General features: G+C 35.3%; 60 protein-coding genes and 4 pseudogenes. 13 read left to right on the top strand and 51 right to left on the bottom strand.

The genetic code is table 11. The annotated features are described in order from the left end of the window. The 17 genes and pseudogenes from ACODS7_RS14350 to ACODS7_RS14270 form a co-directional block, all read right to left on the bottom strand. The coding region (locus tag ACODS7_RS14350; protein ID WP_488826932.1) for a phage tail spike protein at positions 1-6,121 on the bottom strand (6,121 nt) is incomplete at its 3' end. Continuing rightward, positions 6,118-7,590, bottom strand: coding sequence for a distal tail protein Dit (locus tag ACODS7_RS14345; RefSeq protein ID WP_243169250.1), 1,473 nt, complete (start codon positions 7,588-7,590; stop codon positions 6,118-6,120). The genes ACODS7_RS14350 and ACODS7_RS14345, both read right to left, overlap by 4 nt. A 41-nt stretch (positions 7,591-7,631) precedes the next feature. Beyond that, the gene (locus tag ACODS7_RS14340) at positions 7,632-9,809 is read right to left on the bottom strand and encodes a phage tail protein (protein WP_243169249.1); all 2,178 of its coding nucleotides are present in this window, start codon (positions 9,807-9,809) and stop codon (positions 7,632-7,634) included. A gap of 270 nt (positions 9,810-10,079) precedes the next feature. Then, positions 10,080-11,543: pseudogene (locus ACODS7_RS14335) on the bottom strand (hypothetical protein); the annotation flags it as partial. Between the two features lie 227 nt (positions 11,544-11,770). Continuing rightward, positions 11,771-12,133, bottom strand: a complete 363-nt coding sequence (locus ACODS7_RS14330; protein WP_000415944.1) for a hypothetical protein — start codon at positions 12,131-12,133, stop codon at positions 11,771-11,773. Positions 12,134-12,137: 4 nt separating this feature from the next. Then, positions 12,138-12,731 carry a major tail protein gene (locus tag ACODS7_RS14325; RefSeq protein WP_001293693.1) on the bottom strand — a complete coding sequence of 198 codons (594 nt, stop codon included), beginning with the start codon at positions 12,729-12,731 and terminating at the stop codon, positions 12,138-12,140. After that, positions 12,732-13,061, bottom strand: a complete 330-nt coding sequence (locus ACODS7_RS14320) for a hypothetical protein (RefSeq protein WP_000172074.1) — start codon at positions 13,059-13,061, stop codon at positions 12,732-12,734. It lies immediately after the preceding gene. Then, positions 13,058-13,414, bottom strand: coding sequence for an HK97 gp10 family phage protein (locus ACODS7_RS14315; protein WP_098115884.1), 357 nt, complete (start codon positions 13,412-13,414; stop codon positions 13,058-13,060). Before ACODS7_RS14315 ends, ACODS7_RS14320 begins: the two co-directional genes overlap by 4 nt. Continuing rightward, complete coding sequence (locus tag ACODS7_RS14310; RefSeq protein WP_000997898.1) at positions 13,407-13,706, bottom strand: phage head closure protein; 300 nt, start codon at positions 13,704-13,706, stop codon at positions 13,407-13,409. Before ACODS7_RS14310 ends, ACODS7_RS14315 begins: the two co-directional genes overlap by 8 nt. Next, a complete protein-coding gene (locus tag ACODS7_RS14305; RefSeq protein WP_142952537.1) occupies positions 13,703-13,975 on the bottom strand; it encodes a head-tail connector protein in 273 nt (90 codons plus the stop codon). The genes ACODS7_RS14310 and ACODS7_RS14305 overlap by 4 nt, the downstream gene beginning before the upstream one ends. Positions 13,976-13,977: 2 nt before the next feature. Beyond that, positions 13,978-14,268: a hypothetical protein gene (locus tag ACODS7_RS14300; RefSeq protein ID WP_098115886.1), complete on the bottom strand. Its 291-nt coding sequence runs from the start codon at positions 14,266-14,268 to the stop codon at positions 13,978-13,980. 36 nt (positions 14,269-14,304) lie between these two features. Then, the gene (locus tag ACODS7_RS14295) at positions 14,305-15,468 is read right to left on the bottom strand and encodes a phage major capsid protein (protein WP_243169247.1); all 1,164 of its coding nucleotides are present in this window, start codon (positions 15,466-15,468) and stop codon (positions 14,305-14,307) included. 13 nt (positions 15,469-15,481) lie between these two features. Next, a complete protein-coding gene (locus ACODS7_RS14290; protein ID WP_243169246.1) occupies positions 15,482-16,066 on the bottom strand; it encodes an HK97 family phage prohead protease in 585 nt (194 codons plus the stop codon). Further along, positions 16,032-17,243, bottom strand: coding sequence for a phage portal protein (locus ACODS7_RS14285; RefSeq protein WP_098115888.1), 1,212 nt, complete (start codon positions 17,241-17,243; stop codon positions 16,032-16,034). The genes ACODS7_RS14290 and ACODS7_RS14285 overlap by 35 nt, the downstream gene beginning before the upstream one ends. A 15-nt stretch (positions 17,244-17,258) precedes the next feature. Further along, positions 17,259-18,947, bottom strand: coding sequence for a terminase large subunit (locus ACODS7_RS14280; protein WP_001231446.1), 1,689 nt, complete (start codon positions 18,945-18,947; stop codon positions 17,259-17,261). Next, complete coding sequence (locus ACODS7_RS14275; protein WP_098115889.1) at positions 18,944-19,318, bottom strand: hypothetical protein; 375 nt, start codon at positions 19,316-19,318, stop codon at positions 18,944-18,946. Before ACODS7_RS14275 ends, ACODS7_RS14280 begins: the two co-directional genes overlap by 4 nt. A gap of 165 nt (positions 19,319-19,483) precedes the next feature. Continuing rightward, positions 19,484-19,780, bottom strand: coding sequence for an HNH endonuclease (locus tag ACODS7_RS14270; RefSeq protein ID WP_243169229.1), 297 nt, complete (start codon positions 19,778-19,780; stop codon positions 19,484-19,486). Between the two features lie 332 nt (positions 19,781-20,112). On the opposite strand from ACODS7_RS14270, the gene ACODS7_RS14265 reads away from it, so the two are divergent. Both ACODS7_RS14265 and ACODS7_RS14260 read left to right on the top strand, forming a co-directional pair. Next, positions 20,113-20,274, top strand: coding sequence for a hypothetical protein (locus ACODS7_RS14265; RefSeq protein ID WP_000352021.1), 162 nt, complete (start codon positions 20,113-20,115; stop codon positions 20,272-20,274). A 270-nt stretch (positions 20,275-20,544) separates the two neighbouring features. Continuing rightward, positions 20,545-20,967, top strand: coding sequence for a type II toxin-antitoxin system HicB family antitoxin (locus ACODS7_RS14260; RefSeq protein ID WP_243169230.1), 423 nt, complete (start codon positions 20,545-20,547; stop codon positions 20,965-20,967). Positions 20,968-21,102: 135 nt separating this feature from the next. Here ACODS7_RS14260 and ACODS7_RS14255 read toward each other — a convergent pair whose 3' ends face one another. The 5 genes from ACODS7_RS14255 to ACODS7_RS14235 form a co-directional block, all read right to left on the bottom strand. Further along, entirely contained in the window at positions 21,103-21,882 is a 780-nt protein-coding gene (locus ACODS7_RS14255) for a GIY-YIG nuclease family protein (protein WP_243169231.1), read from the bottom strand. 213 nt (positions 21,883-22,095) lie between these two features. Next, positions 22,096-22,374 carry a helix-turn-helix transcriptional regulator gene (locus tag ACODS7_RS14250; protein WP_243169232.1) on the bottom strand — a complete coding sequence of 93 codons (279 nt, stop codon included), beginning with the start codon at positions 22,372-22,374 and terminating at the stop codon, positions 22,096-22,098. Positions 22,375-22,613: 239 nt separating this feature from the next. Beyond that, positions 22,614-22,748, bottom strand: a complete 135-nt coding sequence (locus ACODS7_RS14245) for a hypothetical protein (protein ID WP_001086026.1) — start codon at positions 22,746-22,748, stop codon at positions 22,614-22,616. A 227-nt stretch (positions 22,749-22,975) separates the two neighbouring features. Further along, on the bottom strand, positions 22,976-23,959 hold the full coding sequence (locus ACODS7_RS14240; protein ID WP_243169233.1) for an HNH endonuclease: 984 nt from the start codon (positions 23,957-23,959) through the stop codon (positions 22,976-22,978). A 32-nt stretch (positions 23,960-23,991) separates the two neighbouring features. Continuing rightward, positions 23,992-24,324, bottom strand: a complete 333-nt coding sequence (locus ACODS7_RS14235; protein ID WP_243169234.1) for a nucleotide pyrophosphohydrolase — start codon at positions 24,322-24,324, stop codon at positions 23,992-23,994. A gap of 141 nt (positions 24,325-24,465) precedes the next feature. Here ACODS7_RS14235 and ACODS7_RS14230 point away from each other — a divergent pair, with 141 nt between their 5' ends. Beyond that, positions 24,466-25,101, top strand: a complete 636-nt coding sequence (locus tag ACODS7_RS14230; RefSeq protein ID WP_243169235.1) for an HNH endonuclease — start codon at positions 24,466-24,468, stop codon at positions 25,099-25,101. An 85-nt stretch (positions 25,102-25,186) separates the two neighbouring features. Here the strand turns inward: ACODS7_RS14230 and ACODS7_RS14225 are convergent, their stop codons facing one another. The 3 genes from ACODS7_RS14225 to ACODS7_RS14215 all read right to left on the bottom strand — a co-directional run bounded on the left by ACODS7_RS14225 (position 25,187) and on the right by ACODS7_RS14215 (position 27,917). Further along, a complete protein-coding gene (locus tag ACODS7_RS14225) occupies positions 25,187-25,996 on the bottom strand; it encodes a hypothetical protein (RefSeq protein ID WP_243169236.1) in 810 nt (269 codons plus the stop codon). A gap of 329 nt (positions 25,997-26,325) precedes the next feature. Continuing rightward, positions 26,326-27,264, bottom strand: a complete 939-nt coding sequence (locus ACODS7_RS14220) for an HNH endonuclease (RefSeq protein WP_243169237.1) — start codon at positions 27,262-27,264, stop codon at positions 26,326-26,328. Between the two features lie 149 nt (positions 27,265-27,413). Continuing rightward, the gene (locus ACODS7_RS14215; RefSeq protein WP_243169238.1) at positions 27,414-27,917 is read right to left on the bottom strand and encodes a sigma-70 family RNA polymerase sigma factor; all 504 of its coding nucleotides are present in this window, start codon (positions 27,915-27,917) and stop codon (positions 27,414-27,416) included. 571 nt (positions 27,918-28,488) lie between these two features. Here ACODS7_RS14215 and ACODS7_RS14210 point away from each other — a divergent pair. Then, positions 28,489-30,474, top strand: a complete 1,986-nt coding sequence (locus ACODS7_RS14210) for an SIR2 family NAD-dependent protein deacylase (RefSeq protein ID WP_243169239.1) — start codon at positions 28,489-28,491, stop codon at positions 30,472-30,474. Positions 30,475-30,589: 115 nt separating this feature from the next. Here the strand turns inward: ACODS7_RS14210 and ACODS7_RS14205 are convergent. The 4 genes and pseudogenes from ACODS7_RS14205 to ACODS7_RS14190 form a co-directional block, all read right to left on the bottom strand. Next, positions 30,590-30,817, bottom strand: a pseudogene (locus ACODS7_RS14205) (hypothetical protein). A gap of 88 nt (positions 30,818-30,905) precedes the next feature. Continuing rightward, positions 30,906-31,982 (bottom strand): hypothetical protein, encoded by a 1,077-nt coding sequence (locus tag ACODS7_RS14200; protein ID WP_488826922.1) that lies wholly within the window; start codon positions 31,980-31,982, stop codon positions 30,906-30,908. A 140-nt stretch (positions 31,983-32,122) separates the two neighbouring features. Continuing rightward, positions 32,123-32,452: an ArpU family phage packaging/lysis transcriptional regulator gene (locus ACODS7_RS14195; RefSeq protein WP_243169279.1), complete on the bottom strand. Its 330-nt coding sequence runs from the start codon at positions 32,450-32,452 to the stop codon at positions 32,123-32,125. A 4-nt stretch (positions 32,453-32,456) separates the two neighbouring features. Beyond that, positions 32,457-32,744 carry a hypothetical protein gene (locus tag ACODS7_RS14190; RefSeq protein WP_000520472.1) on the bottom strand — a complete coding sequence of 96 codons (288 nt, stop codon included), beginning with the start codon at positions 32,742-32,744 and terminating at the stop codon, positions 32,457-32,459. A 136-nt stretch (positions 32,745-32,880) separates the two neighbouring features. Here ACODS7_RS14190 and ACODS7_RS14185 point away from each other — a divergent pair, with 136 nt between their 5' ends. After that, positions 32,881-33,093, top strand: coding sequence for a hypothetical protein (locus ACODS7_RS14185; protein ID WP_243169280.1), 213 nt, complete (start codon positions 32,881-32,883; stop codon positions 33,091-33,093). A 103-nt stretch (positions 33,094-33,196) separates the two neighbouring features. Here ACODS7_RS14185 and thyX read toward each other — a convergent pair whose 3' ends face one another. The 17 genes from thyX to ACODS7_RS14100 form a co-directional block, all read right to left on the bottom strand. After that, a complete protein-coding gene (gene thyX / locus ACODS7_RS14180; protein ID WP_243169281.1) occupies positions 33,197-33,943 on the bottom strand; it encodes an FAD-dependent thymidylate synthase in 747 nt (248 codons plus the stop codon). A gap of 51 nt (positions 33,944-33,994) precedes the next feature. After that, positions 33,995-34,774 carry a DNA cytosine methyltransferase gene (locus ACODS7_RS14175; protein WP_243169282.1) on the bottom strand — a complete coding sequence of 260 codons (780 nt, stop codon included), beginning with the start codon at positions 34,772-34,774 and terminating at the stop codon, positions 33,995-33,997. A 14-nt stretch (positions 34,775-34,788) separates the two neighbouring features. Beyond that, entirely contained in the window at positions 34,789-35,361 is a 573-nt protein-coding gene (locus tag ACODS7_RS14170) for a dUTP diphosphatase (RefSeq protein ID WP_243169283.1), read from the bottom strand. A gap of 94 nt (positions 35,362-35,455) precedes the next feature. Continuing rightward, complete coding sequence (gene fbpA, locus ACODS7_RS14165) at positions 35,456-35,578, bottom strand: Fur-regulated basic protein FbpA (protein WP_000553935.1); 123 nt, start codon at positions 35,576-35,578, stop codon at positions 35,456-35,458. A gap of 2 nt (positions 35,579-35,580) precedes the next feature. After that, positions 35,581-36,210: a hypothetical protein gene (locus tag ACODS7_RS14160; RefSeq protein ID WP_243169284.1), complete on the bottom strand. Its 630-nt coding sequence runs from the start codon at positions 36,208-36,210 to the stop codon at positions 35,581-35,583. After that, positions 36,207-36,377, bottom strand: coding sequence for a hypothetical protein (locus ACODS7_RS14155; protein ID WP_088065475.1), 171 nt, complete (start codon positions 36,375-36,377; stop codon positions 36,207-36,209). The genes ACODS7_RS14160 and ACODS7_RS14155 overlap by 4 nt, the downstream gene beginning before the upstream one ends. Before the next feature lie 17 nt (positions 36,378-36,394). Continuing rightward, positions 36,395-37,225 (bottom strand): ATP-binding protein, encoded by an 831-nt coding sequence (locus tag ACODS7_RS14150; RefSeq protein WP_243169285.1) that lies wholly within the window; start codon positions 37,223-37,225, stop codon positions 36,395-36,397. Then, a complete protein-coding gene (locus tag ACODS7_RS14145; protein ID WP_243169286.1) occupies positions 37,161-37,919 on the bottom strand; it encodes a conserved phage C-terminal domain-containing protein in 759 nt (252 codons plus the stop codon). Before ACODS7_RS14145 ends, ACODS7_RS14150 begins: the two co-directional genes overlap by 65 nt. Beyond that, positions 37,916-38,188 (bottom strand): hypothetical protein, encoded by a 273-nt coding sequence (locus tag ACODS7_RS14140; RefSeq protein ID WP_061689871.1) that lies wholly within the window; start codon positions 38,186-38,188, stop codon positions 37,916-37,918. Before ACODS7_RS14140 ends, ACODS7_RS14145 begins: the two co-directional genes overlap by 4 nt. A 13-nt stretch (positions 38,189-38,201) precedes the next feature. Then, on the bottom strand, positions 38,202-38,873 hold the full coding sequence (locus ACODS7_RS14135; protein WP_016091293.1) for a DUF1071 domain-containing protein: 672 nt from the start codon (positions 38,871-38,873) through the stop codon (positions 38,202-38,204). Further along, positions 38,870-39,352 (bottom strand): siphovirus Gp157 family protein, encoded by a 483-nt coding sequence (locus tag ACODS7_RS14130; protein WP_243169287.1) that lies wholly within the window; start codon positions 39,350-39,352, stop codon positions 38,870-38,872. Before ACODS7_RS14130 ends, ACODS7_RS14135 begins: the two co-directional genes overlap by 4 nt. After that, the gene (locus tag ACODS7_RS14125; protein WP_243169288.1) at positions 39,349-39,963 is read right to left on the bottom strand and encodes a hypothetical protein; all 615 of its coding nucleotides are present in this window, start codon (positions 39,961-39,963) and stop codon (positions 39,349-39,351) included. The genes ACODS7_RS14130 and ACODS7_RS14125 overlap by 4 nt, the downstream gene beginning before the upstream one ends. A gap of 33 nt (positions 39,964-39,996) precedes the next feature. Then, complete coding sequence (locus ACODS7_RS14120) at positions 39,997-40,161, bottom strand: hypothetical protein (protein ID WP_257150234.1); 165 nt, start codon at positions 40,159-40,161, stop codon at positions 39,997-39,999. Between the two features lie 71 nt (positions 40,162-40,232). Then, positions 40,233-40,550 carry a hypothetical protein gene (locus ACODS7_RS14115; protein ID WP_071739271.1) on the bottom strand — a complete coding sequence of 106 codons (318 nt, stop codon included), beginning with the start codon at positions 40,548-40,550 and terminating at the stop codon, positions 40,233-40,235. A gap of 150 nt (positions 40,551-40,700) precedes the next feature. Further along, positions 40,701-40,967 (bottom strand): hypothetical protein, encoded by a 267-nt coding sequence (locus tag ACODS7_RS14110; RefSeq protein ID WP_000483547.1) that lies wholly within the window; start codon positions 40,965-40,967, stop codon positions 40,701-40,703. A 104-nt stretch (positions 40,968-41,071) separates the two neighbouring features. Next, complete coding sequence (locus tag ACODS7_RS14105; RefSeq protein ID WP_243169195.1) at positions 41,072-41,800, bottom strand: Rha family transcriptional regulator; 729 nt, start codon at positions 41,798-41,800, stop codon at positions 41,072-41,074. Next, on the bottom strand, positions 41,797-41,997 hold the full coding sequence (locus ACODS7_RS14100; protein ID WP_243169194.1) for a helix-turn-helix domain-containing protein: 201 nt from the start codon (positions 41,995-41,997) through the stop codon (positions 41,797-41,799). Before ACODS7_RS14100 ends, ACODS7_RS14105 begins: the two co-directional genes overlap by 4 nt. A 275-nt stretch (positions 41,998-42,272) precedes the next feature. On the opposite strand from ACODS7_RS14100, the gene ACODS7_RS14095 reads away from it, so the two are divergent. From ACODS7_RS14095 to ACODS7_RS14080, 4 genes are read left to right on the top strand one after another with little or no spacing between them, the layout of a single operon-like run. Continuing rightward, positions 42,273-42,686, top strand: a complete 414-nt coding sequence (locus tag ACODS7_RS14095) for a helix-turn-helix domain-containing protein (RefSeq protein WP_098057548.1) — start codon at positions 42,273-42,275, stop codon at positions 42,684-42,686. Between the two features lie 22 nt (positions 42,687-42,708). Beyond that, positions 42,709-43,137 (top strand): ImmA/IrrE family metallo-endopeptidase, encoded by a 429-nt coding sequence (locus tag ACODS7_RS14090; protein ID WP_000673775.1) that lies wholly within the window; start codon positions 42,709-42,711, stop codon positions 43,135-43,137. Positions 43,138-43,153: 16 nt separating this feature from the next. Next, the gene (locus ACODS7_RS14085; RefSeq protein ID WP_002142777.1) at positions 43,154-43,321 is read left to right on the top strand and encodes a hypothetical protein; all 168 of its coding nucleotides are present in this window, start codon (positions 43,154-43,156) and stop codon (positions 43,319-43,321) included. 41 nt (positions 43,322-43,362) lie between these two features. After that, entirely contained in the window at positions 43,363-44,508 is a 1,146-nt protein-coding gene (locus tag ACODS7_RS14080) for a site-specific integrase (protein WP_000135919.1), read from the top strand. A 114-nt stretch (positions 44,509-44,622) separates the two neighbouring features. Here ACODS7_RS14080 and glnA read toward each other — a convergent pair whose 3' ends face one another. The 4 genes and pseudogenes from glnA to hflX form a co-directional block, all read right to left on the bottom strand. Beyond that, entirely contained in the window at positions 44,623-45,957 is a 1,335-nt protein-coding gene (gene glnA / locus ACODS7_RS14075; RefSeq protein WP_000092763.1) for a type I glutamate--ammonia ligase, read from the bottom strand. A gap of 48 nt (positions 45,958-46,005) precedes the next feature. Further along, positions 46,006-46,395, bottom strand: a complete 390-nt coding sequence (gene glnR, locus ACODS7_RS14070; RefSeq protein WP_000656783.1) for a transcriptional repressor GlnR — start codon at positions 46,393-46,395, stop codon at positions 46,006-46,008. Between the two features lie 173 nt (positions 46,396-46,568). Beyond that, on the bottom strand, positions 46,569-47,840 hold the full coding sequence (locus ACODS7_RS14065) for a methionine gamma-lyase family protein (protein ID WP_029443075.1): 1,272 nt from the start codon (positions 47,838-47,840) through the stop codon (positions 46,569-46,571). Continuing rightward, a pseudogene (hflX, locus tag ACODS7_RS14060) lies at positions 47,833-49,107 on the bottom strand (GTPase HflX). Before hflX ends, ACODS7_RS14065 begins: the two are co-directional and overlap by 8 nt. Positions 49,108-49,199: 92 nt before the next feature. On the opposite strand from hflX, the gene ACODS7_RS14055 reads away from it, so the two are divergent. After that, positions 49,200-49,823 (top strand): trimeric intracellular cation channel family protein, encoded by a 624-nt coding sequence (locus ACODS7_RS14055; protein ID WP_000312267.1) that lies wholly within the window; start codon positions 49,200-49,202, stop codon positions 49,821-49,823. A 99-nt stretch (positions 49,824-49,922) separates the two neighbouring features. Further along, positions 49,923-50,060, top strand: coding sequence for a hypothetical protein (locus ACODS7_RS14050; protein WP_016080608.1), 138 nt, complete (start codon positions 49,923-49,925; stop codon positions 50,058-50,060). A gap of 31 nt (positions 50,061-50,091) precedes the next feature. Here ACODS7_RS14050 and spoVK read toward each other — a convergent pair whose 3' ends face one another. Then, a complete protein-coding gene (gene spoVK, locus ACODS7_RS14045) occupies positions 50,092-51,048 on the bottom strand; it encodes a stage V sporulation protein K (RefSeq protein WP_016080607.1) in 957 nt (318 codons plus the stop codon). 265 nt (positions 51,049-51,313) lie between these two features. Between spoVK and ACODS7_RS14040 the strand changes: the two genes are divergently transcribed. Both ACODS7_RS14040 and ACODS7_RS14035 read left to right on the top strand, forming a co-directional pair. After that, positions 51,314-52,279 (top strand): tyrosine-type recombinase/integrase, encoded by a 966-nt coding sequence (locus ACODS7_RS14040; RefSeq protein ID WP_098139494.1) that lies wholly within the window; start codon positions 51,314-51,316, stop codon positions 52,277-52,279. Between the two features lie 113 nt (positions 52,280-52,392). After that, a pseudogene (locus ACODS7_RS14035) lies at positions 52,393-52,668 on the top strand (collagen-like repeat preface domain-containing protein); the annotation flags it as partial. Positions 52,669-52,716 lie beyond the last annotated feature (48 nt).

Raw genomic sequence — 52,716 nt, 5'->3', positions numbered from 1 at the left:
TAGAACCTACAGTATCTGTTGAATCTTTCCCCAAAAATAAAGAAGGCTGAACCCCCCCATCATTACGCGTATAAAATCCCCAATAACTTCTTACAAGGCCATCCTCCTTTAATCGAACATTAGATTTCATTATCTCTACCCATCTAGGGTCATTCGATTGCCGAGAAGTCCTAATATTCATCCCTTCCAAAACATCCCCTTTAAGATGTTCAGCTGTAACATATCCTACAAGGTTGATTTTATTAGCCTGGACTTGAACTTGTTCTGCCGTTTGATTGATAGATGAGATGATATTGCCTTTTTTAACTGTAGAATTAATTTCATTACTCATTACAGATAACTGAGAAGTATGCGAATCCACCAAAGCTTTACTTCCAAATTGACCGTTTGCTTCTGTTTTCGTATAAACATCCTTCTTCTCTGCCTTTAGATCAATACTTTTAGACTGCTGGTTTATGCTTGTTTCAAAAGTTGATACCTTAGAGTTAAAGTCTGTGGTAGCTACTTTCTTAGCAATCTCGCCTACAAGTTGGTCATAGTTAGCATAGTCTTTCGGGTTTTCCATGAAAGTTGAAGGAGTAGAACCTTGTTGTAATAATGGTTGTGCAGCGTAAAGTACACCATTCCTTCTTATCCATATATCAGCTCTTAATGCCGTTACAGGTGTAGCAGGAGCTGTTATTTTAGCGGATAATCTAACCCATGTATTATTTACTAGCTTAGGCAATAATTCAGTTTGTAAAGATGTAGATCCGGTAGAACCATTGAAGAACTGAAGTTTGATAACTCCACCTTCTGTTTCTAAAAGTGCTTTGTTAGTGACATAGAACCATGCAGAGAATACATAATCTCCACTACCTGCAGTTACAGGTAATGTTTGAGATACACCGACGAATTGGCTTCCTGTATATCCAGAACTAGACATTTTCACTGAATTATAACCTTCATGAGTTACTGAAGAATCGGCGGCAACTGTTTTATTTGTTCCGACTCCTTGTAAAGTCCATTTCGTTGTACTTGGCGTTCTATTTGTCACAATACCGGAAGTAGGATGGATAACTCTATCTTCAAAAGCAGAGTTCATAATTATGTTATTATTTCCTAAAGCTCCAACATAATCTTGCATTTCTGTTGTTTTAACTCTTAAATCAATTTGATTGCTTAACTGTGTAATCTGTGAGCCCTGCTGTGTAATCTGTGTCCCTTGGTTTGTTTGTGTAGTCGTAAGAGTGTTAACTTTCGAGATAGTGCCGTCAAGGGACTGCTGCAGATTATTAGATTTAGTTTCTAATGATCCCGTGCGATTTGACACGCTTGTAATGTTTGAAGAAAGACTGTCTACGTCCTGTTTTAAAGTATTCTGCGTTCTCATAGTCTCAATACTATTAGGACTCCAAGGAGACTTAATAGAACCTGCTTCAAGTTTTAGCTTAGCTAACCATATATTTTTAGTGTTAACTTCTGCTACTCGTGGGAATCTGAAGCGGATAAACCAACCCTTTGTGTTTGGTTTTAAAGTGAAAGTATGGCTTTCACGTGACCAACTGAGCTGAGCATATGTTTTAGCTTCTGCTTCACTCCAAGAAGTACCGTCATGTTGAAATATGATCGTTTGCATTCCCGTCAAGTCCTGCTTTTGGTCAAACGATAGAGTCAAAGTCTCCCCCGCACTAAAACCGTGCATTAGATTCACATTTGTAGCTCCTATTTGGTAAAAAGCATCCGAGTAGCTAGAACATGTAAATTGGATATGATCCATGTTAGTTGCGTTTCTTGTACAGCCGTTAAACGTGTAAGCAGAATCATCATGTAATACAGCAATTTCGCCTTTTTCTCCTGAAGACTTATACAGGAAGTTCTCCCCACCGCCTTGTACTGCTTTTGTGATAGTTAGCATGTTAGTATCAACTGTTTGGATAATTTCGTTTGTTTTAACAACTAGCGTTGAAATGTCTTCAGGTGCAGTCCTCCAAGTGTAGAGCTTTGTCCCTATAGTCAATTGAGGTTGACTTTGTTGAAACCATGCAGTCCCGCCTGTATTCTCATTGACTTCAAACCTCATATAACTCTCAGGTGCAGCCCCGCTAACCGTTAGCATATCAGCCGTTACAGTAGTTTCTACATCGTATCTAGCCCATGTATTACTTACGTTGAATGATTTAGCGTTGTTACGTCCTCGGAAGAAGTATGATACGACTTTCGTTTGTCCTGCGGGTAATCCCTTAATACGCATATAAATGCTCACGTTAAGAATGTCCCCTACTTTAACAACTCCCCTGTCAGCTAGGTCTTTAAAGTTATAGCACAAGCTTGACCAACTAGACTGCGTTTCCGCCACTGCGTTGTCTTGGAAAGTATCTGCTGAAATTCTAGCCCCTGCACCTTTCAGAAGCCAACGCTTCAAAGGGTCATACGTTGTAGAATAGCCTTTGAAACTACCTGCGTCCATGAACAAGTTAGTTACATCATCGTTAATAGCTGAAACAGTTGACTCAATAGAAGAAATCTTTTGTTTATTAGCGTCCACCGTTTGATTAATATCATTAGTTTTTGAAGTGAATACATCAAGTGTCGGACTCGGTGGAGCGTATGCAACTACCCCGTCCCCTTCAGTAACCATTATCTCCGTGAACTCTACACCCTTGCTACGTGTAGTAGCAGACTTACCTGCATAGAGAAGAATCCCTACAGTTGAAGCATTAGTTTTCTTGAAAGTGTGAGTTATGAAGCCGTCTTTAATTTCAATGTGTTGCTGTGAGCCGTTAGGGTAAGGATAAACTGAAATGTGTGTGTCTGTGCCTGCTGTGAATTTAACTCGGGCTGAAACTGTGTAGGTACGATCCAACTGCATATTAACAGGTAGATTTGCATAATTAAAATTGTCTGCGTCTGTCCCTGTATTCTTTGGATGTACAACCCATCTAGCAGAATCCACTTTAAGCAAGTTGTCCGAGCCTGTACGTCTATTCTCTACAGCAGTTACACGTGAGATAGTACTGTCAATCGTTTGTACAATCTCGTTTGTTTTCTTGACAATATCCCCGCTTGGCGCTTGCCAATCTTCTGTAATTTGATTCCCTTCAACTAATTGGAAGTATCTAATGTAAGCGAAAGCATTCGAATTAATAATCTCCTGCGAATACATGAAGGGAGTAAACAGCGTGTTTTCTGCGCCTGCTAGTGTTTTAAATTTGTAGCTCACACGTGTCCAAGTATTAGCAAGGATTTTCTTAGAAGTAGGCTCTAAAATAGCCCTCTGCACTGCTGTGTGAGGGTTTGCTCCAATAGTTGACCAAAAGTGCAGGGGATTCCCTGAACCGTCAGAAACGACGTTATCTACAGGTATTTTAATCAATGCAGAGTATACATATTCTGTATCAGGCTTAAGTATAATTGGACTGCTTGCGCGGATAGAGCCTTTGATTTTCATAGCATTAAAGCCGTCTTCTGTTACAACTTCCATAGTTGAGTTAGCAGGCGTGTTAGCCACCCAACCCCCTGTATTAGAAAACATACCTGAGTTTGAGATTAAGTTGTCACGTCCGTACTTAGTGTTCTTCATAGTAGTCTCTACAGCAGTAAGTTTCTGAGCGTTCTGATCCACAGTGTTTATAATCTCGTTCGTTTTCTGTGTAAATTGCTGTATAGTCGTCAACTCTTCAGGTGATAGCTTCCACGCTGTAGCTTGGTTGCCTTCCTCAACTTGACCTTTAAATAGTTTTATGCTACCTGTTAAGTCCCTTGCTCCCTGCGTTACATTAACTGATTTAATTTCTTTGTCATTTACTTTTACAACGAATACAAAGCGTTCGTTTAAATAGTCTTTGTTGACTGTTATTTTCCCATCAATACGTCCGTTAAGGTATTGTGTAGTGTTATCTATGAAAGTAATACCTAGCTCCATACCAAGCCAAGGATTAGTCCCTTTAGCAGTAATTTTACCTGTGAAGTACATTGAAAAAGTAATTTCTTTATTACGAATGTCATACTTAGGGAATGGAGAAGGCACAACTTTAAAGCCGTTATAGTTCCCAGTAGCAGAAGGGTTACTGAATATCTCTTCAGTTCCTTGAATTATATTGACTGAGCCAATGCTCATACCGTCAAAGCGTCCTGTCAATTCATTAATCTTCTGTACCGATCCTGTAGCCGTTTGCTCAATCGTATTCGTTTTAGTTTGCAGGGTTGAAATGTCCCCAGTTGCAGTATTAATTTTGCTCTCTGCTGAACCTATACGAGTAGTAAGCCCTTTAGCTGTTTGCTCTACCGTTGTTACACGGTTAGTAACGCCTGTTACATTGTTGTTAGTAGTGTCGAGACTTGACTGCTCTGCTTTAGACTTAATAGCGTTAGCGTTACGAATAATGTCTGTATTCATATCAGTGAATTTCTGAACGTTACCCGCCTTGTCCGTCTCATATACCTGCTTCCCTATAGTGTTTTGGTCAATGTAATCTTTCGTGTATACGCCTGACTTGTCTGCTTTATCTAATAGTTGTTGGTCAATCCAAGTCTTATCTACTTTCTTATTAACGTTAGTAGTCAGGTCTGTAATACGTTGCTTCTCAGCGTTAATGTTGCCCTGTAGCTCTGACTTAGCAGTATCTAATAACCCTTTATTAGTAGTGATATCCTGCTTAGCTTTTGTAATGTCATTCTGAGCCTGTGTAAGAGCCGTGTTAAGCGGTTTAGTGTCAGGGGAGATAATTACCCACGCCCCGCCCTTCCAAAGCTTCAGAACCTTGTTATTAGGGTCGCTTGAATCACTCCAAAGCGTTTTCCCTTCCTTTAGGTTAGCTGTAGGTGGTTTAACACTTTCTATAATATCTACAAGGTTTTGCTCCATGTAATCTTGAGTTGCTTCTGCTAAATCTTTGGCTGTTTGACTTTCTTTTTGAGCCTGATTAGCTTTATCTTTAGCTTCAATGATATCCTTGTTTTGTTCGCTAACCCGTTCCTTTAATTGGTCAAACAAGCCCTGAGGAACTTTGTCATACAACGAGCTTAGTATCTTTTGGTACAATCTATGCAACTCATCATTTTGATCAACAATTTCACGATAATCACCAAACACATATTTATCTTGTATCGGGTCTTTAAAGGATTCATCACCAGCAATAGCACGTGCTTCAAGGTACAACTTAGGTGTGAAACCTTTATCTATGATCCGGATTGTATCGCCTTCATTAATTAATTCGTGTGCTAATCCAAATACTTGCCCTATACTTTGTGCTTGAACTTCGTAAGAAACAGATGTATTTACACGTTTTTCTATTTCTGTTTTCATAAGAATTTTAAGCCGTTGCGGGGTCATATCTTGATTTTCTGTCTCTGGGCTATAGAAGCCGAATTTATGTTGCCCTTTTTCATTCCATCGCTGAAAAGCACCGTCGTCCACAAGATAAGGTACGCCGTTATTTATTTCTGCAATAGTAATAAATTCTCCGCCTTCTTTTTTTACGAAACCTAATAAGGCTGTACAAATGTTTTGAGAGTTCTCAATACGCTTAATTCCCATTAAATCTTTACCAAGAGTTACTTCTTTCCTTGTATCTCTTCCTCGCTTCTTAACCATATCTACATAACGACCAACGATTTGAGATCCTACCACTTCAGCACGATATTGAATTTCTAATTCAAATGAAGAAGCAATCTGTTTAAGAAAAGTCAGTGGATCAGTAAATTCATCAATAGTCATAGAATGCGATCCATTATGCTCCGTTTTACCTATTTTCCACTTGGTACCTGCAAGAGCTATTCCCATACATTCATTCAAGGTTTTACCTTCAATTTTTTGTGGTTTAATAATCCCTGCTTTAGCAAGCTGAATCCATTCACCAGATGCATAAGCAACCACTGATCTATCTTTAGAATCTTTTTCCGCTTCAGTAATTACATATGGAACAATTCGACCATCACGCACTTCTTTTAACACTAAATTTTGTTGTAAAAGTGTTGTTGCATGTTCTGTATTATCAAACAATCTAAACTCTAATGTATCTATATTATTCTTGATTTCCCAGTGGCGTTTATCATCCCAATAATCTTTTGGTTGTATAGCTGAAACGATTTGACTAGTTTTAAAATCAACAATATGTAAGATTCCACTTGGTGTTCTCATCTAAATCGCTCCCTATAACTTAATTTTGCTATTCCTATATTGGCTGGACGTACTATAATTTCATTCGGCCCTCTTTTTACAATAGGAAATGAACTGAATATGTCTTTCAATCCAATCACATTTTTCCCGTTAATTGTTACTAATGATCTTTCTGTATCTATTTGTATTTTATCTCCTATATCAAAAATATAAGGAGTCTCATCTATGGTTAAAGTGTTTATCTTCCAAAACTTAACATCTTCAATAAATGCAATATCAGCTGGTGGATTTGAACCATAAACAATACACCCTACTGCTATCTTGGCTACTGGTCTAGCTGTCATAGGATTACTGTCAGACTCATCTCTCCATGTACGGACAAAACTAGCATCATCTATCTCAGTATTCTTGCGATATTTAGCAAAATAGAAACTCCATTCTTTGCCCCTGCGAGCTACTGCAACATGTCCCCTAAAGTCGTTAAATGTATCAGAGTACATTCCCATTTCGTCAGAAATCCACTTTCTAGAACCTCCTGAATCAATAATTGCTTGTGCCGTTGTCATTTCATGACTCATATACTCATCAGCCATTGCTAGCTCCACTATTACATTGTCGTTAGCATCTAAAAGCATTACTACAGTTTTCCCCATTCTGTTCCAGTGTTCAGACTGAAAATTCATTTGCACATCAAGTCTAAAATCTTGGATAACGCCGCCTGTATTAGGAATAGTTCTCTTCATAAAAGGGCCATGCCACTCAGTATCCGTTCCCGTTCCATATGAATCAGGTGTAAAAGCGTATCCTTGCCAAACCTTCATAGCCCCTGAGCTTTTGTAAATTCCTATTTGACCAGTTACAGCATTCCAAGTAGTTAAACTCTTCATTTCATCCCATATGAGACGCTCATTTTGTTTCACAACACGAGTTTTAGCACCTGTGGGATAACCTAACCTAAAGTATTCGTCACCATTCCAGACATCAAGGAAAGGGCTCTGTGCTCCCACAGTTATATCAATAATTGGATTAGACTGTACAGATCCATTGTTACGTAATGAAGCTTTTAAGTCCCCCTTCTCAATAGCCAGTATGTTCTCTTGTACAGCTCCCAACTTATAAGGCATTGGACAAATAAATTTAAGTGTCCCGGTACCAAGGGCTACAAATTCATCTGGATCAAAGCTATCATCTATAATTGCTAAATATGTTCTATTTGGTTCTATATCAAAAATAAGTTCCGCTGGTTGCTCTGTTATTAACCACCCTGCAATTTCTTCTTTCAGCGTTTCTAAATCAGATCCATCAGGAACTATAATTCCTACAGGAATAGAAAGAACCCGAATTTCAGTTTGTGTGTTTAATAGTCTTGCACCAGGATATCCCGGAATACTTAATAAATTCCTTTTCAATGGTGCCCAAGTAGGTCTTTTCAAGCCTTTTGCAATTTGGACAAATTCTTTACGCTCGTTGTTAAATGTAAAAGAACTCATTTTGACACCCCATTTCTCTATAAAATAAAAGAAACTCAAACCTAAAAGGCTGAGTTTCTTTGCTCTTCTCTTTCTTGATATTCTTTTGTATATCGATAAGTCCCGCGCGCTAGATCACGACCATCTAAAATAACAGGAACTTCAACAACTAAATCACCACCAAGCGTCGGAATTGCTCCATCACCAGATGATCCAGACGGGTAATTAAACATTTGATTTGCAACTGTATTTGTCATAGCTTGTCTACTATTTGACATGTTCCCATATACACCACTCATGACAGTCTTTAATCCTGATAACTGGCTCATAGAGTTTGCCATCATGCGGCTCATATCACCCATTAATTGATTCATAGTTCCAGTAATACCAAGCGATTTTTCTTTTGATGATAAAGGAGTAACTGTGATTGAATTACCTTTCTTGGTAAATAACTCCGGACCAGCTTCACCTGTGATAAATGAACCATTACCTACAGGCTTCCCGCCCTTAGCAAGCATTGGTACATGTGGAATAGTTGGAGCGCTTACTCCTGGTATATTATTTAATAATTCTGCTGGTGTATTAAAGCCATCTATGAACTTATTAATAATACGTATGATTCCGTTGATAGCTGTACGAATACCACTCTTAATTCCATCCCACACGCCTAATACCGCAGACTTCATTCCATTAAATGCCCCACTAACAGCACTTGTTACCCAACGAACAGGAGTCATAATGGCATCTTTTAAACCATTCCACACTGAAGATGCTGTAGATTTAATGCCATTCCAGATACTTGAAAGTGTAGACTTAATGCCATTCCATACGCTACTACTTGCACTACTAATCATATTCCAAACAGTTGAAATGGCTGATTTAATGCTATTAAAAATTGAGCTTGCTGTGGAAACAATTGAATTCCATAAGCTAGAAAGATAGCTTTTAATCGCATTCCATACGGCACTCGTAGTAGAACTAATAGTATTCCAGACGTTCACAATCCAGTTTTTTATCGCATCAAAAATTGGAGTTACAATAGCGACTAATCCATTCCAGCATGCTTGTAAAAAATTCTTAACTGCATTCCACACAGCCATCGTGGCTGAACTAATTGTATCCCACACACTAATAATCCAGGATTTGATTTTTTCAAAGATTGGCGTTACAAATGACACAAGTCCATTCCAACAAGAAACCAAGAAATTCTTAATTGTTTCCCATACTAGGCTTGTAGTAGAACTAATTTTATTCCAACATTCAGAAATGAAATTCTTGATATTTTCAAATAGTGGAGTAGCAAAGTATAAAATAGCCGTCCAAATTGCTTGTAAGTATTGAGTAATGAAGTTCCATACAGTTTGGATCACTGTAGAAATACCATTCCAAATCATAGAGAAGAAATCAGCAATCCCTTGTAAAACAGGAGTTATAAAAGCAACTAATCCATTCCAAGTCTCTTGAAAGAATGTAGAAATGGAAGTCCATATTTCTGTAAAAAAAGCCGCTATCCCCTGCAAAACTGAAGTTAAATATTCAACTATCCCATTCCAGATTTCCATACAGAAGTTAAAAATGGATGTCCAAATACCAACGTACGTTTCTAGAATAGCGGTTCCCCAGGTTACAACAAACTCTACAATGCCATTCCATATACCTATTAAAAATTCCTTAATTGAGTTCCAAACTGCTGATGTAGATTCACTAATGCTATTCCACGCTTCACTTGCCCATTGCACAATCCCATCCCATATTCCTACTAAGAACTCTCCAATTGCATTCCAAGCATCAATGGTCCATTGTTTTATAGAATCCCAATTTTGATAAATTAGAACGCCCAAAGCAACTACAGCGGCTACAACTACGGCAATTAGTGCGACCCATCCCATCATTGCGGCCCCTATACCCGATATGACGACAACTATTGGTGCTAAAGCCATAAACGCCCCTGCGATTACTCCAATAGCTACTGCAATAGCTGCCAAAGTAGCTGCTAGTTTAGGATTATTAGAAATCCAATCGGCTATTTTAGCAACAACATCAGCTATAACTCCAAGAACAGGTTTGAGAGCCATTTGTAAATCTTGCATTGCTTTTTGAAATTTAACTGCTGGATTTGCATCCATTTTTTTAATGGAACCATTCAATTGTTCTTGATTCTTTTGGAAATCAACTGTTTTTTCTTTCGCACCCAGCAAAGTATTAATAATGTTTTGCCCTTGATCTTCATACATTGTCATTTTGTTATCGTAAAGGCTTTTTATCCTCTACTTCCGGGGATTTCTCCGCATTATAGGATGTTAACTCACCCTCGGTTCAGCATATATTTTCAACCTATAAGATTGTCGTTCACTCGTGGGAGTATTTTATTCTGTAATACAGGTTCAACTCCTATGCGTTACGGTGAGCCACATCTTTTAGAATGTGCTTTACCACGGTGTTAGCACCATCTTTACATGCTGAGCTTTCACCGTTTTTGAACGATTTTACTTCGGCACAATTCATCATCTACCGAAAAATTTAACACCTAATTCATTACGCTTTGTTTCATCATCAACTTGTGATAAGGCTTGTGCAATCTCAGTCATAGCCGCTGAACCTTCTTTACCACCATTAGCTACAGCTTGACCCCATTTTTCAACTTGTTCCGCTGAAATGTTAGTGCCTTCAAGAGCTTCTTTCATAGCTTTATCGACACCTTGACCGAACTCAGCCGCTTTAATACGCCCCTCTTTCAGACCATCTAAGAGATTATCAATATTCCAAGTACCTGTTTCAACACCAGCCTCCATAATTGCCTGTACTTCTTCAGCACTATATCCAGCTCTTGTTAACTGTCCTCCATACTCAGCAATAATGTCTAATTGTTCAGGTGGAAATCCCATTTTTAGCAACGCATTTGTTAAACCAAGTGCACCATCTTGCGAAATTCCTAATTCGTTGCCAATTTCATTCGTTTCTTGAATTAATTCAGTAAAATCTATTCCTTCATAAGATTGTGCAATTGCCGCTGCTCCTTTAACAACAGCTGCATTCGCTTCATCACTTACATTCTTATTTAAAGCCCACTGCCTACGTACACCTTCTAATGATGCCTCTGCATCCACACCATAAGCGGTTACCCCTCTTACAGCCGCCTCTACTGATTGCTTCGAGGATTCTGGAACATCAAAAGTTATATCAATTTTCGTTTGCAACTTTGACATATCCATTGCTTTTTCAACTGCACTAGCAATACCGCCACCTGCTGCCATACCACCTATAACGTTTTCAAACCCTATCTTTAGCCCTTCAAACTTCTTCTCCGTTCTTCCAGCTTCTTGCTGTAAATCTCTTAATTCATTTCGCACTTGTTGTATTGAGTTTCCGGCATCCACCGATCGAAGAGCTCTTTGTAATTTCTCTATATCTGTTTCTGCTCCTAATGCTTCCCGGCCGATAATTCCAATTGCTTGTTCCAATTGTCGACTTGTAGCCGTACCACTTTTAATTGCATTCACAAGACGATTTCCTAATGCTCCTGCAAAATCATCAACGCTTTTCCCAGTAGCGCTAAACAATGTCTCTAATTGCCTTGTTGAACTTGCTACACTATCTTGCTCAGCCTTCATGTTTCCAAGCTTATTCTTCAGACCATTAAGCGATCCTTCTGTAAATTCAATTTCACGCCTGAATGCACGGTATTGTTCCTCGGAAATTTTTCCGTTTTGAAATTGTGCTTGGACTTGTTGCTCCGCTGCCTTTAATTTATCTAACTTTTGTGTGGTGTTTTCAATTTGCTGAGTCAATAACTGTTGCTTTTGAGAAAGTGCCTCAATATTCCCAGGGTCAAATTTTAAAAGGCGCTCAATATCCTTTAACTCTTTAGCTACATCATTACTTCGCTTATTAACATCTTTTAACGCATTTTGAAGTCCGGTAGTTTCACCACCAATTTCAATCGTAATCCCTTTAATTCTTCCTCCTGCCATCATCTCACCCCTTTCCTAGAACGAATCGAAGTCTTTTTGATTTGCTTTACGAGTTTTTTCTTTGTCTGGATTCTCCATTTCAGCAAATTCAGCAATGTAATCAAAGCAATCACCTATTGTCATTACTTCTAAATCCCAACTCGTTAATTTCGATTTATAACAAAGAGCCAGGAACAAATCAGTCGTGAATTCTTCATCACTGAAAGTCCCTTGCTCTTCATTACTTTTCTTTAGTTTTTTTTTGCTCCCATTGTACTTTGAATCATATCGTTAATCTCTGGAATGATTTCATAAATAGGGAACTCTTCAAATCCGTCTAGCCATGTAATTGGATCCGGAAGATTCGGATCAGCGGTTTTAGCATATAACCAAACTAAATCATAAATAACTTCAAAATCTATTTTCTTTAAATCTACATTAGAGAGGTCAATAGAAGGCTGGGAACCATCTTGTGGTGTAAATGTACCAATGGCTCCTAAAGCCATCATATCCGCAAACAAATCACGTCTAAATTGCGCTTTATATCGCTTAACCGTTGCTGCTGTACTTTTCAGTCGAACTTGCTTACCATCTATTACAATTGTTTTTTCCATCTCATTACACTCCTTTTGGTGCTGTTGGTGTTTTCACATAGACCTTTTTGTACCAATTATCATGGATTGCTGGTGTAGTTTTAGAAGTTGTCTTTGTCTTAACCATCGGTCTACCACCAGTTGCTAGAATAATTGGGCTCGCGACGAATTTAAGCTCGTTTGTATTCGGTTCAGCTGAATTCGTTTTTGATTTCGATGAAATATTAGGACGACTTGCTGAACAGTTATACATGACATGACGAGTTGCTTTCACATCACCATCAAACTCAAATAACAGCGCGAATGGTTTACCTTTTGCATCGGCCAACTCATTTAATACACCATCTGTCTCATCTAATTGTTCACCTAACGCATCAATTACAAATTGCTCCGGAAGGAGTGCAATATTTAACGTTCCTTCATAACCTTGGTTATTATCCGCTGAGTAATAAAGCATATCGTCGGCATAGAATTCAATTAAATCACCGCGTGGTTCATTTGTTAGTTCAACCGCACCAGGCATTGGAATTGGTGTTCCAAATGTAACTACCCCATCTTTTGTTTCATATGTTGCATAATGGACATTTTTCAATCCAAAACTTACTTTGTTCTCACTCATTTATATCAACCTCGTTTCATAATTTTTTTGAAATAGGTTTTCAGTTTCAATAAAAACCTCATAGGATTCATAAGGAATCTCATAATTGTCTAGGAGTTTTTCAAGATTTGCTTCAGCAATTAAATCTTTTTTATTTGTATAAAGCTCGATACTTAAGTTATTTATCTTGTGATATACCTTGTTATCAGCCATTAAATTCGCTGATCCGTCCACAAGAAAACAAATATAAGGTGGCGCTGGAACCGGATTAGTTGGCGTTGCTGTGAAATGTGAATAAGCCACAGGATAACCTGTAGCATCAAGAATTTTCTTTAATTCACCTAATGTCATTGTTGAATCGCCCTTTCGACACGTTCAATTAGTTCATTTATCGCTTTTTCTTCTGCCGGAGCAATGTGAACCTTAGCTGCTACACGGCCACCATTTGCTTTAGCATGTCCCTTTTCCAATAAATGTGTAAGTTGTGGTTTCAGTGCATTATAAACAATGATTGCACTGCCATCCTTCTTTTTCCGCCAGCCTTTACCATACTTCCCTGTTTTCTTAGGACTTTTTTGTTTCAATTCATTAACAAGATCAGTCGCAACCTTTTCTTTAGTATCTTCTATATCTTCTTCTACTAAATTAGCGTATCTTTGCAATTCCCTAGCAATATCACTTGCCAGAGTATCAATATTAGACACCTGCTTTCACCTCACAATAAAGTTCGATTTTTTCATCGTCTCTTTCATACGTGCGGTAAATGCTATATTTTTTATCTCGGTACTTCACTTTTCGTTCATCCTGGTAATCCCAGACATGAACAATCAATATATGACTGGCCTTGATGTTACTTTGTCCAGCTTGAAAGAATTCTGATTGAGGGACTGATTTTTTCTTACAAAATACCTGTCTACTAAATACTTCATTTTCCTCAACTTGACCTAATTCGTCTTTAGTAATTGTTATTACTGGGAATAGTAAAATATCATTCATTTATAGTCACCCGCTAAAGTTAGATGATTCTTAAGCATGTTATAAGATGCTAAAAACCGTTCTGCCTCTTTTGCGTCTGAAATAAAATTAGCTTTTACATACGTAATAATTGATCTTTTAATTAGAGGATCAGTGTCATCATTTGCCTTGAGATGAGAAACACCAGATAACTTCAAATCATATCGAGATGCTTCAATCAAATCTTCAAGTTCATCATCAAGAGCATTATGTGAGATGCGTACCGCTTTCTTCACAACATCAAGCATCATATTCATTCACCAACTTGCTCTAACTCTTTTAAAGCTTCTAGAGCGGCATCTTTACCCTTAATCTTTTCGCCATTTGGAAGTTCGTAATACCCTCCTCCAACATGAACCGGTCCTTTTAAATCTTCTTGTTTATCTATAATTCTTTCTTTATTCAAGAAACCTTCATCTTGTAGATACATTACACGTTCTGCGTCATTTGATTCATATGAATCCGCAACACTATAATGAATGAAAGTGAATTTATCTCGAAAAGCTCTTTTTACAACATATTTATTCAACGGTTTCCCACTCACTGTTAAACCTCCTTATACCATAAAGAAAAGCGACTATTATACAGTAGCCGCTTTCTTCACTCGTAAGAATCCATTTTTAGAAATTACGTTACCACCTGCAAAAACAGAACCTCTATGAGCAATCATACCTTGCTTGAATTTAAAGTCTGTAGATCGTTGAACGTCCATATCTGAGAAAATAGTAAGTTGATAGTTTGATAAAGGACCATATGCCATGTTATATTGTCCAGCTGTCGTTTTAGCATCAGAAACAGCCTTACAAGCACTATTAATAATGAATGGTACCCCATCGATTGTTCCTGAATTACCTTGTGACACTACGTTATATACCTTTTTACCATCAGATGTACGAAGCTTAGCAAATGCTTTTAAGTCTAGTTTATTTAAAATCAATACTGCCGCATCTTCTACGTCTTCATCTCCACCATAACTATAAATAATTTCATCTAATGTAGATGCGTCAATCGCCGAGATTTCTAAATCTTTTTCTGCATCAATCGCCGTAGCTGCTGCCGAGAAAATACCAGCAAGTCGATTCGTCGCACCTGTACCAATTAAAATTTCACGAGTTAACTTTTTACGAGTAGCTACCGTAATCCCCTTCATTACTTCAGCATCGTAATCAGCTGCTGGTAATTTTTGAAGCTCTTCTGTGTCTTCTGAATAAGCTGTAACTTTTGCTTTTGTGATATCCGCATATCCAAAAGTTGTTTCTGATGTATTATAGTCATTTCCTTCAGTTGTGTAATCACCTTCTCCATAACTTTTAATATACGGCTGTTGGTAACTCTCTCCACCTTTTAAAGTTTTAGAAGAAACACGATCAATTAGCGTAGACACTTCATTGAAAGTTGGACGAATATCCGTTGCACTATGTTTAGGTAAAACTACATTACCACTTCCAACTGTAACAGCACGGTTTTCCATTAGAGCCTGTCCACGTTTTTCAGAAGTCTCTAATTCTACGTCTTGTTTTTGAGGTTCATTGTTAAATGTTTCAACTGTACGCATTTCAGGCATTTGATTATTATTAATCTCCTCTGCTTCTTTTAATAATCTTTGTCGTGTTTCGATTTGTTTTTGTGTTTCTTCAAGGTCTCGTAATTCTGTTTCTAATGCTGCTAAGTCTACTTCCTTATCGCTTTGTAACATTGAGCGAATTTCTGATTTTCTAGTTAAAATTTCTTGTAATGTTTTCAAATGAATCTCTCCCTTATAAATATGTTTTTAAAATTAGTTTTTTACGTAATTCTTTTTGATTGCGTTCATTCACAAATTGTTTATATGGGTCATGACTTCTAGCTGAAACTTGCGAGTCAGGATAAGCCGGGAAGGCTACTGGACTAATCTCTAATAACTTCGCTTTTGTTACACTACGAACTACATTGTCAGGATCTGATTCATCCCATTCTTCCTTGACCATTTGGAAGCCAAAGGAAACACCATCTACATCACCGCGTTTAATCGTCTCGTATGTGTCATTTCCGAGTGTTGTATTGGCTAAGTCTAGTTCAAACCTTAGTCCAATCTCATCTTCAAATAAACGAAGAGTACCATTTTTAGTTCTTCCTAACACTTGTGATGTGTCGTGGCTCCATAAAGCTAATTGATCATCTTGAGTCAAGGACTCTGTGAAAGCTCCTTTTTTAAACTGCTCTTTAAATCGTTGCCAATAGCCCATTGTTACAGATTTCATTTCCCATTTAACTGCATAACCAGAAATTGTTCGAAGGCCATTTTCTAATTCCCTAATTTCAATAGCACTACTCAGTAGTTCCCTCTTTTCCGTCTTGTTCATTGTCATCACCTCCTTCTCCAGTGACATTTCCTTCTTTAACTAAAGCTGTATCTAATCTTCTAATCGGCTTAGATCCACCTTCAATTGGCCCAAGTGAAAGAATTGAACGCCATTCATTTGGTGTCATAGCTCCTCTATCAACCATTTGAACTAAGTCCATCTTTGTACTTAAAGAAGCGTATTGAAGTGAAGAGGATTCAAAGATAATCTTGTTACCAAATCCCCTTTCTCGACGCGAAAAAAGCTTCCTGGTATATTCCCCAGCAAGCTGCATTGCAAATGGCTCAATTTCTGATTCATAATAAGCTGTCCATTCATCTTCATTGTATTTACTTTGGATAATCTTTTCGTTTGTATTAAAGAAATTATAGATACGTTGAACGGTTTCTTGCATTTGCTTTGAATCTGGTACGAATGCTTCAGGTTTTACTTGTTCTAAATCATATCGCGGATCAGAAGAAGCTGCTCCACCATCATTTGAGATATTCAAATAGTTATTCACAAAGTTTTTAACCTGACTATCAATATCTTCTTGTTTTAGTACTGACTTAAACTTAAGAATCCACTTTACTACTGCACTATTTTTAATTGCTTTAACAATACCTTGATCAGTAGTTGTAACAATCTCCATTAACTGCGCTAATGCATTACCAGGATGTTCTCCGAAAAAGTCATTATCATTAAAGTCTTTACGCAAATGAATGATATCTGTATACGGGATTGTCATCTGCTTACCATTTTTAAAATAAAACTTTAAAAAGATGTCTCCCTGTGCCCCTTCTACAACTTCAACTGTTGTACATGGAATAGGATAAATCTCAGTAGGATAACCATAATCATCACGCTTAATATAAGCGAATGCATTATGATTCAACTCCAATTGAACAGCCATTTTCTCTTGAAACATTTGTCCTGTCATCAATGGATTAGGCTCTTCCAGTAAAAATCTCATATAAGAATCTGGATTTATCTTAAATTCAGTAGAGTTATCCCGTATATGCTTGGCTATGAGCTTACCAACCGCTTTCGCTTTAGGACGTATACACGCTCGTATAATGTCACTTTGATAAATGTCCCCATTCCACGCAAAAAAACCTCCACCACTATCGTTTATCATTTCAAAACGAGTTGTAGTAGGAGCCTGTTTCTTTCCAAATATCTTATCAAATAACCCCAAATTCTCACCTCCTTCTTAAATCATGTTGAGGTAGTCATTTCGTTTTTCTTGAAGAACTACATATGCATTTAAAAGTGCTGCTGTGCCATCAATACGACGTCTTTGGTTCTTTGTTTTATTTGGTTGTATATTTAAATTATTATCAATAGCTATAGCTGTATTTGAAAGGCACCACTTATCAATTGCGTTGTTATTATAGTTGACTAACTTAGATTCCAAGTCAGCTCCTAAAAGTTTCATCGGACTAGAAAGGGTCTGTTTACCTTGTGCGATAGGAATCATAGATTCTTTGCCAAAGTATCCTTCCATCTCCTCAACCCAATACTTAGCTGACCATCTATCATAGCCAATCCAAGGTAGATAAATGCCATATTCATCTCGTATTTCTAAGAACCATTTCGTAACAAATTTATAATGAACGGAATTTCCCGGAGTTGTTCTTAATATTCCTTGCTCATGCCATAAATTATATGGAATTTTATCTTCTTTACTTCGCTGCTCTAATAAATCTTCCGGAAGCCAATACATCTGCTTCACATAAATATGTGGGTCTTCTGGGACCATAAAAATAACCTTCGCTGCTGTTAGATCAGTGGTTGAAGATAAATCGCAACCACCAATTCCATAGGAAGGTTTCAACTCTTTGATATTATAGGTAGCTGAGTTATTCAATTGTTCAAATGTTAACCATGCTTCTGATGATGTTTCACGAATATTAAAGTCTTTCGTCAATAAATTGCTCACTAAAAGAGAATTAGCCTTAGCTTTATTTACTTTCGTTTCTAAGTTATCTATTTTCTTTATGGTACCTAAACCCGGATTTGCTTTAGCCCATTTGGTTTTGTCAGTCCACTCTTCTCTTTTATCAAGTTCATAAATAACAGGTAAAAAACGGTCATCTGTATAACCATCTTTATCTTCTAATCCATTCAGTAACATTTCTGCTTCGTCATACTTCATATCATAAACAGATTCTCTTACTGTCCCAGCTGTTGTAATCATAAGAATCAATGGCTGTTCACGTGCTGACGTACCATCGACAATTACGTCATATAAATTCTTGTCCTTCCACGCATGTATTTCATCAAGGGAGGCTCCGTGAACATTTAGACCATCTAATGTATCACTATCACTACCGACTGGTTTAAATACACTATCATTAAAATCTGCCGTTAATTCTTTGACTAAAGTTTTTATTCTTTTCGACAAAGCTGGTGACTTTTTAACCATTCTTTTTGATTCAGACCAAACGATTTTGGCTTGTTGCTCTTTCGTTGCTACCGCATATACCTCGGAACCACCTTCACCATCTGCTACCTGTAGATATAAACATATCCCAGACGAAAGCGTAGACTTACCATTTTTACGTGCAACTACTAAAAATGCTTCCCGATATTTTCTAGTACCATCAATTTTATGAACAAAACCAAAAGTAGCGGCTAAGAAAGCCTGTTGCCAAAGTTCTAGGTCAATTGGTTTTCCAGCCCATTTTGCTTTACTATGCTTACAATAATTTTCGATGAATTCAATAACATGATTAGCTCGATTAGAGTCATATTCATACTCAGAATCATTATTATAAACATCGCTAACGAGTTTCTTATAAATACGTTTAACTTTGTCACCTACTACAATTTCACCAGATTCAATTTTATTGTAATAATCTATTATAGGATTATGTGATAGTGGATATTGTTTTCTCATCGATTCTGCACAAACTTTTCAAATCCATCGTCGGTTTCTTCTTTCTTCTTTAGATCCGGCTTAGGAACATAATCACCTAATTGCTTCATAATGCTTTGATAGTTTTTGTTCATTGCTATATATCGTCGAGCTTGCGGACGTTCCCTCTCATACGGCTCTTGATTCTCTGATTGTGAGAACATTTCATCATAACCATTCTCATCGAGGTCTTTTCGAATATCTTCTAATCGAACACGTAAATCTGCCGCTTCCACAATTAATCCCTCTACTACCAAGAGGGTATCTTTTGGCATTTCTTTATATATTCGTTTAAGTCTGATTATCTCTTTACTAACCCGTTCTTCTTTTGTTAATTCCTTTTTTATTGCCATAAATAACACCTCATCTCTTCTGCATTTTGGGTAGGGGGTCACGCGAAATGACCTGTGTATTACGTGAAGGTACCTCATCGGTCCTTCGAGAGCTTGAAAAAGATTTTGAAATAGGGGGGCTTTTATTTCTTTGGAAATATCAGCGTTCATTTTTCATTTTGATTTTTATTCTTTTTTTATTAAATCCCCATTCTCATCAAACATTACTCCTTCAACAACTGGACTATTCTTCTCATGATGTTCACGGTTGTGGCAATCCTGACATAAAAGTTCTAAGTTATGAAAGCTCAATGTAATCTCTGGGTTATTTATATTCTCTGGTGTTATGTAATCCTTATGATGAACAATCTTTCCTGTCCCCTTACACCTCTCACATAATCCATATCTATATTTAAAATATGAATCCCTACACTTCTTCCATGCTGTGGATTTATAAAATCTCTTTGCATATTCTTTTGCCATGCATCCACCTCAAAACAAATAACCGCTCAATGTTGAACGGTTATCCTTTATATAAAGTTATATGAAACCCAATACGGTAAATGAAGTTTTATATAACATAATTGTCATTAATCCCTATCTACTATTAGGTGGCTTTTGTACGACAAAAATAAAGCTTTTATCTCTTATTGAACAGACTTATATTGAATGCAAATACTCTAAATAGCTTTCCTCTCAACAATTTATATCCTTATATTATTTTATAAAAAAATACAGATAAATTAACTAAATTACCTTTACACGTATTATAATACGTGTTATAATAATAGTATAGAAAGGAGGGAATAAGGGAGATGGACATTCTAGATATTTTAGACAAAGTAAGCGGAATTTCTTCTTTCATCTTAGCGATATACATACTTCTCAAAGAAATCAAAGAAGAAAAAAATAAGCGTCCTCAACGCAAAGGCTCCAGCCGACCAAGCAGAAAACCTAAGCGAAGAAAACGCAAGTAAGCTAACAAGAAGCCCAACCAACTGGTTGGGTTTCTCAAAAAAATATTAACATCTCCCATATCAATATGTCAAAAACTTCATTGATTTTAAATACTATTTGTTTGTTTTTAACAATTCGTTTCTTTATTGTGACCGACTTTTCTAATTTACAAATGTTAGACACTATCTACTTAATAGTGATTATTTTATGGATTCTGGTCTTTGCCATTTCGATTATCAAGAAATTTAAGAAGTAAATCCATTACACTATATTTAGCAGGAGGAAAACAAATGAGCACTTACCAAGACCGCTACATCTACCCATCTATTTTTGATTTTTCTAATGAGCAGGTTACTGTTACATTTCCTGACTTTGCAGATTGTCATGCTAATGGTACTAACTATGAAGATGCCTTTGAAATGGCTAAAAAGACGTTAGCAACTCACCTATATGAAATAGAAGAAAATAAAGGCATTATTCCACCAGCATCTAATCCAGCTTCTATCCAAACTAAAGAGAATCAAGTTATTGGCTTTATTGAAGTATGGATGCCACCATTCCGTAGTGAAATTGAAAATAAAGCAGTAAAGAAAACATTAACTATTCCTCATTGGCTTGATAAAATGGGAAAAGCTAATAATGTAAACTACTCTCAAGTATTACAAGATGCACTAAAAAAACATTTAGGTGTTAATGAAAATAAGAACGTATAAAAGAGATGATTTAATCTTCATCTCTTTTTTCTTTATTTAATACACTCTAAGTACATTAACAAACAAAAAAATAAAATGCATCTCTTGACATGCCTTTTAACTCTATAAATCATTTTTATTAAATCTCAATTAACTCTAAACCTTTTCTTTATATTCAATCGACCAATCTACGCTATCAACACCGTTTTTAATTTTATACTTTTTACAATAATCTTCTTTACTAAGATGACCAAAATGTACCTTTAATTTATCTAGATATTGTTTTGTGAATACTATACTTTTCTCCCTCGCATCACCTTTACAAGCATCCAAATACCTCCAATACTTTCTTCCTACTTCATTCTCTTCAGGATATTTCAGCTTTTCTGTAGTCCAATTATGTAAAGGTTTTTTATAGTAAAACATCATTCTTTCAATAACTTTTCTATCAGCTTCGGATTCAACGTTTAACTTATACAATTCTACACTTGCAAAATAATTACATGGATGAAATGTGTTATGAAATTTTTTAAATACCTTTGTATTAGCTTCCCCGGAAATATGCTCACGCAACCTATTTAAAAAATTTTTTGTTTCTCCTACATATATCGGAGTACCATCTTCACCATAAAAGACATATATACCTCCAGCCAAAGGATAATTCTCTGCAATTATTTTCCACGTATCAGGATTGGCAATATCCTTATATTTTAAAATTTCATCTATCGGCATCATTAGACCTAAGATATGCTGTTCCCTTGAGTCATCTTTACTTTCATGAAAATGAGCTACAACTGGGTTAAAGATTGTACCATCTCCATATTCTGTATAATAAGGGTATTCGTTCGCATAGTTCCAATATTTTTCTTCGTTTAGCTTAAATTCATTTTCAATTAAATCTTCAATATTAAATTGATTGTATAGATGTTTTTCCATTTTTATCTCCTTTTACTTTATAAAGATTATTCGAAATACATTATTCATATTATAAAACTTATTAATCTAATATTGGAAACTTTTATTCAAAATTCCAAATTAAAATTCATAAACTCTTTTCATTTTTCTCCTATCGTCAAAACTATAAATCATTTATTTAACTAATTATAAAAAACTTAATATAAAAAAGAAACAACCGTCTAACATGAACGGTTATTCCTCTTCATATGGTCTATATTTACTACGCAATACTTCTAGTTCTTTCTTCTTCTCTTCAATGTCTTCACGTAGAAATAAACTCACTCGCTCCATTTTCTTAAATGGAACAAGTTTACCATCTTTAATCATTTTACTAATTCGCGCTTTACTAATCCCTAAAATATCCATTACCTCTGGTGCCGTTAATACCTCATCATGTAAAAAAGAAAGCAGTTGCTCTTTATCTTCAAACTTGTACACTTTATTCACCTCTTTTTTCTTTAAAAATCTCATAAAGTCGTAATGACGTTTTTATAATATAAAGAACTAAAAGAATAATTACCACGATATCCAAAACAGTTTTAAAAATACTCGCTTCGATCGAATCTCGAAAATAAGCAAAGTAAAACAGTGTAACGAAAATAATTAAGATGTTCGATGAACTACTTGTTTTCTTCATATTGTTTACAAATTGGCAAGTTGTTATAATGTGTATAGAAGAGAGAAGGTGCGCTTCTCTCTTCCGCTCAAAATCATTTGCGTTTACGTCTGGCTGGGCGTTTTCGTTTGGTTTTGAGCTTTTTCACTTTTTCGTGGATGACTAGGACTTTTTCAATGATTGTTAGTGCTGTAAGTATCATTCCTAGTATCAGTGCTAACTTTGCCAATTTGTTTCCCCCCTTTCGTTCTTTCTATATTTATTATACCATATCTGTTTACCTAAGTAAATAGATTACATGCATTTTCTGATTGTTTTTTGATGTTTTTATCAATTTAATTTCTAATCAAATATACGTTTCTCCTTTGATATCTCGCTTATCTACTACCAGAAACAAAAATAAAAAGCACCCAATCTGGATGCCTTTTGTTCTATAGAAAAAACTATATAACGCTCTTATTTTTTATGGTAATTTAGATGCCACTCAAAATACTCAGCATTATCATTATTCCACGTTAAGCACTCTTTTCCTTGGAGACTCTCAATATAATCTCTTACTGACTCTGGTAAATTATCCGTATTTACCAAACTAATAATTTCTCCATTCAAGACAGTAATGTAACCTTTCTCAAATAAATCATCACAACCAAATTTACACATAGGTATAGCTATATTCTCAATATCTAATCTTTCTTCTATGCTACAAAATGCTCTTTTCTTAATATGTGCAGCTACAAGTAAATCTATAGGATACTCTTTCCCACAAATTCCACAGTTACACGTTTTCTTATCATTGAACAGATATCCACGTAATATCCCTTGCTCTTTTCTCGCCTTGCCTTTTATCTCATTATCCAATGAGGCACTTTGTTCTAAGTCACCTATAATGTCTTTAATGTTTTTCTTTGTTTCTTCCTTTGTACTGATTGGAGCATAAGAAGAACTATACAAATCAAACGCACTCATTATTATGTTACTTTTCTCTTGGTCTAATACTCTAAAACCTTGTATTAGATTTCCCTCTTCATAATCTAATAATCTATTAAAGACACTTAAACTAATGGCTTGATGCTTTATTTCATCTAAGAAGTAAATATACTCCCAGCTTTCACCACTATCTGTTTCTCCCCACAGATGCTTTGCTAATTCTAAATTATGTACCTTATATGCAATGGTAGCAGATGCAAAAATTTGCTTATTAGCTGAAAAGAGAGTTATATCTCCTCTTTGAATCTTCTCCCATTGCTTTATCTTTTGTGGACTTGGAGTTATCCCCCAAACACGGATTAGATTCCCTTTATAAATTTCGGATAACTTATCAGCATCCTCTTGTTGTAAGAAAGGCTTAATTTTTTCAAATTCAATGCCATTACGCATTGTGGATTGAAAATTAAATTTAGCTACTTTATTCCCTGTAGGTTGCAGTATTACGTTGTACATACACTTACACCTCTTCTATTTTATTTATTTTTCTATAGTTCGTTATATTTTTTATTCGATCCAAATGACTTTTCAACTGGATATTTCTTTTGGTTTTTCTCTAATTTTTTTTGAATTACTTCTTCTATATCCAAATTCATTTGGTCAGCCAATAGGATAGAATAAATTAATACATCAGCTAGTTCATCTTTGATGTTTTCAAGATTTTGTTCTATTGCATCTTCACTACTTTTCCACTGAAAATTCTCCAACAACTCGCTAGCCTCTAAAGAAAGAGAAATTGCTAAATCCTTAGGGTTATGAAATTGCTTCCAGTCTCTATCATCTCGAAACTTAAGAATTTCCTTTATTGTATGTTGATTCATTTTTTGAATCCTCCCGCTATTGTCCATTGGTAAATCCTTCTACAATTATATAAAACCAATTGCTTCCATTGCAAAAATTTAGATATACTAATTTTAAAAAGATAGACTGATAATAAATATAATTTACTCGGAGGAATACCTATGAAAAATAACAATCCTTGGTTAAATGAAATTATAGAAATATTAACGGAGTTAGATGGAGCTGGAACACTCAGTCAAATTAAAACAAAAGTTATGGAACGTAATAACATAGACCTAAGTAAATATCAGCATGAACAATCAATAGGTGCACAAATTAGAAAGACCATCTATTATCATTCTAGTGAATGCGATATTTATAAAGGGGAGCGGGATTTATTTTATGCTGTAAATGGTAAAGGAAATGGATGCTGGGGATTACGAAACTTCGATAACAATAATGATTGGGATTTCATCGATCTTGAGGAGGAATTTTCTGAAGGTAAACAAATACTTAGAACTCATTTATCCTATGAACGTAATAGCAAAGTAATTAGGTTAGCAAAAGAACGTTTTAAACAACAGCATGATGGAAAGCTTTTCTGTGAGATTTGCGGTTTTGACTTTCATAAAGTATATGGTGAATTAGGAAAAGATTATATCGAGGGACATCATACAATCCCTGTATCTCAACTAAAAGAAAGAGAAAAGACTAGACTTGAGGATATTATAATGGTTTGTTCCAATTGCCATAGAATGTTACATAGACGTAAACTATGGCTAAGTATCGAAGAATTAAAATTGTTTATACATAAATAAAAACTTAATCCCATTTACTATTCATCATGGTATTTTTATATTCCCTACTTAAAAAGCAGGGAATATAAATTTTTAATATCTATTATCAATTACGCTCCACAAATTCCCATTCGTTACTACTCCCTCGAAGTTCTAGTAAAACTTTAGCTTCATCCTTGCCTCGCATTAAAGAGTAAACATCTTTAACACTATAACCTCCATTTTCTTTTTTGAAATATCTCTCAAGCTTTATTTTTTCATTTTCCATCGTTTGATATATTAATATAATTTTAGTGAATCGATATTCCTTGTGTGGATGGGGGTCCAATAGGATGCATAACTGGTCATCCGGGTGAATTATAGGCATAAAAAGTTCATTAGATAGCTCCTCTTCGTTTCCCTCCAATGTAATAACTGTTTTAATAGAACAGTTCACCACAGATTCTTCAGTGAAATTTTCAATTATACAAAAGTTGAACTTTTCTTCTCTACTCCCTTCATTCTTATAAAAATTATAATTTTCGGTTTTAAATACTTTCCCTTTAAGTTTTTTTGTCATATTACTAAAATCGATTTTAACGTTGTAAATTTCACTTACGATTAAAAATGTTCGTCTTTTAGCTCTACGAGATTCTAACATCTCTTCTTTTTGACTCTTTATTGTTTTCCATACACCTATATACGTTAATGTTCCAGAAGCTAATCCCCCTAAAATCGCTCCTAAGAATCCAACCCAAACAGAGTCTTTAGATATCCCTTCCTTTGGAGTTAAGGCTTCAGGCGCTTTCATAAACATTACAAAATTAGTAATAATAGGAGCCACAATAAGAAACACCAACAAAATAAAGATTATTATTATAGCTAAACTATATTTTTTGTAGGTTTTCAATAAAAAATTTTTAATATCCCTAAGCATACAAATCTCCCTTATAATAATATTATTTACTTATTCATTATAAAGGAAAAAGGAAAATATTATAATATTTTCAAAATTAATTCCTCACCATTCATGACAGAAGAGGTACTTATTGACCCGATTTGCTATTTTCTTTTGCATTAAGGGCGGAGCATACACTCTTTCACACTGATATGTAACTAACCTTTCAACACCTCTACAATTATCAATTAAGCTTGTTTTTTTCATCCTTCTCATGGAATAAGCAGTGTTACAGGTCCTCTAAAAATATAAAAAATATTACTTAGATAGCCAATCACTAAATTAGTAATATTTTTTATACATTCTTATTATCTACGCTTTTGTTCCTGACTTACTACTTCTAGAAACCCTTTTTCTATAACTTCTTTAGATTTTATTACTGTCTTTAAAAACTTTCCACCACGTAAATTATCTTCTATATCGTACTTATTTGCTTCATCTGTAACCATCATCATTCCTTCAAAGGTATCCATTACATTCACATAACAACATAATTTTTCATTGTCTCTTATTAAAATAGCAGTATGTGATTCATCATCTGTAAACCTATTAAAAAAAGTAGGTGGCTTCGTACCTACCAAATCAACAAAACCTTTTAAACCCTCAACTTCTAAATCTTCACTAAAAATATACTCTCTTAATATTTTACCTATTGGATCTTTTAAGTACTCTTCTCCCAGCCAATAACATGTCATTTCATAAATAATTTTAATTATTGCCTTTTTATAGCTATCCAGATCGAAAGCTAAATTAATTTCCATTTCTGGATTTTCAATTTTTTCATACTTAGCTTGAGATAATATTTCTTCCTTAGTTTTAACTTCATTTCCATTTCTTTTTAAGTTTCTATTAATCATTTCTACTACTTTATCAGGATTACTTGCATCTGCTCTTGCAAATACTTGTCCATCTTTTGTTTCTGAAACATATGGTACAACAGCGAGTGATTCAGGTTTTCCATCTTTTGAAAGTTTATACTGCAATTTATAATCTGAGCTTCCTTTAAGGTGCCCATTTCTAAAAGGATTGGGTAGAAATCCACTCTTTCCTTTTATTTTTTTATTCAGTCTTTCAAATTGAGATAATATATTATTTACTAAGTAAGTATCCACATTACTTCCTAACTTTCCATTACATCCTTTACAAACATTATAAATTTTAAAATTACCTCCCAAAGAATCTGGAAATACATGTTCTTCTGAACCTTTTTCAAATTCATTTAAACAAAAAATACATTTGATACTCATTAACCCCGCCTCCAACTAAGATCTTTATTCTCTCTTAAATAATAAATTCAATTGTTATTGTTTCTCTCCATCGACCTCCTAACTTCCACTTGCATACAACCAAATAATACCATGGATTTAATTGTATATAATCACCCAAATAAAAAACCTCATCCGCAATTGCAGAAGAGGCTCTCATTTACCTGTCTTGTTATTTTCTTTTCAGCACGTTCTATCATAGACTGTACCGTACTACATGTAATGTTTAGATATCTAGCAATCTCTCTATACGTTAAACAATATCCCCTAGACATTAGATACACTTCTTTCTCCCGTTCCGTTAACAATGATAATGCATCTTCTAACCTAATCTTATCCCATTCACCAATTACATGTTCTTGTTGATGACTGTCCCACTCATATAAGTTATCATCCATGCTACGAAAATACCTTTGCATTAATAACGGATCACACGCTCTTTCTCTCTGATAAGCTGCTAACCTTTCAATCCCTCTACGAGTTCCCGGTCTTCTCGCCCTTTTCATCCATTCTAAGGAGTAAGAAATGTCGCTAATCATATCAGTGAGAATCTTTACATCTTCCTCTTTAGCATCCTTCTGCGCTTCCCTCAATTGACTTAAAGTCGTGTTATATTGCTTAATCAAATCCTGCATAACCTATCCCTCCTTATAAACAAAAAAGAACACCGTATATAGACTGTGCTTCTCTACATAACAGTGTTCTTTTATTACTTTCATATTTAATTTCTACGCTTCTCTCACTACACAAGCGAATTCCACTTATATAGTCAGAGAAACGGAAAACCGTTCCTCATAGACACAAATCTGTAAGTGTAGCTGATGCTTCTAATTTGTTTGGTAAAGTTCAAGAGAGAAATAAAGTGTTGAGGTGCCCCACGCCTCTTTGAACCGAGGAAAGTATGGTTAGCAATTGGACATTCGGAAGGAACATCCTCGGCTCAAAGAGAGGTGTAACCCTCTCCCCCGTTGGTCGGACCCTTACTTACGTTTATTCGTGAGTAAACTATAATTAATTGCCCTAACCCGAGAAATTTAGATAAATCAAGAAACAACATACAGTACCATTTCCGTGGCAGTTCTTATGACACTTTTAATGATATCCGAATGGTTACTATTTTTTTTATCATTTTATTATCTAATTTTTATTAAATATAAAAGACTTGTTATCAAACATTTGCTATTATTTGTATATAGAATTAAAGGAGTGGACAATTTGGAGAATGAAAATTTAGCAGAGGAAAATACCAACATATATCGTGAATTAGATGATGTTGTTTCGGCTTTAAAAAAAGCTAAGGAAAACAATATAAATGTAAATTTATTAATTGGAGCTGGATGTTCTGTAACAGCAAATATTCCTGCAGCACAAGGTATGGTAGAAACTATAAAAAAGGAGTTTCCTGGGGAGTTCAAGCGCGCAAAAATTAAAGACTATCCTAATTGTATGTCTAAACTTACACCTTCCGAGCGTAAAAATTTGATCTCTCAAATTGTAAAAGACGCAAAAATTAACTGGACACACATTGCTATTGCTCAACTATTAAAACATGGATATATAAATCGTATTTTAACACTTAATTTTGACAATTTAGTTCAACGTGCTTGTTCCCTAGTCAATGAATTCCCAGCTATTTATGATATGACTACCTCTCCTGAGTTTAGAACAGATTTACTATTCGACAAATCTGTAATTCATTTACACGGACAACATACAGGGTTTATTCTATGTAATACAGAAGAAGTAGACGCCCAATCTAAAGTATTACAGCCTGTTTTTGACCAACTTGACCAGAAAAGTTTATGGATTGTTATTGGATATAGTGGTAATAATGATCCTATTTTTAGGTTATTAGCTAAAAAAGAAATTTTTGAACATCGTCTCTTCTGGGTTGGTTTTGAAGAAAATCCTCCCTCTGAAATGCTAAAATCAGATCTTCTCTCTGAAGAAAAATATGCATTTTTTATAAAAGGATTTAATTCTGATGATTTCTTTGTTCTTGTTTCTCAACAACTAGGATGTTTTCCACCTACTTTTATTAGAAAACCATTTACACATTTGTCTGACACACTTGATACACTTTCTAGATATAAAATTCCATCAATGAATAATAGAATGATTAGAAATGTAAATATTGATAATTCTAACGCTATTGATAGCCTGACCAAAAACGTAGTTCAAAAAGCCATAAGTAGTATTGAAAATAACAAAACACTTATGGCTCAACATTTTATTATGGCCGGACTTTTTGATGAAGTGATAAAATTAGCAGAAGAAACTACGGATGAGTTTGATTTGGAGTTTGAATACCAAGTGATTAATGCCTTACGTCAAAAAAATGAATATTCAATTGCAATTGAGCGATTGAATCAGCTAGATAGTAAATTCCCTAATACTTACAAAATTAACGATAGTTTAGCATCGCTATACTCCATAATTGGATTTAGCAAAAAAGATACAAATTCTAAGAAAGATAGCTTAACAAACCTACAATTATCTATGAACTTCGCGATGAAATCATATAAGATATCACCTTCATTGGATAATCTTAAACGTTGGGAAACACGTTTGGCACTCATGCATACCTTTTATCTTACAACCATTCATGATGAAGAAATACATACATTATTACATGAATCGATCAACACTTTTGTTAAACATTTAAAATCTTTCACAGCAGACAATAGTGACGAATTAACTTCTATGAATTTCTTTTTTATAGCACGTCTATATATAGAAGAACAACATTTTGAATACGCACAGTTTATATTAGAGAGTATACAAGATATAAATTTCCTTAACACTGATTCTCAAGCAAATTTAATGGCTACATGGGGATTATGGTATTTTAGAAATATGAATTGTAATTTTGATACGTCTCTAAAAGAAGGAATACGTTATTATCAAGAAGGCATGAGCTTAATACATAAAAAGACTGACGATGATTCGAGTGATAACTTATACAGTGCAATAAAACAACAATTCCTACTTGAACATGCTAAGTTCCTATTACAGCATGCTCAACCTAAAGAAAAGATTATCTCCATGCTAGAAGAATGTATCGGATTAGGTAAACTTTCTGCTCTAGATAGCGATATTCAGACAGAAGCAGTTAGTATATTAGGATCTATAAACATCCAAAATACTATTCTATCAGAAGTAGCTTATACTACTTCACCGAACTCACTATAACTTTAAATAAAAGATAACCACCCGTAAGAACAAGTGGTTATCTTTTATTTAAACTAATTTTCTTTCCTAGACTCCTATAATACGTCCTGACATACATAATATTCTTATTAAATTACTAAAAATGCTCTCCAGAATAAACCTTCAACTGTTCAACAGCCACCACTCCCGCTTGTTCCTCACAATCTATTAAAGACAGTCCTTGTGACATAGAGCTCCAAAACTCATATCCTCAATCTTCCATCCACCTATAAACTTCCATTGTATACAAACAATCTTTTCGTTTTATTATTTCAGCTTTATATTGTTTACTTGGTGAAAAATATTCTTTTACAACTTTTTCCACGATTTTATTCTCTCCTTAAAAATATCCCTACAGTTAATTTAGAAAAAATAAAAGCATGTGCTTTGGACACATGCTTTTACTTTTTAGCTTACTTTGATCTTTTGCTTATTCTTTGAAAACGCAGATGTTTACACCTTTGTCTTCGTGTCTGGTTCCATCTTTTCTCCTTCAGCTCCGCTTTAGCTCTTGCTTCTGATTCCACCTTGACCCTTGCTTCCGCTTCCAGTCTCGCTTCTGTTTCTGCCTTGACCCTTGCTTCTGCTTCCAGCCTTGCTTTTTCTTCTGCCTTGGCCTTTGTTTCTGCTTCCAGCCTTGCTTTTTCTTCTGCCTTGGCCTTTGTTTCTGCTCCCAGTCTTGCTTTTTCTTCTGCTTTTGCCTTTGTTTCTGCTTCCAGCCTTGCTTTTGCCTTTGCTTTTTCTTCCAATTCTTTTTCTAGGTCTTTTATGCACATATCCGTTACTTCTTGAAAAACTCTTACTCTATTTTTACTCGTATTATTTATTATAGTAGTAACCACCATAAGAAGTAATCCAAAAAGAAACAATGCGCCAGATGCATTATAAAACAAACTAGAATTATTAATCTTATTTATCACTTCTTCAGGAATAAACTGATCTATAATTAATCTAATTCTATCATTAACTACTAAAAAGACAAAAATCGAGGAAAGCATCCCTACTATAAATGTTTGTAAAACTGATGTAGTCATATCTTTCTCTTCTACATTTAAGTACGCCTTAAACGCCCTCATTCTTTCGTTATCTTCTTCGAAATAATTGCGTATCTTCTCTTTTAGTCTAGAAATATTCCCCAACACATCTTCATTAGCTTTTACATCTTGAGTAGCGTTCTGGTCACTGCCACTTTCAACAATTTCTTTCCGCTTCCCTTCAATTGGTTGTAAAATGCCTGTCCATGCATATAAATTTAGTTCTCCAAACTTCTTATCCGCTCCTTTCCTTGTCATTACCTTTTCATTTATATGCCAATAGGCTATATTGAATAAATTAAATGCGGCAGCACAAGATAAATATAAGATTACAATATAAATATCAACCGTCCACGTTGCACCAATTTGAGAGGCAATTAATTTACTAAAACAAGGATATATAAAAAATAATATCCATAATATAATTGTCAACCACAATGATTTATATCTAAACACCTTCATAACCCCTCTCTTTTTTCTTATTATTTTTTTAACCTTCATACTGCCTATTTTGAATAATTTAAACCATTCGAAATAAAGCAGTATGATAATCATTTTACTAATTACACTACTAAATCACAATATAAAAATTTACATTATTTGTTTAACTCCATCTCAATTCCTAATTCATAGGCATAAGCATAAAAAGCACGATTTCTTTTTCTATAATAGTCACCTTCTGATAAATTTAATTCTCTAATTAATTCAAACCTATTAACCTTACTTTTAGACATATATTTCTGAATAATTGCCCGATCACATTCACTTTCTAATTTGTAAAGCGCTTCATCCATTGTTTCAATGTAATTACTTCTTTCCTTCTTCCCCTTATTATTTTTTAAATAAATTCTATATTTATTTAATGCTGTGAGAACATTTTTTTTCGTAGCCTCTTTATCAAGTACAGGTAGGGCAATATCCAACATAATCTCACTCCTTCACCATTTTCAAAAATGTATCCAACGGCATGACTACTAACCAAGGTTTTCTATCCGCTTTTATTGCTAATGCATCTGGCTGTTCACGTTCATCCTCCAACCAGTTATATAAAGTCTTGAATCCTTCCTTCCTCGCTTTTACCTCCCATTCAAGACCTAAACCCTTCACATCATTTGAGTACCCGTCCATGGCACCAGAGAGCGGTACACGAGCACCGCCTATCAAACTAGCAAATTCTCTTTCACGTCTCATTCCTTTATCTCGTTGACTCTTCCCCATTTATAAATCTCCATTTCTTTAAAAGGATTATTTTGTTAAACTCCAATATGCAATATTGCATATTCTGTACTTTCAATTTTCTTACATGCGATAATTTATTTATAAAAATACAAAGTATTAGTTAGGGTGATTTTATATGAACAAGTTCAAAAAGAAGATCATTAAATCTTTACAAACATTTTGGGGATGCTTAGCATTCGGTGGATTAATGTTTGCTATCTTCTTAATTATGGATCTAACAGATACACCTTTAAATACATTAGGCTGGAGAGACTGGCTAGGTTCTGCAGTAGGTGCAGCTATTGTAGCTGTTGGAATGTTTACTTTAAGTAAATTAGATTTAAAATAAATATTCCGTCAATTCTATAGATACACCAGTCTCCAATTCCCCTGGAGATGAGTGGCTAGCTTTTGCTAGCTGCTCTTTTATTTGTAACCTCGTTAGGCTTCTGTTACTTTTCACTTCCGAAAAATTTGTCTACCCACTTTTCAACTTTTACAACTTCTTGCCTTAATTGTTCTGCCAACTCTGCGATTTCTGCTTGAGCACCTTTCCCTTTTCTACGTTTATTGTAGAAATCTAAAAGCCCCCGTAAATTGACTGTTAAGACTAGGTTAGTTGTAGCTGCGTTTGGAAGTACACTGCGAGCATCCTCAGCAGGAATTCCTAATGTTCTAAGTAAATCATAATCACTTTGTAGCTTGTACATCATCTCATTGTATACTTTAACTACTTCTTCCCCTTTAGCTTTAACCGTTTCAGGCACTATATAATCAAACCCACCTATCTTATCATCGCTTCCCATGCGTACATACCTTTGAGATTGGACTGAATAACTGAATCCTACACGGTGACGAGTTAACTGAGTGAGTAACGCTCTGCTAACTCCTTCTACTGCAAAGGTATATGTTAGATGCTCTAGTGTTGAAGTATGCCCTGAACCCACAATATGTCTAATGAGCCGATCTACTTCTTTTCCACCTTTTCCATCAGTTGCTTTGCCCTTGAAGTACTTCTCTCCCTCTAAAGATACAATCCTACTAGGTTTATTTGGCGAGTAGCACGTACGGATTGCCGATAAAGCTACTACTTGCCCATGGGTAGGATCAAAATCTTCCTCTCCAATACCAGATACAAGAGCTAAATAATTAACAAATCCCTCAGATAATTGCGTATGTGCTAGTAGCTTTACATCCATATTTAAATTCTCCTTTTCCTAATAAATTTGTAACCTCGTTAGAAAAGTTTTTCATAATAAACCTTCAATTTTTGCTATCGCCTCAAATATAGGATAGATCTGTTGCGGGACCACTGCATTGCCCAAGAATCTCAATCTATCTTCGTCCAATCTTGTGGCAGTCCCATCATCCATTCCACAAATTGCGGGTTTATTTTCTTCCCAATATGTTCTGGAAAGTGTTCCCCGATTGATCCCGGTAGTGTTTTCCCATGCTTCCCGTTTGCTTCTGAAGGGCACAACTCTCGGATCGGCTTGTAATTTTGACTTGTCGTCGGAGTGGCCAATAATAAATGTCCGGTATCTTTGATGTGGCGCGCCGACACTGACAGCCGGAAATGCAAACGTCCTTGTCGAGTAGTTTTCTTCTTCCAAATCGGAGAGCACGGTGTCCAAGCCCATTGTGACGTGTCCAGCAACATTTTCTCCAACAAACCAAGTGGGTCTGATTTCTTTAATGAGTCGGAAAACTTCTGGCCATAGCCATCTTTCGTCTTCTGCACCTTTTCTCTTTCCTGCCATGCTTTCTCCCTGACAGGGATATCCTGCTGAAATAACTCCAATTGAATCAACATCAACACCTCCATCTATTAATGATTGTTTCGTAAGTTTATATAAATCCGGGAAAATAGGAATGTTAGGATAGTTCTTTCTAAGTACGTTTTGATTGAACTCTTCTATTTCGCAAAAGGCTGCTGTTCCAATTCCAGCCCAATCCGCTGCCATGCTTATGCCTGCAATTCCCGAACATAGATCCAACATTTTCAGTCCAGATTTCTTATTTCTGCACATAAACCCAACTCATCCTAATAACCATTTTCCTGTCTCTCAAAGTTTTCCGCATTCTTTTCCTTATACGAATCAATAACATCCTCATACGTAAATCCGTACAAATAGCAAATACGAAAGAAGATACCAAACGCTCGTCTTAAATGTCCCATTGTTGTGGTTAAATCTCTGTACTGACACCATGCCCTTTTTGCGGTCAACACATCTTGCATGTACCATTCGAACAGCATATTTACATTACTTGTATCTTTTCTCATAATTGATTGCATACTAAACGATGGAATAAGTTCATGTCTCCATGTACATTTATCTAATTCAATTACAATGTTCATAAGAAAATGGAGACCATCTATTAACTCTTCTAATAGACCATTCTTTGGAACTCCAAATCCTGTACTCCACATCTTAAACGCTCGAGTTTCGTTCCATGCTTCACTGATCTCCACCAGTAATGCACGAAACAACATATCCATTTTGTCATTTCCTTTATATCCAATTCGTTTATCCAGTTCTTTTTGCATTTCAAATAGTTCCGCAATATCAAAGTTTTGTTTCTTCTCTTCAGATGTAATTGTGTGTAACTGAATCATTATAAGTTCACTCCAAGTTTGTATTTTAATAAGAATATAGTCACACTAATCAAAAGCCAGCTGACTAAAATGATTGCCATTTCCTTTTTAAAGCTCACTCTTCTCCCTCCAACATTTCCACTAACTCCTCAAACGAGCATTCGAACAAATCTCGAAGCCCGTCCTTGGATTTATAAATACCTCTATCAATCAGTTGATCTATGATGTGTTGATGCAAAACTACCCCACCATGTCCTCGACACAAAATTGTAATTCCATACTTTTAGCAGTAAAGTACTTTACTGGAGTATCTTTTTCATTAATTGCCACACACCCTAAAACACCCTCAAATTTGTTATCTTCAGTTTGAACAATTACTTTGTATAGGACATCTTCACGCTCACAAATGTCACCTAATTTAAACTCATCCATCTTACGTTTTTTCTTATAAAACATTATGAAACGCTCAAATTCTTCTAACTCTTCATCAGTTGCTTTTCGAAATGTACTCTCTTGATATTTTTTAAAGAAACACCCATGTTCATAAAAACGATAGTCACCGACTTTTAAGCCCATTATTAAGTAATACTTTTCTTGTGTTTCTTCTTTTAAAACCCCATACCATTTATCACTTAAACCTTCTATTACAAACATTTCGCCTTCTTCTAAATTCAATGGTTCTTCATAATCCACAAACTCATTTTCAAAAAAGAAATCCATACTAATTGCTGATGGTACAATACGCTGACTACTTATCCCCAAAACCTCATGCTTACCTTCTTTTAATGTGTGTGCAAAAAAATCATTCTTTTCTTTAATCCAATTCGTTTTCATTCTTTCAATCGCTTCAAATCCTGTATATGTTTTCATTCTTTTCCCTTCGCTTTCTTTAACATTTCTTCAATCCGTTTTCCCGTTGTATTTTTATAGTCCTCACATGACCATTCAGCGTTATTTGTCGGAGATGGTGTAAATACCATCCCCCAACTACTAACGCTTGAAATATGGACATTGGGACGAATTACAGTAATGGTCATATTAGTTCGTCTCCCTTTTAAAAAGGTAATTTTCTTTTCCGCTTATCTCTTGTAAACTTAAACTCAATATGCCTGTATGTATTGAACATACGTGACGTAATACGTTCGTCGTAAGCTTTCATCACAGCTTCACCTGTTAGATTTGTTGTGACGATTGTTTTCTTTCCTTGTCTTCCATCAAAGACTTTAAACAGGACACGATTCACGAATGCAGTTGCCTTTGGATCCACTGCATCCATATCACCTAGTTCCGCACCTAAGTCATCAATCACTAATAAATCTGCACTAACTAGTAAATTAACAATGCTATGCTCAGACTCCTCAGATTGCCCATTGAACGTAGAACGTATATAGTCAAATAGTTCTGATACAGAAACATAAAGAACCGTCCCTGTGCTATTCTCATTCATTTCATGAGCAATTGAATAGGCAAGATGACTTTTACCTGCACCTACTTTTCCAACTAGAATTAAATTAAACCTCACATCATCCAAGTAATCCTCAAGCGCTCGTTTTGCTAAGGTGTAATTCTTTTCATCCTCTTCACAGTCAGATTTAAAAGTTGAGAATCTAGCAAGTTTAATTGTTTCATCTTTAATCAAGCTCTTATCGTAAAACATACTTTTACGTTTTCTCTGTTCCTTCTCATCTCGGAATACACTCATTTCAGCTTCTAGCTTTTGATTATCTTCTGCCAACTTACATACTGGGCAAACTACTTCACCGTTTATCTTCATGAATCGAACAGTACGTTTACGTTCTTTTTTGCAAACCTCACATGTATCAGAAAGGAAGATCATCTTCTTCGAAAGGGTCTTTGCTATATCTGTTACCTTTACTAGAGCCATGTTTTCCTTCCACCTTTCCTTGTTGTAAATAGCCTTCAAACTTTGTACCAAATAATGTTTCTGGTCTTAGATACTTTGCTTGTTCCGTTCTTAGCCATTCTTTAGCTTTTGTATCAATCACAGTTTTAAAGTTATCCACAGTGAATCCTTCTACTAATCTAGTATTAATTAATGTTTGTGTTTTCTTAGATGTTAAACGGTAACTACTACCACACACATCGTTGAGATAGTTTACTATCTCGACTATATATTCTTTAATCTCTGATGTAGTCTCTGTGTTAGTCTCTGGTATTGGTTTACCCAAATTGGGTACATCCATTTGCCCATTTTGGGTAGACCGTCTACCCAAGTTGGGTACATCGTTTGTGGATTCTAACAAACGGAGTTTTTCATAATTAATGGAATACCATTTCGTCTTATCAAACTTAGCTCGATTATAATTACCTATAACAAGAAGCTGTTCATCTTCTAAATTCTTTACAATACGTCTAATGGTATTCTCACTCCAAAATGGAAATTGTTTAACCCATTCTGCCACACTGTTATATACCCAGTTTCTTTTATCATAAAAATGCTTAGATCTATTTAGCCAATAATGTATTTGTTGTAGAAATATTGCCTCATTTAAACCAATTCTGCTTGCCAGTCCTGGAAGAACAAGTAATGGTTCTTCATGAATTAATAAATTACTCATCTCTTCACCTTCCTCATAACAACTTCATAATAGAATCCACGGTCACGATCCATCACAAGGCAACCTTTAAACAGATGAGGATTTTCATCATTTCTATGTTTAACTGTTTCTAACACTTTTCGAATAGGAAATAAGTAATCAAACCCTTCATACTCTAAACGACGACAGCGCTTAAGTAATTCAGATAACCTTTTATCACGTAAATACCGAGTACCTAAACTTCTATTCAAAGCTATTGGCATTGAACCATCTCTTACTATCGTTTTCATTTCAGTCACCCACCTATTGTGCTTGCTGTTGCTTTTCTTTCGCTTCGTTTAACCACGATGTTATTGTTTTTTGTAACTGAGATGCTTGTTGCACTGTCATTCCTTTGAAAGATTGAATTCCTAATGACTGTTTTACAGTGTTCTTCGTTTCTTCAAATGACATATTATATACTTCCGATAATTCTCTAATTTGCACATGAATTGCTTTTATTCTTTGTTCATTTGCAACCTCTGCCTGTCTAGCTTGCTCCTGTTGTGGAACGTTATCTAGTTGCTTAGCTGCTTGTTTAGGTTCATCATCATGTGGAATATCTTCACCTGAATAGATGTACAAGCCTAATCCGTGTAGTGCAATAGCTTTTGCTAGGCACCTTTGAATCGACGTGTTTATTTGAAATGATGTAGGTTTTGCGATTGGCTTATTATAGTTATCCAATACAGGATGAATTTGCGAACGTGTGATGTTATTTACCGTTACTTCAACTTCTACAAAATACCCAACTTCTGTTTTCATATAAGGTAATCCATCAAACCTAACAACTTGCCATGTCGCATCAGGATACTTCTTTAGAAGTTGATCTACAGCCCATGACCAACTTAGATAACTAAAACGTCCCTTCTTCTCAACATGTTTACTGACGTCAATAACTGCTAATTCTGCAAAGTAATTTTTAGTTTCACTCATCGGATTCTCACACTCTCACCTTGTTTTAATGAAATACCATCCCACTTCATACCATTCTTAATCGCTAGTAATAATGCTTTTTTATCTACCTTCGGATTCTGCGGAATCATGTATTCTGTTGGAATAACTGCATCCTCTGCAATATCTAAACTTGCTGGATTCTTTTGAATACCTACTGTTATCAATGCACCTTTAATACGTCTTTTATCCACAGCAACCATTTGATGATATAAATAGTCCTTAATATTTTTACAGTTGTTCTCAAAAGACTTACGACGTTCAGCCAAACGATTTTCTTCTCCTTTAATCACTTCAACTTGCGCTTCAATATTGCGAATCAATAACGCTGCACCTTGTACTTTCTCTTCAATTGCTTCACCGATTGATTGAAGTGTATCGTTAATTACTTCCGAATCTGCCCCGTCTTCAATCATTTGCTGTAATTCACAGAAATTTTTACTTAACTCGTATAATTTCATTTTGATTCCACCTTTCCAACCTTAGATAGTGCTCGTTCTATTGGCCAACCTCTATACAACCTTGTCCGAACAGTTGCATAAGGTATTCCAAGAATTTCACATGCCTTTGTTATCGGTAATTTTTCTCCATTTATTTCTACAAGACGATTGCTTCTTCTGTTTAATGCCTGTTCTTGAGTTGTAGCCCATCTACAATTCTCTTTGGAATACCCTAAATTGTTGTCAATTCTCTCTATAGAAAGTGAATCAGAATAGCCATCTTTCATATCTTCATAAAAGTTAAGGAATTCTTTCCATCTATCGCACACTGAGATACCTCTACCACCGTATCTGTTATAATTAGAAGCATTTTCATCTGTACATCTTTGAACCATAGAGGCCCAAATGGTATAAATCCTTGTATATCTGAGATTGTGTTTTACTGAATTATATTTCCGAAGACATCCACAACTTTGGGTTTTTCTAAGGATCAAACTACTTTTACAAACAACCTTTTCATTTCCACATTCACATCTACAAAGAATAGTTCTTGGTTTCGAATGTCCTCCCTTGAACTCTTTAATAGCTGTCAATTTCCCAAATTTTTTACCGACTACATTATTTTCTTTCATTGTTTTTACCTCCTAACATATTTTTATAGCCTCCTAGAACGGCATACTGCCATATGGTTTATTAGTTAATATGGTAATCACATAATCTATATCTATCTTTCTACAGGTATCTGCTTCCTGTGCGGATATAAGTTTCAAACTACTTACAGCCTTTTCAACCCGCTTTTGTAGTAATTGATTTTCTATTGTCTCTTCCATGTAATCACCCCATGTGATATACTGACCTCGAATTTGTTTTTTATTGGGAACCCATTGCAGTGGGTTTCTTTTTATTTACATAAAACCTTTTGAATAACATCCTCTTTAATGCCAACCTCTCGCATACGCTCTACAACGTGCTGAACTCTATCATTTTCCTTCTTTTTAAATATCAATTCCTTTAATTGCTTATCACACTCTTTTGCCTTTTCTCCACATGCCTCATACTCTTTACAAGCCTCATAGAATTCTTTCGTTTTACCCTCTACATTTTTCTTACTTGCAATACGAGTTAACAAAAATTGATTCTTTATGTAGTTCTCCTTCTTATTACGTAAGGATTTCGCTAACTCCGCATCCTCGGGTAACACTAAATTTTCAATTCCCACTAGATTCACCAGCCTTTTTAAAAAGAGCATTTAGACATACAAACCTATTCTCTATTAATCGACGCTGCTTTTTATTTGGTAATTTATAATGGGCTAGTAGTCTTAGATAATCAGATACTTTTACATTGTTATAATCAATTGTAAACATCATCAATCCATCCTTTCTTCAGCCCATTCAACTAAGAATGCTTGTACTTGTTTGGCTGGAAAATACCATTTCTTACCCACTTTAAATTTAGGGAACCGTGGATCAAAGAAGAACTGATCCTGAATTGTATTCCACGACATACATACACGTTTTTTAAGCTCCTTAGTATCCCAAAACGCTAACTCCGCGTCGTACTCTTTAACCTTTTTTTGAATTTCTTCCACACATAATTCCTTCACAACATTTTCGTCTATTTGAACATTGAACATGATTATTCCCTCCTTATTTTTAAACCATTGATCTCCAGCTGTTATCTGTAAATATTCTCTACAAAGAAATCCTGAGAACGCAATTTTGCGTTTTCTAAACCCTTTTAAATCATTGGTCTCCAACCATTTACAAAATTCAAAGCTTCCTCGAAATCCTTCTTCAAAATATCGCGGTAACTATTCACATTGAAGGCATCTTTCAAGTTACGTCCTAATAATCCGAATAGCTTGCGAGTAGAATCATGTACTTCTTTATCTACATGACCGTTCTCCCATAAAAAATAGATCCGTTTTGCTTTCGTTTTTTCAATTACTCTTTGTTGTCCGTAATCTACAGTTAATTGCTTTTCAACTACCTGCTCTAATGAGGAAACTCTTTTATTTAAGTTACTAGTTCCTGTAGCTAATAGTTCGATTTGACCAAATGTATCAATAGGGACAATTGACTGATTCTCAATGAATGCTCTCATTCTTTTAAATTCTTCAATAAACCTCACTTTAATTTTCATCGTTTCAATCGTGTTATAAGAAAACATTAATATTGTGAAGGCATCTTCTGTCATGTCGATTTTTTGTAAAGTTCGTCCTGTAACATCTTTATAAAAGCTAAGCCCAAAGTTGGACTCAGTAAATTTCCCTTCTCCTGCACTTTCCAACTTTTCCATCTGAACCTTAATGTCTCTTAAGACATGTTTATGTTGTTTTTTTAGCAATTCAGCTACGGTTAAGCTATCTGTAACGACTTTATTATCTTTAATAAAAACCAGACTTTCTTGATCACCTTTTACAAACAATTCTTCTTTTTCATCTACTACCATTATTTGTTCTGTCACTTTAAATCCTCCTCACACATGTCTAGTCCTAATAATTCAACAATCGCTTTCTTTTGTTTTTTCCCTTTTCTAGAACCTTTTAAAATGTCAGATAAATATGAAACTGATATTTTTAGCTCAAAAGCTAATACAGTTAGTGTTAAATTTCTTTCTAACAATACTTTTCTAACCTCAATTCCAAAACTCGAATACTTCATCTAGATGTTCACACCTTTCAAAATGCGAATATTTTCGCTGATTTATTGACCGAAATTAGTCTGTGTGCTAAATTATAATTATAAAAAGGTATACAAATACAAAACTAAACAGTTTCCTCAGTATTAGTTTCTAAAACTCAAATCAATTTTTATACTCTTTTTAGCTAACAAATTAGCTTACAACCTAATAATAATAGTCTACAAACTAATTGTCAAACGTTATTTTTAGTCTACAGTCTATTTTATTTCGTCCGTAAGTACGGAAGGTGATTAGAATGAGCTTAGTAAACACAATTAAAAATCTATGCAAAAACCATGATACATCCATATCTGCATTAGAAAAGGACTTAGAATTCGGCAATGGGACCATAAGAAAATGGGATAAAGCATATCCCTCAGCCGATAGACTCCAAAAAGTAGCTGATTACTTTAATGTAACTACTGATTTCTTACTTGGAAGAACAAATCAAATGCATTTAACCACTAAAGATGAAAAAGATATCGAAAAAAGAATGGAAGAAATAAAAAGAGATCTTCAAGGTGAAGACGGATTAATGTTCTCTGGTGAGCCTATGAGCGACGAAGCCGTAGAATCTTTATTAGATGCAATGGAATACATCGTGAAACAAACTAAAGTAATCAATAAAAAATACGTTCCTAAGAAATATCGTACTACCGACGATAACTGATGCGAGCTTAGGAGGGAAAACATTGAAATTCGTCATAAGAGATCTAGTCCAACAACTTTGCACAAAACACAACACGAATAACCCCTATGAGCTTGCAGATTGTTTAAAGATAAATGTACTAACCTGGGATTTACATGAAGAAATAAACGGATTTTATAAATACGAAAAAAGAAATCGTTACATTGTTATTAATAATCACTTGTCTCCATCCATGCAAAGAACTGTTTGTGCGCATGAATTAGGACATGCAATCCTACATACTCATGCGAACACACCTTTTCTGCGTAAGAACACATTCTTTTCAGTTGATAAATTAGAGATAGAAGCAAATACGTTTGCTGCGCTTTTGTTAATTGATAAAAAGACCATTCAACCTGGTGATACAAAAGCATGTATAGCATACAAAAATAATATTCCAGTTGAACTGTTAGAATTTTATAAGCCTTACTAAAAGGAGGTGAGACATTTTGATTATTGATTTAAACGCTGAACGAGAAAAACGAAAGAAACGCACCATCCAACAAGAAGAATTTAAAAAGGTCCCTATCGTTGAAAAAATCCATATTGTTGATGGTGAAATAAAATTTGAAGTTTCGGGTTACAAAGAAACTCCAGTAAAGTGGTTAGATGATTAATCTGGCCACTTTACAATTATAAAGAAAGAGGGAATGCTATAATGGCTAGCTTCAGAAAATTCGGAGATGTTTGGGAATTCCGGGTGAGATTTAAAGACCCTTATACTCAAAAATACAAAGAAAAATCAAAACGTGGATTCAAGACGAAAAAAGAAGCACAACTTGCAGCTGCTGAAGAAGAGAAAAAATTATTAAACGGTTTAGAAGTTGAGATTACTCCTACTTCACTAAAACATTACCTTAGAGACTGGTTAAAATTATTTAAGCAAGACAATGTAAGGAAAAACACTTTTATCTTGCATGAACGTAACATCGAAAAGCATATCATCCCCTACTTTCAAAACATGAACCTAAAAGAACTCAAACCAATGATGTATCAAAAATTTATTAATTCCTTAACTGATCAGGGATACAGTAAGCGAACTGTTCAAATTATCCACGGCACAATGAATAATGCTATGAAAAAGGCTGTTAGCTTAAAAAAGATTGAAAACAATCCTTGTGAAGAAGTAGTTATTTCAAATAAGAACAATAAAGAAAGAGAAGGGCTAAAATATATGCGAAGTGAAGACATCCCCCTTTTCTTAAAGACTTCTTATCAATACAACTATATTTATTACATCTTTTTCAAAGCACTTCTGAATACTGGTATGCGTAAAGGTGAAGCTGCTGCTTTACAATGGAAGGACATAAATTTAAAAGAACATACGATAACCATTTCTAAAACATTGGATTTTACAGCTAAAACAAAAGAAGAATTATTCGGGGATACAAAAACATTTACTTCTAAACGTACTATCATGATTCCTAAATCATTAGTCGATGAACTGCTGGCACATAAAAAGTGGCAAAATGCTAATAAGCTTGTTTTACAAGATGCGTATGAGCATGAATTAGATTTAGTCTTTTCAAGAGTCGATGGAAAGTTCTTACCGAAGTCAACATTGTTCAATGCATTCTCACGCATACTTAAGAAAGCAAATTTACCTAGATTAGAAATACATTCATTACGACACACCCACGCGGTTCTTTTATTAGAGTCTGGTGCAAGTATGAAATACATTCAAGATAGACTAGGACATAAGAGTATAGAAATCACTTCTAACGTTTACTCTCATATTAGCGACAAAATTAATAAGGATTCTATTTCGGGGTTTGAAGCTTATATGAATAATGTATTGGGGTAACTTTGATTTTTTTGTGGGTGTTTTGTGGGTGGATTACTCTTCTTTCAAACAAAAGTGTTTTACCCACAAAATAAAAAAACCCTCAACACGTTGTGTGTCAAGGGTTTGAGCCTCTTAGTATAGAGACATATATTGATCGCGTTCCCATTGGTGAACTTGTGTTCTAAAGATATCCCACTCAATCTCTTTCGCTTCGATGAAGTGCTCAAGTAAGTGTTCTCCTAGTGCACCACATACTACTTCATTAGACTGTAATGTAACTAATGCTTGCGCTAATGTTGCTGGTAAGTCAACGATACCTGCTTCTTCGCGCTCTTCTTTTGTCATTACATAGATGTTACGATCTACTGCAGCTGGTGGAGTTAATTTGTTTTTAATTCCATCAAGACCTGCAGCTAATAATGTAGCCATTACTAAATATGGGTTTGCAGCTGGGTCAACACTACGTACTTCTACGCGTGTACTAATACCACGAGATGCAGGGATACGTACTAACGGGCTACGGTTTTGTGCAGACCATGCTACGTAACAAGGTGCTTCATATCCAGGTACTAGACGTTTGTATGAGTTTACAGTTGGGTTTGCTATCGCTGTAAATGCTGGTGCATGTTTTAAAATACCTGCGATGAAGTGACGAGCATCATCACTTAGTTGTAAGTCACCGTTTGCATCAAAGAATACGTTCTCACCATTTTTAAATAATGATAAGTTACAGTGCATACCTGAACCGTTCACACCGTATAGTGGTTTTGGCATAAACGTTGCGTGTAAACCATGTTTACGAGCAATTGTTTTTACAACAAGTTTGAATGTTTGAATGTCATCACATGAACGAATTGCATTTGCATATTTAAAGTCAATTTCGTGCTGCCCTGGAGCAACCTCATGGTGAGATGCTTCAATTTCAAATCCCATTTCTTCAAGTTCAAGAACGATATCACGACGACAGTTTTCCCCTAGATCCATCGGCGCAAGGTCGAAGTATCCACCGTTATCGTTTAATTCTAATGTTGGATTTCCTTTTTCATCAACCTTAAATAGGAAGAATTCTGGCTCTGGTCCAAGATTGAAGTCTGAAAATCCTAAAGCTTCCATTTCTTTTAACACACGTTTTAAGTTGTTACGTGGGTCTCCATCAAATGGAGTGCCATCTGCATTGTAAATATCACAGATTAGTCGAGCTACTTTACCTTTTTCAGCTGTCCAAGGGAAAATTACCCAAGTGTCTAAATCAGGATATAAATACATATCAGATTCTTCAATACGTACGAAACCTTCAATCGAAGATCCATCAAACATCATTTTGTTATCAAGAGCTTTCGTTAATTGTCTCACTGGAATCTCTACGTTTTTAATTACCCCTAAAAGGTCCGTAAATTGTAAACGGATATACTTTACATTCTCTTCTTTCGCCAAACGGAAAATATCTTCTTTTGTGTATCTAGACATTATAAATTCCTCCTTAGTCCCTCTAATCGCCTTCAGAATCAGTTATCTTTAGTGAAAAAATCTTGAAATGTCACCTTGTCGCAATGAAGTTCGATTGAATCTACCTGTATGTTGTAGTTCATCTCGAAGTATTTTGCGAAGCTCAGTTTTTGAAATTTCTTTCGTTTCTTCTTTTACTTTCACTGCTTCTGTTTGATTTTCTTTCATTAGTAACACTTGTTTAATACCAGCCATATTCAAGCCTTGATCTAACAAATCTTTAATTTCTAACAACTTATCTACATCGTTAAATGAAAATAATCTACGATTCCCCTTCGTACGGGTTGGAGAAACAAGATTATGCTCTTCATAGTAGCGAATTTGACGTGCAGACAATTGTGTTAAATCCATAACAATACCAATAGGAAACAGCGGGGCAGAACGTCTATCTTCTTTCATTTTTCAGTTCCTCCTTCGCCTTAACTGTTTCTCATTTTATACCATGTTATGTTTAGTGTCAATAGATGTTAGCTTTTCTTACATGATTTTTTATAAATTTTTTCATTCTTTTTTCTAATCTCACAAATCATTACTTTTATACGAAAAAAGCTGCCGAAATCGACAGCTTTCCTTTAAGAAATTGTTAATAAATTCTTTTCAATCAATTCATCAATCGCAGAACAAATCGCAATTTTAACATGCGAATACGTTAAGCCACCTTGAACATACGCAACATATGGCGGTCTAATTGGACCATCAGCAGACAATTCAATACTTGCACCTTGAATAAACGTTCCCGCAGCCATAATCACATCATCTTCATAACCCGGCATATAGTTTGCATACGGAGTAAAATGCGAATTAATTGGAGATGCATATTGAATTGCTTGACAGAAGGCAACCATACGGTCTTTATCATCAAATTGAACAGATTGAATTAAGTCTGTTCTTGGTGCATTCCACGCTGGTGACGTATTCATTCCTAACTTTTCTAAAAAAGCTGCTGTAAAAATCGCACCTTTTAGCGCTTGCCCCGCAACATGTGGCGCTAAGAAGAAACCTTGATACATTTCTTGCAGACTGTATAAAGACGCTCCAGCTTCGGCACCAATTCCCGGAGATGTTAAACGATATGCACACGCTTCAACATGCTGTTCTTTGCCGACAATATAGCCACCAGTTTTTACAATTCCCCCGCCTGGGTTTTTAATAAGCGAACCTGCCATTAAATCCGCACCAACATGACACGGCTCTTGCTCTTCAATAAACTCGCCATAACAATTATCTACAAACACAACAACATCAGGTTTAATTTCTTTAACAAACGCGATCATCTCTTTAATTTGAGAAATAGTAAACGATGGACGAGTAGCATAACCTTTCGAGCGCTGAATACCGATCATTTTCGTATTACTATGAATCGCTGCTGCAACAGCTTCAAAATCAACAAGCCCAGCTTCAGTTAGTGGAACTGCATTGTAACCAATATTATATTCTTTAAATGAACCTACACCTTTCCCACGCACACCAACGATTTCCTCTAACGTATCATACGGTTTCCCAGTGATATACAATAACTCATCTCCTGGGCGTAAAATACCAAATAACGCTGTAGAGATAGCGTGAGTACCTGAAATAATTTGCGGACGAACAAGTCCAGCTTCCGCCCCAAATACATCAGCATACACTTTTTCTAACGTATCACGGCCAATATCATCATAACCATAACCTGTCGTCGGGATAAAATGCGAGTCACTAATTTTATGTTTACGAAAACTTTCTAATACACGAAACTGATTACTTTCAATTACTTCATCCGCACGTTTATGTACTTCTGTAATCTGACTCTCTACTTCTTTTACGATTGGAGCAATTTTTTCTCCATTTTTCAAACGATCAAACATTTTTATTTTCTCCTTCTTCCACTAAAAATCTCTTTAATTGCACATTAAGCGATGAATGAGTAAAAATATACCCTGCACAATCATATACAAATTTATCTTCCAGAAACTCCATCTTTGCTAATAGCGTTTCCGTCTTTAAAAGCGTTAATAACTTACCTTCACTCGGAGGGATTTCCACTCGATAACGATCCATTTCTTTCTTCATTTTCATTTCTATCGCTTCTTTTATACGCAATAAATCACTTTCTTCAAAAGCACTAGTCATTAAGAAATCACTTTTCGGAAACGGAATAAAGTTTTGATGTAATTCATCTTTTTTATTATATAACGTAATAATAGGAATATGATTAATTTCAAGTTCTGATAATAATCGTTTTACTGTTTTTTCATGCCCTATGTAGTTAGGATCCGCAGAATCAACTACATGTAAAATAACATCTGCTTACCCCGCTTCTTCCAGTGTTGAACGAAAAGCAGCGATTAATGAAGTGGGTAAATCTTGTATAAAACCAACAGTATCAGTTAGTAATACTGTATAACCAGAAGGTAACGGCATCTTCCTCGTCGTTGGGTCTAGTGTTGCAAACAGAAGGTTTTCTTCAAACGTATTAGCTTCCGTTAATCTATTAAACAGTGTCGATTTCCCTGCATTTGTATACCCTATTAATGAAACTTGAAATACTTTATTATCTTTTCTTCTCTCACGATATCTTTTTCGATGTTCCACAACAACTGCAAGTTGTTTCTTTATTTCATCAATACGCGATCGAATATGACGACGATCCGTCTCAAGTTTCGTCTCACCCGGTCCTCTCGTTCCAATACCACCACCAAGACGCGATAAGGACAACCCTTGCCCCATAAGACGTGGCATTGTATATTGCAACTGAGCTAATTCTACTTGAAGCTTACCTTCCCTCGACTTCGCACGTTGCGCAAAAATATCTAGTATTAGTTGCGTTCGATCAATTACTCTCGCATCTAATACTGAGGATAAATTCCGAATTTGACTCGGCGTTAATTCATTATTAAATACAATAACATCCGGCTCTAATTCTTCAGTTAACATTGTAAGCTCTTCTAATTTCCCTTTACCTATGTAAGTTGCCGGATGAAACTTTGGTCGTTTTTGCGTTGTTGAAACTAACAATTCTGCTCGTGCAGTCTTCGCTAGTGATGCAAGCTCTTTCATGGAATGCATAAATTTTTCATCATCATCTTGTGGCAATTGACAGCCTACTAGTATGACTTTTTCTTTTTCTTCCATCAAATATGTTCACTCATCCTTTTCGAAATTTAAACCTTCTAATATAATAGCAGAGGAAGCACATTTCATCTAGTTAGCGGGGGAGAAAATTCATGGCATGGGAGATTTTTAGCATCATAGGCACAATCGCTTTCGCACTAAGCGGAGCCATTGTTGCAATGGAAGAGGATTATGATATTTTCGGGGTGTATATTTTAGGAATGGCAACCGCATTTGGGGGAGGTGCCCTTCGTAATTTATTAATCGGTTATCCGATTGTCGCGTTTTGGCAACAAGACATGTTATTCCAAATCGCACTTTTATCAATGACTATTATTTTTCTTTTTCCAAATAAATTAATTAGACATTGGAAAAAGTGGGAAAATATCACTGACGCTATCGGCTTATCAGCATTTGCTGTACAAGGAGCATTATATGCTCAAAAATTAAATTTACCAATTAGCGCCACAATCGTAGCAGCTGTTTTAACCGGTATTGGCGGTGGTATCATTCGCGACCTTTTAGCCCGCAGAAAACCTCTCGTTCTTCGAGCTGAAGTATATGCCTTTTGGACGATTTTAGCAGGTTTCTTAATTGGCGCTCAAATTATTGTTAGCGATTGGGCTCTTTACATTTTATTCATTTTAATTGTTTGCTTCCGCATGGTTTCTATTCATTACAAATGGCATTTACCGCACAGACGTATCGAAACGAAAGAACGTTCAATGCATAAATAGCAATCTAACCTCTTTACATATCGTAAAGAGGTTTTTCTTTTCTAACGATTTTTTCTTTATATAATGTTTATACTAATTTTTAAAGTGAGGTGAATACAAATGACAAACCACGTTAATAAAGGAGCTCAAAAAAGCTCAGTAAATCAATTTGGACACGATCCTAATTCAGCACACGAAAAGAGCGCTAAAATGGAACGCTTCCATAAAGCACGCCAAGAAAAAGCAAAAAAAGAGTAAACGAACTTATACACAAAAATCGACGCACAGTTTATGTACTGTGCGTCTCCTCTTCGAGCATTAAATCCATACTCGATATTCCAATTAAATCATTTTTATCATACGCATCTTCTTGTAACAACCGCATCGCCTGTGTACGAATTGATTTTTCAACAATATTCCGTACATACCGCCCATTACTAAACGATGTAATTTGCGACGAATACTTCACCGCATGTAAATGATCCCTAAATTTCCATTCAGCTTCTTTTGATAACTGATATTCACGATCTTCATACATTCTCTTCCCAATTTCCAATAGCTGATTTACCGAGTAATCCGCAAATTCAATAATAAATGGAAAACGAGATTGCAGCCCTGGATTTAATGAAAGAAAGTGATTCATCTCTCTTGAATATCCAGCTAAAATCAATACAAAACCATGTTGTTTATCTTCCATATGTTTTACAAGCGTATCAATTGCTTCTTTCCCAAAGTCCTTCTCTCCTCCTCGAGCTAAAGAATACGCCTCATCAATAAACAAAATACCTCCCATTGCTTTTTTTATTAAATCTCTTGTTTTTTGAGCTGTATGGCCGATGTACTCTCCTACAAGATCAGCACGTTCAGCTTCAACCAAGTGGCCTTTCGATAGAATATTCATCTCAAACAGCAATTTCCCTATCATTCTAGCAACAGTTGTCTTCCCTGTACCCGGATTCCCTTTAAACAGCATATGAAGTACTTGCTTCTCAGACTTCAATCCCTTCTCTTGTCTTTTTTTATTCACATAAATCCAAGCATATATTTCTTTTATTATCTTTTTTATATCATCCATCCCAACAAGCTTCCCCATCTCTTCTTCAATTCTCTGCAGCATTTCATGTTTAATTGTAGTTTCATTTGAAATTACCGTTTTATTTTCTGCGGCTGGCAAAGAAATTTTCTTTCGATGGTTTAACACAATATTAATTTGATTGTTGTTTTTCTTTCGCATCGATTGTTCCATACAATCACCTCATTTTATCCCGCTATTTGCGAGCAGTAAGACTCCCACCTCAACATTCAGCAAACGCTCGGTATTTAAGCGGGAGATAACCACCCGTAAATGCCCGATTGGTTTAACTAATAATCAGCAGGGGATGAACAAAATCCCCACTGATTATAGTTTCACTTTATCCACTCACCAAATATTATTATTCCTGTCCCCCTTGTAAATGCCTATTTTCAGAAAAGTTTGCTATAATATAAGAAATAATTAAGGTGGTGGGACTATGGAGACAACGGAATTCCATGATACAATACAAGCCTTTTCTATTTTTTTATTGAATAAAGGCCGAAAACCCTCAACTATTAAACGTTATGTTTATGACGTTGAAGACTTCGGACATTGGTTAGAAAAAAACAAAAAGCTCCCTTCCAGTAATATATGGGCTACACTTTGTACAAAAGACTACGAAGATTACTTTTCCGATTTGAAAACGAATCGACATTACTCAGAAAAAACGATGCATCGTGTATTTACTGTATTAAATAGAATGCATCATTTTCTAAATATTCCCAATCCATTGAAGAATATGGAAATATCTATTCAACCAGACCGTACACTTCGTAACGAAGATTTCATTTCACCTGATGAAGAAAAAAGATTAAAGTATATAGTCACTTCATTAGAAGGACTTTCAGAAAAACAACTTCCTGTGCGCCCTTTATTAATGGATCGCAATATCGCCATTTTAAATCTATTGATCGACTACGGTTTATCCTTACAGGAACTTACAGCATTAACAATGTATCACGTTCACTTTGAAACTAACACATTGTCAATCCCAGCAACCGCAGGTGTAGAAAGAACAATTACATTAGCAAAAGAAGACAAAAAACAACTATATAATTATTACAAAAGTATCCCAGAACCAGTTCGACCTAAGTATCATAGTGACGATTCATTGTTTGTCGCATTTGATTTTAACCGCGGAACATACAGGTGGGTATATGAAAATGATGCACCAAAGGCATTGACGGAAATTGCTATACAAAAAATGATTCGCCTCGAAGTGGCTAGAGCCAATTTACGTAAAGGAATTTCAGGACAACATTTTCGTAACACCTATATTTTAAACTTAATAAAAAAAGAAACTCCTGAATCAGAAATTATAAAACTCGCTGGATTCAAATCAAAAATTTCATTAAAGCGATATTATCAATACGCAGAAAATAGAAAAAACGCCTTATTGTAAGGCGTTTTTTCTATTTTTTCTTTAAACAAACGATTTTACTATGACCATTTAACCAATTTCTGCATCTACTATGATGAGTTTCGTTCACATTTTCATGAGAAAGGAGAGATTTAATGTCTCGTTATAACGACAGTCAAAACAAATTCTCCAAACCATGCTTTCCAAGTAGCGCCGGACGAATCCCAAATACTCCATCAATCCCAATTACTAAAGCTCAACTTAGAACATTTCGTGCGATTATTATTGATTTAACAAAAATAATCCCAAAACTTTTCGCAAATCCATCTCCCCAAAATATTGAAGATCTAATCGATACATTGAACCTACTAAGTAAATTTATTTGTTCACTAGACGCGACTTCCTCCCTGAAAGCACAAGGGTTAGCTATATAAGTTACGTTTAATATTTTAACAATTGTTCAGTTCCTAACCTTTGAA

It is taken from the genome of Bacillus sp. FG16 (assembly GCF_057809515.1).
This window is presented reverse-complemented; position numbering and strand designations above follow the sequence as displayed.

Excerpts from the sequence above, each read along its gene's own strand:
- ACODS7_RS14280 (WP_001231446.1), bottom strand. The coding sequence starts at position 18,947 with ATGAGAAAACAATATCCACTATCACATAATCCTATAATAGATTATTAC.
- spoVK (WP_016080607.1), bottom strand. The coding sequence starts at position 51,048 with ATGGAACAATCGATGCGAAAGAAAAACAACAATCAAATTAATATTGTG.
- ACODS7_RS14320 (WP_000172074.1), bottom strand. The coding sequence starts at position 13,061 with ATGACATTAGGTGAATTAAAGAAAATTCTTGATGCTACAGGTTATCCT.
- ACODS7_RS14330 (WP_000415944.1), bottom strand. The coding sequence starts at position 12,133 with ATGGAAAAAACAATTGTAATAGATGGTAAGCAAGTTCGACTGAAAAGT.
- ACODS7_RS14305 (WP_142952537.1), bottom strand. The coding sequence starts at position 13,975 with ATGATGCTTGATGTTGTGAAGAAAGCGGTACGCATCTCACATAATGCT.
- ACODS7_RS14275 (WP_098115889.1), bottom strand. The coding sequence starts at position 19,318 with ATGGCAATAAAAAAGGAATTAACAAAAGAAGAACGGGTTAGTAAAGAG.
- ACODS7_RS14150 (WP_243169285.1), bottom strand. The coding sequence starts at position 37,225 with ATGGCTCTAGTAAAGGTAACAGATATAGCAAAGACCCTTTCGAAGAAG.
- ACODS7_RS14215 (WP_243169238.1), bottom strand. The coding sequence starts at position 27,917 with ATGCAGGATTTGATTAAGCAATATAACACGACTTTAAGTCAATTGAGG.
- thyX (WP_243169281.1), bottom strand. The coding sequence starts at position 33,943 with ATGGATGTAAAGCTACTAGCACATACGCAATTATCTGAGGGATTTGTT.
- ACODS7_RS14235 (WP_243169234.1), bottom strand. The coding sequence starts at position 24,324 with ATGAATCAACATACAATAAAGGAAATTCTTAAGTTTCGAGATGATAGA.
- ACODS7_RS14155 (WP_088065475.1), bottom strand. The coding sequence starts at position 36,377 with ATGACCATTACTGTAATTCGTCCCAATGTCCATATTTCAAGCGTTAGT.
- ACODS7_RS14100 (WP_243169194.1), bottom strand. The coding sequence starts at position 41,997 with ATGAAGTATTCGAGTTTTGGAATTGAGGTTAGAAAAGTATTGTTAGAA.
- glnR (WP_000656783.1), bottom strand. The coding sequence starts at position 46,395 with ATGAAAGAAGATAGACGTTCTGCCCCGCTGTTTCCTATTGGTATTGTT.
- ACODS7_RS14265 (WP_000352021.1), top strand. The coding sequence starts at position 20,113 with ATGGACATTCTAGATATTTTAGACAAAGTAAGCGGAATTTCTTCTTTC.
- ACODS7_RS14190 (WP_000520472.1), bottom strand. The coding sequence starts at position 32,744 with ATGGGGAAGAGTCAACGAGATAAAGGAATGAGACGTGAAAGAGAATTT.
- ACODS7_RS14340 (WP_243169249.1), bottom strand. The coding sequence starts at position 9,809 with ATGACAATGTATGAAGATCAAGGGCAAAACATTATTAATACTTTGCTG.
- ACODS7_RS14270 (WP_243169229.1), bottom strand. The coding sequence starts at position 19,780 with ATGGCAAAAGAATATGCAAAGAGATTTTATAAATCCACAGCATGGAAG.
- ACODS7_RS14055 (WP_000312267.1), top strand. The coding sequence starts at position 49,200 with ATGGCATGGGAGATTTTTAGCATCATAGGCACAATCGCTTTCGCACTA.
- ACODS7_RS14250 (WP_243169232.1), bottom strand. The coding sequence starts at position 22,374 with ATGAGATTTTTAAAGAAAAAAGAGGTGAATAAAGTGTACAAGTTTGAA.
- ACODS7_RS14230 (WP_243169235.1), top strand. The coding sequence starts at position 24,466 with ATGAAAAATAACAATCCTTGGTTAAATGAAATTATAGAAATATTAACG.
- ACODS7_RS14260 (WP_243169230.1), top strand. The coding sequence starts at position 20,545 with ATGAGCACTTACCAAGACCGCTACATCTACCCATCTATTTTTGATTTT.
- ACODS7_RS14195 (WP_243169279.1), bottom strand. The coding sequence starts at position 32,452 with ATGTTGGATATTGCCCTACCTGTACTTGATAAAGAGGCTACGAAAAAA.
- ACODS7_RS14290 (WP_243169246.1), bottom strand. The coding sequence starts at position 16,066 with ATGAACAAGACGGAAAAGAGGGAACTACTGAGTAGTGCTATTGAAATT.
- ACODS7_RS14145 (WP_243169286.1), bottom strand. The coding sequence starts at position 37,919 with ATGAGTAATTTATTAATTCATGAAGAACCATTACTTGTTCTTCCAGGA.
- ACODS7_RS14050 (WP_016080608.1), top strand. The coding sequence starts at position 49,923 with ATGACAAACCACGTTAATAAAGGAGCTCAAAAAAGCTCAGTAAATCAA.
- ACODS7_RS14120 (WP_257150234.1), bottom strand. The coding sequence starts at position 40,161 with ATGGAAGAGACAATAGAAAATCAATTACTACAAAAGCGGGTTGAAAAG.
- ACODS7_RS14065 (WP_029443075.1), bottom strand. The coding sequence starts at position 47,840 with ATGTTTGATCGTTTGAAAAATGGAGAAAAAATTGCTCCAATCGTAAAA.
- ACODS7_RS14185 (WP_243169280.1), top strand. The coding sequence starts at position 32,881 with ATGAACAAGTTCAAAAAGAAGATCATTAAATCTTTACAAACATTTTGG.
- ACODS7_RS14240 (WP_243169233.1), bottom strand. The coding sequence starts at position 23,959 with ATGTACAACGTAATACTGCAACCTACAGGGAATAAAGTAGCTAAATTT.
- ACODS7_RS14110 (WP_000483547.1), bottom strand. The coding sequence starts at position 40,967 with ATGTTCAATGTTCAAATAGACGAAAATGTTGTGAAGGAATTATGTGTG.
- ACODS7_RS14225 (WP_243169236.1), bottom strand. The coding sequence starts at position 25,996 with ATGCTTAGGGATATTAAAAATTTTTTATTGAAAACCTACAAAAAATAT.
- ACODS7_RS14135 (WP_016091293.1), bottom strand. The coding sequence starts at position 38,873 with ATGAGTGAAACTAAAAATTACTTTGCAGAATTAGCAGTTATTGACGTC.
- ACODS7_RS14080 (WP_000135919.1), top strand. The coding sequence starts at position 43,363 with ATGGCTAGCTTCAGAAAATTCGGAGATGTTTGGGAATTCCGGGTGAGA.
- ACODS7_RS14160 (WP_243169284.1), bottom strand. The coding sequence starts at position 36,210 with ATGAAAACATATACAGGATTTGAAGCGATTGAAAGAATGAAAACGAAT.
- ACODS7_RS14325 (WP_001293693.1), bottom strand. The coding sequence starts at position 12,731 with ATGAGTGAGAACAAAGTAAGTTTTGGATTGAAAAATGTCCATTATGCA.
- glnA (WP_000092763.1), bottom strand. The coding sequence starts at position 45,957 with ATGTCTAGATACACAAAAGAAGATATTTTCCGTTTGGCGAAAGAAGAG.
- ACODS7_RS14140 (WP_061689871.1), bottom strand. The coding sequence starts at position 38,188 with ATGAAAACGATAGTAAGAGATGGTTCAATGCCAATAGCTTTGAATAGA.
- ACODS7_RS14345 (WP_243169250.1), bottom strand. The coding sequence starts at position 7,590 with ATGAGTTCTTTTACATTTAACAACGAGCGTAAAGAATTTGTCCAAATT.
- ACODS7_RS14125 (WP_243169288.1), bottom strand. The coding sequence starts at position 39,963 with ATGAAAGAAAATAATGTAGTCGGTAAAAAATTTGGGAAATTGACAGCT.
- ACODS7_RS14095 (WP_098057548.1), top strand. The coding sequence starts at position 42,273 with ATGAGCTTAGTAAACACAATTAAAAATCTATGCAAAAACCATGATACA.
- ACODS7_RS14220 (WP_243169237.1), bottom strand. The coding sequence starts at position 27,264 with ATGAGTATCAAATGTATTTTTTGTTTAAATGAATTTGAAAAAGGTTCA.
- ACODS7_RS14175 (WP_243169282.1), bottom strand. The coding sequence starts at position 34,774 with ATGTGCAGAAATAAGAAATCTGGACTGAAAATGTTGGATCTATGTTCG.
- ACODS7_RS14130 (WP_243169287.1), bottom strand. The coding sequence starts at position 39,352 with ATGAAATTATACGAGTTAAGTAAAAATTTCTGTGAATTACAGCAAATG.
- ACODS7_RS14170 (WP_243169283.1), bottom strand. The coding sequence starts at position 35,361 with ATGATTCAGTTACACACAATTACATCTGAAGAGAAGAAACAAAACTTT.
- ACODS7_RS14040 (WP_098139494.1), top strand. The coding sequence starts at position 51,314 with ATGGAGACAACGGAATTCCATGATACAATACAAGCCTTTTCTATTTTT.
- ACODS7_RS14255 (WP_243169231.1), bottom strand. The coding sequence starts at position 21,882 with ATGGAAAAACATCTATACAATCAATTTAATATTGAAGATTTAATTGAA.
- ACODS7_RS14310 (WP_000997898.1), bottom strand. The coding sequence starts at position 13,706 with ATGAATGATATTTTACTATTCCCAGTAATAACAATTACTAAAGACGAA.